At 47.9% G+C, this 57,671-nt stretch carries 52 protein-coding genes (1 of these 52 running past the window's edge); 38 read left to right on the top strand and 14 right to left on the bottom strand.

Features of this window, described 5'->3' with window-relative positions; all coding sequences use genetic code 11:
• From G9F75_RS02960 to G9F75_RS02950, 3 genes are all read right to left on the bottom strand, one after another.
• Positions 1–93, bottom strand: partial view of an NADH-dependent flavin oxidoreductase gene (locus tag G9F75_RS02960; protein WP_029973892.1) — the beginning only. It extends 1,026 nt beyond the left edge of the window; the window shows 93 of its 1,119 coding nt (coding positions 1–93); the start codon lies at positions 91–93; the stop codon falls past the left edge of the window.
• Between the two features lie 93 nt (positions 94–186).
• Positions 187–324: a hypothetical protein gene (locus G9F75_RS02955; RefSeq protein WP_014470646.1), complete on the bottom strand. Its 138-nt coding sequence runs from the start codon at positions 322–324 to the stop codon at positions 187–189.
• Positions 325–614: 290 nt separating this feature from the next.
• A complete protein-coding gene (locus tag G9F75_RS02950; protein ID WP_014418348.1) occupies positions 615–1,247 on the bottom strand; it encodes a helix-turn-helix domain-containing protein in 633 nt (210 codons plus the stop codon).
• 146 nt (positions 1,248–1,393) lie between these two features.
• On the opposite strand from G9F75_RS02950, the gene ytaF reads away from it, so the two are divergent.
• The 10 genes from ytaF (at position 1,394) to prpB (ending at position 10,969) form a co-directional block, all read left to right on the top strand.
• Entirely contained in the window at positions 1,394–2,017 is a 624-nt protein-coding gene (gene ytaF, locus G9F75_RS02945) for a sporulation membrane protein YtaF (protein WP_029973893.1), read from the top strand.
• Between the two features lie 308 nt (positions 2,018–2,325).
• A complete protein-coding gene (locus tag G9F75_RS02940) occupies positions 2,326–2,643 on the top strand; it encodes a hypothetical protein (protein ID WP_014721488.1) in 318 nt (105 codons plus the stop codon).
• A gap of 19 nt (positions 2,644–2,662) precedes the next feature.
• Positions 2,663–3,289 (top strand): N-acetylmuramoyl-L-alanine amidase family protein, encoded by a 627-nt coding sequence (locus tag G9F75_RS02935; protein ID WP_029973894.1) that lies wholly within the window; start codon positions 2,663–2,665, stop codon positions 3,287–3,289.
• 87 nt (positions 3,290–3,376) lie between these two features.
• The gene (locus G9F75_RS02930) at positions 3,377–4,114 is read left to right on the top strand and encodes a glycerophosphodiester phosphodiesterase (RefSeq protein ID WP_015240188.1); all 738 of its coding nucleotides are present in this window, start codon (positions 3,377–3,379) and stop codon (positions 4,112–4,114) included.
• Positions 4,115–4,255: 141 nt separating this feature from the next.
• Positions 4,256–5,437, top strand: coding sequence for an acetyl-CoA C-acetyltransferase (locus G9F75_RS02925; RefSeq protein WP_063636707.1), 1,182 nt, complete (start codon positions 4,256–4,258; stop codon positions 5,435–5,437).
• A 19-nt stretch (positions 5,438–5,456) separates the two neighbouring features.
• Entirely contained in the window at positions 5,457–6,308 is an 852-nt protein-coding gene (locus G9F75_RS02920; RefSeq protein ID WP_063636706.1) for a 3-hydroxybutyryl-CoA dehydrogenase, read from the top strand.
• Between the two features lie 29 nt (positions 6,309–6,337).
• Positions 6,338–7,471, top strand: a complete 1,134-nt coding sequence (locus G9F75_RS02915; protein ID WP_014418343.1) for an acyl-CoA dehydrogenase — start codon at positions 6,338–6,340, stop codon at positions 7,469–7,471.
• A gap of 23 nt (positions 7,472–7,494) precedes the next feature.
• Positions 7,495–8,592, top strand: coding sequence for a citrate synthase (gene mmgD / locus G9F75_RS02910; protein WP_007612474.1), 1,098 nt, complete (start codon positions 7,495–7,497; stop codon positions 8,590–8,592).
• A 25-nt stretch (positions 8,593–8,617) separates the two neighbouring features.
• Positions 8,618–10,045 (top strand): bifunctional 2-methylcitrate dehydratase/aconitate hydratase, encoded by a 1,428-nt coding sequence (locus G9F75_RS02905; protein WP_167408919.1) that lies wholly within the window; start codon positions 8,618–8,620, stop codon positions 10,043–10,045.
• Between the two features lie 18 nt (positions 10,046–10,063).
• Positions 10,064–10,969: a methylisocitrate lyase gene (gene prpB / locus G9F75_RS02900; protein WP_014418341.1), complete on the top strand. Its 906-nt coding sequence runs from the start codon at positions 10,064–10,066 to the stop codon at positions 10,967–10,969.
• A 28-nt stretch (positions 10,970–10,997) separates the two neighbouring features.
• Here prpB and G9F75_RS02895 read toward each other — a convergent pair whose 3' ends face one another.
• Positions 10,998–11,240 (bottom strand): DUF2627 domain-containing protein, encoded by a 243-nt coding sequence (locus G9F75_RS02895; RefSeq protein WP_014418340.1) that lies wholly within the window; start codon positions 11,238–11,240, stop codon positions 10,998–11,000.
• Positions 11,241–11,393: 153 nt separating this feature from the next.
• Here G9F75_RS02895 and G9F75_RS02890 point away from each other — a divergent pair, with 153 nt between their 5' ends.
• From G9F75_RS02890 to G9F75_RS02855, 8 genes are all read left to right on the top strand, one after another.
• The gene (locus G9F75_RS02890) at positions 11,394–13,463 is read left to right on the top strand and encodes a sigma-54 interaction domain-containing protein (protein WP_021494294.1); all 2,070 of its coding nucleotides are present in this window, start codon (positions 11,394–11,396) and stop codon (positions 13,461–13,463) included.
• A gap of 122 nt (positions 13,464–13,585) precedes the next feature.
• Positions 13,586–14,479, top strand: coding sequence for a phosphate butyryltransferase (gene yqiS, locus G9F75_RS02885; RefSeq protein ID WP_014418338.1), 894 nt, complete (start codon positions 13,586–13,588; stop codon positions 14,477–14,479).
• Between the two features lie 13 nt (positions 14,480–14,492).
• Positions 14,493–15,587, top strand: a complete 1,095-nt coding sequence (gene bcd / locus G9F75_RS02880; RefSeq protein ID WP_007612452.1) for a branched-chain amino acid dehydrogenase — start codon at positions 14,493–14,495, stop codon at positions 15,585–15,587.
• A gap of 17 nt (positions 15,588–15,604) precedes the next feature.
• On the top strand, positions 15,605–16,720 hold the full coding sequence (buk, locus tag G9F75_RS02875; RefSeq protein WP_095061001.1) for a butyrate kinase: 1,116 nt from the start codon (positions 15,605–15,607) through the stop codon (positions 16,718–16,720).
• Entirely contained in the window at positions 16,710–18,131 is a 1,422-nt protein-coding gene (gene lpdA / locus G9F75_RS02870) for a dihydrolipoyl dehydrogenase (RefSeq protein WP_095060999.1), read from the top strand. The genes buk and lpdA overlap by 11 nt, the downstream gene beginning before the upstream one ends.
• Positions 18,132–18,153: 22 nt before the next feature.
• On the top strand, positions 18,154–19,146 hold the full coding sequence (locus G9F75_RS02865) for a thiamine pyrophosphate-dependent dehydrogenase E1 component subunit alpha (protein ID WP_014418336.1): 993 nt from the start codon (positions 18,154–18,156) through the stop codon (positions 19,144–19,146).
• 12 nt (positions 19,147–19,158) lie between these two features.
• Entirely contained in the window at positions 19,159–20,142 is a 984-nt protein-coding gene (gene bfmBAB, locus G9F75_RS02860) for a 3-methyl-2-oxobutanoate dehydrogenase subunit beta (protein ID WP_014418335.1), read from the top strand.
• Positions 20,143–20,163: 21 nt separating this feature from the next.
• Positions 20,164–21,426, top strand: a complete 1,263-nt coding sequence (locus G9F75_RS02855; RefSeq protein ID WP_072177501.1) for a dihydrolipoamide acetyltransferase family protein — start codon at positions 20,164–20,166, stop codon at positions 21,424–21,426.
• Positions 21,427–21,468: 42 nt separating this feature from the next.
• Here G9F75_RS02855 and G9F75_RS02850 read toward each other — a convergent pair whose 3' ends face one another.
• Positions 21,469–22,365, bottom strand: coding sequence for a YegS/Rv2252/BmrU family lipid kinase (locus G9F75_RS02850; RefSeq protein WP_022552989.1), 897 nt, complete (start codon positions 22,363–22,365; stop codon positions 21,469–21,471).
• A gap of 178 nt (positions 22,366–22,543) precedes the next feature.
• Between G9F75_RS02850 and brxB the strand changes: the two genes are divergently transcribed.
• From brxB to G9F75_RS02820, 6 genes are all read left to right on the top strand, one after another.
• Positions 22,544–22,981: a bacilliredoxin BrxB gene (brxB, locus tag G9F75_RS02845; protein WP_003153223.1), complete on the top strand. Its 438-nt coding sequence runs from the start codon at positions 22,544–22,546 to the stop codon at positions 22,979–22,981.
• Positions 22,982–23,226: 245 nt separating this feature from the next.
• Entirely contained in the window at positions 23,227–23,994 is a 768-nt protein-coding gene (gene artP / locus G9F75_RS02840; protein ID WP_167408918.1) for an arginine ABC transporter substrate-binding protein ArtP, read from the top strand.
• 61 nt (positions 23,995–24,055) lie between these two features.
• Positions 24,056–24,715, top strand: a complete 660-nt coding sequence (gene artQ, locus G9F75_RS02835; protein WP_003153227.1) for an arginine ABC transporter permease ArtQ — start codon at positions 24,056–24,058, stop codon at positions 24,713–24,715.
• The gene (gene artM, locus G9F75_RS02830) at positions 24,708–25,430 is read left to right on the top strand and encodes an arginine ABC transporter ATP-binding protein ArtM (RefSeq protein WP_094296026.1); all 723 of its coding nucleotides are present in this window, start codon (positions 24,708–24,710) and stop codon (positions 25,428–25,430) included. Before artQ ends, artM begins: the two co-directional genes overlap by 8 nt.
• Positions 25,431–25,506: 76 nt before the next feature.
• Entirely contained in the window at positions 25,507–26,460 is a 954-nt protein-coding gene (locus G9F75_RS02825; RefSeq protein WP_029326084.1) for an aromatic acid exporter family protein, read from the top strand.
• 69 nt (positions 26,461–26,529) lie between these two features.
• Entirely contained in the window at positions 26,530–27,060 is a 531-nt protein-coding gene (locus G9F75_RS02820) for a L,D-transpeptidase (protein ID WP_017418105.1), read from the top strand.
• Positions 27,061–27,073: 13 nt separating this feature from the next.
• On the opposite strand, the gene prli42 is transcribed toward G9F75_RS02820, so the two are convergent.
• On the bottom strand, positions 27,074–27,169 hold the full coding sequence (gene prli42 / locus G9F75_RS02815) for a stressosome-associated protein Prli42 (protein ID WP_007408390.1): 96 nt from the start codon (positions 27,167–27,169) through the stop codon (positions 27,074–27,076).
• Between the two features lie 93 nt (positions 27,170–27,262).
• On the opposite strand from prli42, the gene mce reads away from it, so the two are divergent.
• Genes mce through G9F75_RS02800 form a run of 3 tightly spaced genes read left to right on the top strand, consistent with a single transcriptional unit; the run spans position 27,263 to position 30,333 of the window.
• Positions 27,263–27,691 (top strand): methylmalonyl-CoA epimerase, encoded by a 429-nt coding sequence (gene mce / locus G9F75_RS02810; protein WP_100261891.1) that lies wholly within the window; start codon positions 27,263–27,265, stop codon positions 27,689–27,691.
• Positions 27,678–29,201 (top strand): acyl-CoA carboxylase subunit beta, encoded by a 1,524-nt coding sequence (locus G9F75_RS02805; RefSeq protein ID WP_370531141.1) that lies wholly within the window; start codon positions 27,678–27,680, stop codon positions 29,199–29,201. Before mce ends, G9F75_RS02805 begins: the two co-directional genes overlap by 14 nt.
• A gap of 16 nt (positions 29,202–29,217) precedes the next feature.
• Positions 29,218–30,333, top strand: a complete 1,116-nt coding sequence (locus G9F75_RS02800) for a tripeptidase T (RefSeq protein WP_003153237.1) — start codon at positions 29,218–29,220, stop codon at positions 30,331–30,333.
• Between the two features lie 114 nt (positions 30,334–30,447).
• On the opposite strand, the gene G9F75_RS02795 is transcribed toward G9F75_RS02800, so the two are convergent.
• Positions 30,448–31,284 (bottom strand): membrane protein insertase YidC, encoded by an 837-nt coding sequence (locus tag G9F75_RS02795; RefSeq protein WP_022552990.1) that lies wholly within the window; start codon positions 31,282–31,284, stop codon positions 30,448–30,450.
• 32 nt (positions 31,285–31,316) lie between these two features.
• Positions 31,317–31,598, bottom strand: a complete 282-nt coding sequence (locus G9F75_RS02790; RefSeq protein WP_003153239.1) for a hypothetical protein — start codon at positions 31,596–31,598, stop codon at positions 31,317–31,319.
• Positions 31,599–31,673: 75 nt separating this feature from the next.
• Here G9F75_RS02790 and G9F75_RS02785 point away from each other — a divergent pair, with 75 nt between their 5' ends.
• On the top strand, positions 31,674–32,918 hold the full coding sequence (locus G9F75_RS02785; RefSeq protein WP_029973901.1) for a DNA polymerase IV: 1,245 nt from the start codon (positions 31,674–31,676) through the stop codon (positions 32,916–32,918).
• A gap of 108 nt (positions 32,919–33,026) precedes the next feature.
• On the top strand, positions 33,027–34,436 hold the full coding sequence (gene gndA, locus G9F75_RS02780) for an NADP-dependent phosphogluconate dehydrogenase (RefSeq protein WP_003153241.1): 1,410 nt from the start codon (positions 33,027–33,029) through the stop codon (positions 34,434–34,436).
• A gap of 89 nt (positions 34,437–34,525) precedes the next feature.
• On the opposite strand, the gene zwf is transcribed toward gndA, so the two are convergent.
• Positions 34,526–35,995, bottom strand: a complete 1,470-nt coding sequence (gene zwf / locus G9F75_RS02775) for a glucose-6-phosphate dehydrogenase (RefSeq protein ID WP_167408917.1) — start codon at positions 35,993–35,995, stop codon at positions 34,526–34,528.
• 208 nt (positions 35,996–36,203) lie between these two features.
• Between zwf and rnz the strand changes: the two genes are divergently transcribed.
• Together rnz and rpmG are read left to right on the top strand one after the other, a co-directional pair.
• Complete coding sequence (rnz, locus tag G9F75_RS02770) at positions 36,204–37,130, top strand: ribonuclease Z (RefSeq protein WP_029973903.1); 927 nt, start codon at positions 36,204–36,206, stop codon at positions 37,128–37,130.
• A gap of 78 nt (positions 37,131–37,208) precedes the next feature.
• Positions 37,209–37,358 carry a 50S ribosomal protein L33 gene (gene rpmG, locus G9F75_RS02765; RefSeq protein ID WP_003153246.1) on the top strand — a complete coding sequence of 50 codons (150 nt, stop codon included), beginning with the start codon at positions 37,209–37,211 and terminating at the stop codon, positions 37,356–37,358.
• 49 nt (positions 37,359–37,407) lie between these two features.
• Here the strand turns inward: rpmG and G9F75_RS02760 are convergent, their stop codons facing one another.
• From G9F75_RS02760 to G9F75_RS02750, 3 genes are all read right to left on the bottom strand, one after another.
• The gene (locus tag G9F75_RS02760; protein WP_014418323.1) at positions 37,408–38,181 is read right to left on the bottom strand and encodes an alpha/beta fold hydrolase; all 774 of its coding nucleotides are present in this window, start codon (positions 38,179–38,181) and stop codon (positions 37,408–37,410) included.
• 113 nt (positions 38,182–38,294) lie between these two features.
• Entirely contained in the window at positions 38,295–39,311 is a 1,017-nt protein-coding gene (namA, locus tag G9F75_RS02755) for an NADPH dehydrogenase NamA (protein WP_003153250.1), read from the bottom strand.
• A 138-nt stretch (positions 39,312–39,449) separates the two neighbouring features.
• Positions 39,450–39,773: a GlpM family protein gene (locus G9F75_RS02750; protein WP_021494284.1), complete on the bottom strand. Its 324-nt coding sequence runs from the start codon at positions 39,771–39,773 to the stop codon at positions 39,450–39,452.
• A 138-nt stretch (positions 39,774–39,911) separates the two neighbouring features.
• On the opposite strand from G9F75_RS02750, the gene G9F75_RS02745 reads away from it, so the two are divergent.
• Positions 39,912–40,790, top strand: coding sequence for a LysR family transcriptional regulator (locus G9F75_RS02745; protein WP_012117931.1), 879 nt, complete (start codon positions 39,912–39,914; stop codon positions 40,788–40,790).
• Between the two features lie 75 nt (positions 40,791–40,865).
• Here G9F75_RS02745 and G9F75_RS02740 read toward each other — a convergent pair whose 3' ends face one another.
• Positions 40,866–41,120 (bottom strand): cupin domain-containing protein, encoded by a 255-nt coding sequence (locus G9F75_RS02740; RefSeq protein ID WP_072177854.1) that lies wholly within the window; start codon positions 41,118–41,120, stop codon positions 40,866–40,868.
• A 35-nt stretch (positions 41,121–41,155) separates the two neighbouring features.
• Entirely contained in the window at positions 41,156–41,686 is a 531-nt protein-coding gene (loaP, locus tag G9F75_RS02735) for an antiterminator LoaP (protein ID WP_137988078.1), read from the bottom strand.
• 734 nt (positions 41,687–42,420) lie between these two features.
• Between loaP and fabD the strand changes: the two genes are divergently transcribed.
• The 6 genes from fabD to G9F75_RS02705 all read left to right on the top strand — a co-directional run.
• Positions 42,421–44,679, top strand: coding sequence for an ACP S-malonyltransferase (gene fabD, locus G9F75_RS02730; protein ID WP_022552996.1), 2,259 nt, complete (start codon positions 42,421–42,423; stop codon positions 44,677–44,679).
• Between the two features lie 40 nt (positions 44,680–44,719).
• Entirely contained in the window at positions 44,720–45,700 is a 981-nt protein-coding gene (locus tag G9F75_RS02725) for an LnmK family bifunctional acyltransferase/decarboxylase (protein ID WP_014418317.1), read from the top strand.
• Between the two features lie 24 nt (positions 45,701–45,724).
• A complete protein-coding gene (locus G9F75_RS02720) occupies positions 45,725–45,997 on the top strand; it encodes an acyl carrier protein (protein ID WP_003153264.1) in 273 nt (90 codons plus the stop codon).
• The gene (locus tag G9F75_RS02715; protein WP_022552997.1) at positions 45,994–47,358 is read left to right on the top strand and encodes a long-chain fatty acid--CoA ligase; all 1,365 of its coding nucleotides are present in this window, start codon (positions 45,994–45,996) and stop codon (positions 47,356–47,358) included. Before G9F75_RS02720 ends, G9F75_RS02715 begins: the two co-directional genes overlap by 4 nt.
• Before the next feature lie 14 nt (positions 47,359–47,372).
• On the top strand, positions 47,373–48,110 hold the full coding sequence (locus G9F75_RS02710; RefSeq protein ID WP_014418315.1) for an SDR family oxidoreductase: 738 nt from the start codon (positions 47,373–47,375) through the stop codon (positions 48,108–48,110).
• 39 nt (positions 48,111–48,149) lie between these two features.
• Positions 48,150–57,671, top strand: a 9,522-nt coding sequence (locus G9F75_RS02705) for an SDR family NAD(P)-dependent oxidoreductase (protein WP_167408916.1), incomplete at its 3' end; no start/stop codon positions are given.

Below are 57,671 nucleotides of genomic sequence, written 5' to 3'. Positions count from 1 at the left end.
GTGTGTCATGGGTGCGACTGAAATACGGTTTGGTATGGTGACGCCGCTTTCGAACGTAAAAGGTTCAAACAGCGGTTTATAAGTTTGCTTCATCATTTCGCCTTCTTCCTTAGGAGTTTAACTCGTCCGTATTCTAGCTTATGTTTTAATTGTGTGCAATTATTTTGCTTGTTCTTCTTCCTGAGGTTATGACCGGCTGAACCATTTAAACGAATGAAACGGTTTTCTCCGTTCTTTTTCAGGATCTTTATATCCTCCTGAAATTTGATGGCCGATCGAGCTGAATATGACAGCGGCGGCGAAGAGGAGAATGATTTTTTTCATATGCATATCTTCTTTCTTATCTTTTACAAGGTTATTTATAAGCATACGCTTGTGCGAAAAAACCGTCAATTTGTTTATTCTTTTTTCCACTTTCCTGCGGCGAATATCGTTCCGATCTGAATCACAACACTTAACAGAGCGCACACTGCCACAACTGTGTTGCTGTCCATAGAAGACACCCTCCTTTTTGTTAGGTTGATGTATCATATGACAGCTGTCTCTGTTTTGACAAAACCGTAATGCGGTGTTTCATATTTTTCAACACAAAAAGAGCGCTTTTTTAAGCGCCTTTACTTTTTTTTCAGCCGGTTCAAAGCGATTTGAACGGCGATGGCGTCATCCAGGTAGCCGATCGGAAACATGTAATCCGGAATGACGTCGGTCGCTAAAATATAATACAGCAGCGCGCTCCCGAGAATCGCGCGGTCTTCAGCCGGTGTTGATTCATCCATATACTGATGATGCATGTTTTTCAAATGATCAATAAAAGGGCCGACGCTTTCTTCATTGTCCATTTTCTTTTGAAACTCATCGCAAATCAGGCGATGGCCTTGCTGGGTTTTGGCATATTGTTCATATCTGGTCAGTTCGCGTTCAATTTGCTCCCGGGAAAAAGGCTGATCAAACATCTCGGCCATATTCAGCATATCCTGAATCGCGTGCATCGGGTCTTGCGGCGCAGCTTCTTTTTCATGGCCGATGTCTATGCCTGACGCCTCAAGCAATTCCTCCAGCGGGGTGCGGAGATGTTTTGAAAATTCCTGAAGATGCTTTAAATTGGCCTTCTGTTTTCCGTTTATAATCCGGGAGATGGTGGCCGTATCAATGTTTGTTAAGGCGCCGAGTTTTCTCATGGAGAGCGAGTGCTTATCAAGCAGTGATTTTAAAAGGGGCCCCAGTGTCTTATTTTTATTTTCTGTCAAGGGTGTCACCTCGTTTCCGCCGGAATGATGATCATTAATCAATAATTTTTGCAGAAAAGGTACCTTTTCTGTGCTGCTGAATAGGATAGTGTAGATTCAACGGCACAACATGTTGAAAAGACATCAAAGAATGGAGAGAAACGAACATGGCTTGGTTATTGATTTTAGGTTTGGCAGTGTCCTCGAGCATTGATAATTTAGGAGTGGGGATGTCATACGGCATCAGAAAAATCAAAATATCGCATGCGTCGAATATGATGATCGCTTTTATCTGTTTTGTATTCAGTTATATCGGAATTTATTTCGGCAAATGGATTTCAGCCGTTTTACCGGGCTTTCTTCCTGTATTGCTGGGGGCGTTTATTTTATCTGTCATCGGTATCCGCATCATTCTGCTGGCTGTGCCGAGAAAAACAGCGCGTGTTGGCGCGTCAGGAAAAAAAGCCCGTTTTGCCGGTCTGCTGCAAAATCCGGAGGCAGCGGATGCCGACGGTTCGGGAGAAATCGGTATATTGGAATCCATGGTTCTCGGGGTGGCCGTATCCGCAAATGCGCTGACCAACGGATTAAGCGCGGGGTTGATCGGGCTTTCTCCCGCTGCCATTTCCATCACTGCGGCGGTCGGAAGCTTTTTGACCATATGGGTCGGCTGCTCGCTTGGAAAAAAAGCCGCATCATTGCGCATCGGTTCTTTTCACGTCGGACAGTTCAGTACGGTGCTGAGCGGAGTGATTATTCTCATCATTGCTGCCAATACGCTGCTCTTTTAAGTTGTCCCGTTCATTTTATGAAAAGCTCAAAATAAATATGAATGTTTCTATTCGGGAGAGCGCATGACGCGGCTCTCTTTTTTTGCCGATCTGATATTTTTTCAAAATGAACAGAAAGTCGTCCGTTTCCGTTAAATTCTGCATATTCGGCCTTCAGACAGAACCTTTTTCATAGACTGATCAGCTTGTTTTCTTTCTAAGTTCAGGTAAATAGCAGGCCAGATAGCCTTCATTCCAAATATGTAAAAGCGCTGGAGGAATGAAGGCTCCCTTTACAAATCGGCCATTCTGTTCAAAGATAAAGCCGAATGAGAAAACGTGAGGTGATCTGTGTGAAGTCTGTCATACTTCTGATCTTCACCGCATGGCTGTTATCAGGCTGCGAGTATACCGCGGAGGCTGATGCGGCGCCGTCATTTACACAGGAAGGAACATTTATAAAAGCGGCCGGAAACGATACAATCGCGGTCGAAATTGACGGAGAAAGGCAAGAGGTGAAGGTGCCTTTCGCCAAGCGGTTTGAATGTCAGTCTCTGCCTGAACATACGGCGGTGCAAATCACCTATAAAAAAGAGAGCAACGGACAATTACGGCTTGAGGAACTGAAAAAAGAAACAGATATGTGAAAACGGGGAGGAAAAAAACGTGGGTTTACTGACAAAAAGCGCTGCTGCCTTCGGTGCCGCTCTGCTTCTGCTTGCGCCGTCTGCTTATGCAGCTGAACCTTTGCAAGGGAAAACCATTTATATCGATGCCGGACATGGCGGAGAAGACAGCGGGGCTGGCGGAAATGGACTGCTTGAGAAAAACATCAATTTAGCGGTGTCAAACAAGGTGATCGCCAAATTGGAGACAGAAGGCGCAAAACCTGTAGCTTCAAGGACTGACGATACTTTTTTACGTTTGGACGAGCGGGTGGCGAAAGCAAGCGCCAGCCAATCCGATTTATTCGTCAGCCTCCATACGAATTCAGCCGTATCAACGGCAACGGGCACGGAAACGTATTTTAATTCGACATATGAAGGCGCAGACAGCGAAAGGCTTGCTTCCGACATCCAGCAGCAGCTTGTCACGTCTTTAGGGATGAGGGACAGAGGCGTAAAAGAAGCTCCTTTTTATGTCATTACATATTCAAAGATGCCGAGTGTGCTGGCTGAATTAGGTTTTATCACAAATCCTCAAGATGCGGACAAGCTGAAAAGCGATAACGGACAAGAGCACGCCGCGGACGCCGTTGTAAACGGAATCGAAACCTATTACAGCGGCCGGTAATTATAAAATATGTGTAAATAGCGCCCTCCTTATGTGCATAACGATTATAATAGAGAAAACCGATGACAAACACCTGAGGTGACACATATGACGAATATTTTTGCCCACCGGGGGGCGTCGGGCGACTGCCCGGAAAATACGATGCCCGCGTTCAAAAAAGCGATTGAGGACGGGGCTGACGGAATTGAACTTGATGTACAGATGACAAAAGACGGCCGCATCGTGGTCATTCACGATGAAACCCTCGACCGCACGACGTCTTTGAAAGGATTTGTGAAAGATACGGCGTATGACAAAATCAGAACCGCCGATGCCGCCGGAAAATGGAAAGATGCTTTTAAAGGTGTCAGAATTCCGCTTTTGTCAGATGTGCTGCGTTTTGCGGAACGTGCTGATTTTCTGATAAACATTGAGCTGAAAAACAGTGTATTCCGTTACGAAGGAATGGAAGAAGAAGTGATTAAAAAAGTCAGATATTACGGACTGGAAAAGCGCGTTATTTTTTCTTCATTTAATCATGAGAGTCTCGCGGTTTGCCACGCCCTGGCGCCTGAAATTGAACGGGCGGTGCTGACGATGGATGTGCTGTACCGGCCTGAACGGTATCTTGCAGCCATTCCCGCTTCGGGTTATCATCCGAAGCTCGGTACGCCGGCGGTGAGCGCTGAAGTGATCAAACATCTTGCAAAACACCAAGCGGCGCTCCGTCCGTTCACCGTCAATCGTCCTGAGGATATGAAGCAGCTGATGAAAGCGGGAGCAGACGCGATTTTTACCGATTATCCAAAGCTGGCTGTTTCTATAAAAGAAGAATGCCGCAGCTGAGAAGACTGTTCAGACAGTCTTCTTTTTTTTATGGGCGGGAAAAAGGCGGTGCAATCATAACTCGGTCAGCCGGTTCATATATTGTAACAGGGCGTTTTGTGTAAGCGTTATCTTTTATCTTATTGAAAGTGAGGCAAAATTGTGGGAAAAACGGTTATCGTCAGTGCGGCAAGAACGCCGTTCGGAAAATTCGGCGGCGCATTAAAAGAAGTAAAGGCAGCCGAGCTTGGCGGCATTGCCATAAAAGAAGCAATCAAGCGCGCCGCTATCAGTGAAAGCGAAGCGGAAGGAGCGGTGATGGGAATGGTCGTCCAGGCGGGTGCCGGGCAGATTCCGGCACGACAGGCTGCAAGATATGCCGGGCTTCCGTGGTCCGTTCCGGCTGAAACCATTAATAAGGTCTGTGCATCAGGGCTCAGGGCCGTTACCATCTGTGATCAAATGATCCGGGCGAAAGATGCGGACGTGCTGATTGCAGGCGGAATGGAAAGCATGAGCAACATTCCGTACGCCATTCCGGCCGGCCGCTGGGGTGTGAGGATGGGGGACGGGGTGTTTCAGGATTTAATGGTTCATGACGGGCTGACCTGTGCGTTCGACCAGGTGCATATGGCTGTCCACGGAAGCACTGCGGCCAAAAAGTACGGCATTTCCCGGGATGAACAGGATCATTACGCTCTTTTGAGCCAGAAACGTGCGGCAGAGGCGTCTGAAGCGGGCAAATTGCGTGAAGAAATTGTCCCTGTCACCTGGACCGGCAAAAAAGGCAAACAGCATACTGTTGAAGCGGATGAGGGGCTGCGCCCTGATACAAGCCTTGAGCAGCTCGCAGCGCTCAAGCCAATTTTTACAGCCGACGGAACGGTTACAGCCGGAAACGCTCCAGGTGTAAATGACGGGGCCGGAGCATTTGTGCTGATGTCAGAGGAAAAAGCCGCAAAGCAGCATGTCAGGCCGCTCGCAGCGATACTTGGCTTTGCGTCAGTCGGACTGGAAGCGTCCGAGCTGGCAAGCGCGCCGGGAGAGGCCATCAGCCGGCTCTTGAAAAAAACCGGACTGTCCGTTGACGATATTGATTTGTTTGAAGTAAATGAAGCATTTGCGTCCGTCGTGCTCGTGAGTGAAAAAATAGCCGGGTTCAGCCGGGAAAAAGTGAATGTAAACGGAGGGGCGATTGCGTTCGGCCACCCGATCGGCGCAAGCGGAGCGAGAATCATCATGAGTTTAATATACGAATTAAAGCGTCGCGGAGGAGGTTTAGGCATAGCGGCTATATGCAGCGGAGCGGCTCAAGGAGATGCCGTCCTGCTGGAGGTGTACTGATCAAAGGAGGGAGCGCCGGATGAAGATGAAAACAATCATGGTCGCAGGTGCCGGTCAGATGGGAGCAGGCATCGCTCAGACGGCTGCAGAAGCCGGGTTTGCCGTCAAGTTATACGATTGGGAGCCGGAAACGGTAAAAAAGGGTCTTCACCGCATAAAGGCAAACCTGGAGAAAGAGCAGGCAAAAGGACGGAAGTCACAGCAGGAGACAGATGCCGTTTTCAGCCGTATTTCTCCGGCAGAGCTCACAGAAGCGGGAGATGCTGATTTTGTAATTGAAGCCATTGCCGAAAACAAAAAAGCAAAAGCGGAATTGTTTGACACACTTGATAAAATCTGTCCCCCGCATGCCGTATTGGCAAGCAATACGTCTTCTCTTCCCATTACGGAGCTTGCCGCGGCCACAAAAAGGCCTGAAAAAGTAATCGGCATGCATTTTATGAATCCGGTTCCTGTCATGGAGCTTGTCGAAGTCATCAGAGGACTCGCCACATCGGAAGAAACAGCGGAAACAGTAAAGAAGCTTGCCGTCCGGATGAATAAAACCCCTGTCGAAGTCAATGACTTCCCGGGCTTTATATCTAATCGCATATTAATGCCGATGATTAACGAAGCCGTTTATTGCCTTTACGAAGGAGCAGCTTCAAAGGAAGCGATTGATGCGGTGATGAAGCTCGGCATGCGGCACCCGATGGGTCCTTTAACATTAGCTGACTTCATCGGGCTGGATACGTGCCTTTCCATTATGGAGGTTCTCTATGCGGGGCTCGGAGATCCGAAATACCGCCCATGCCCTCTGCTCAGAAAATATGTCAGCGCCGGCTGGCTCGGCAAAAAAAGCGGGCGCGGTTTTTATGAGTACGGCAGATGACGTAAAGATCATGAGGGGAGACGGCAGCCATGCATTTTACAGAAGAGCACATCATGATGAGAAAAATGGTGCGTGATTTTGCCCGAAAGGAAATCGCGCCGGTGGTTGAGCTCATGGAATCAACAGATGAATTTCCGGAGCGGCTGATTAAAAAAATGGGCGAAGCGGGATTGATGGGCATTCCCGTCCCGGAAGCTTACGGCGGGGCGGGTGCTGATACAACATCTTACATTTTAGCGATTCATGAAATATCAAAAGTCAGCGCGGCCGTCGGCGTCATTTTGTCCGTCCACACATCGGTAGGGACAATCCCGATTTTGCATTTCGGAACAGAAGCCCAAAAACAAACGTATATTCCGAAGCTGGCAGCAGGCGAATATATTGGGGCATTTGCGCTTACTGAGCCTCAATCCGGATCTGATGCGGGAAGCCTGAAAACAACGGCCGTGCGAAAAGGCGGTTCATATATTCTGAACGGTTCAAAAATCTTTATTACAAACGGCGGAGCGGCAGATCTGTATCTGACATTCGCCATAACCGATCCGGGTAAGGGGAGAAAGGGGATTTCCGCGTTTATCGTTGAAAAAAACACACCCGGTTTTTCTGTCGGAAAAAAAGAAAAAAAGCTCGGATTGTTAGGTTCCAATACTGTCGAATTGCAGTTTGACCAAGCGGAAATTCCGATTGAAAACCGGCTCGGCGAAGAGGGCGAGGGCTTTTCAATCGCCATGAAAAACCTTGACGTCGGACGGATCGGCATAGCGGCTCAGGCGCTCGGGATTATCGAAGCGGCGCTCGGCTGCTCGGTGGAGTACGCCAAAACCCGCAGCCAGTTCGGCAGACCCATCGCTTCGAATCAGGCCGTTTCATTTAAATTATCTGACATGGCGACGAATGCGGAAGCTGCCAAATTATTGGTCTATCATGCTGCTGATCTGTATCAGCGAGGGCTTCCGTGCGGAAAAGAAGCATCTATGGCGAAGCAATTCGCGTCCGATGCGGCGATGAAAGCGGCGGTGGAGGCTGTGCAGATTCACGGCGGCTACGGCTATATGAAAGAATATCCCGCGGAGCGTTTATTTCGGGATGCGAAAGTCACGCAAATCTATGAAGGAACCAATGAGATTCAAAGGCTGATTATTTCTAAGTATCTTCTTCAATAAAAAGTGCGCAAAGGAGCGAAACCATGGAATCTTATTCTCCCGGTTTAGATGGCGTCATTGCGGTGGAAACGGGGATTTCTTTCCTGGATACACAGCAGGGCAGTATTTTAATCAAAGGCCACGATCTGATTGAGCTTTCTAAAACGGCCGGCTATATGGACATTGTTCATCTCTTATTGGAAGACAGACTTCCTGATGCGAAAGAGAAGGCGGCGCTTGAAGAAGACGTTCGGCGCGGCGGACATCTTCCCGAGGAAATCTTGCACATATGCCGTCTGCTGCCCGAACATACTCACCCGATGGACGGACTGAGGACGGGTTTGTCCGCCCTTGGAGGCTTTGACAAGGACATCGATGACCGTTCATCTTCCGTAAATCAGCACCGCGTACGCGGACTGATAGGCAAAATGCCGAATCTGACGGTCAACAGCTATCGAGTCATCAACGGGCTGGAGCCTTTGGCGCCGGTCGGAACCTTATCATACAGCGCAAACTTTTTATATATGATTACCGGAAAAACGCCGTCATCTTTGGAAGAAGAAATCTTCGACCGGTCGCTTCTTTTATACAGTGAGCATGAATTGCCGAACTCAACGTTTACGGCCCGTGTCATTGCTTCGACGCAATCGGATATTTACGGCGCGCTGACCGGAGCCGTCGCCTCGCTTAAAGGAAACCTTCACGGCGGCGCGAACGAAGCGGTTATGTACATGCTTGAAGAAGCGAAGGATACAGACGGGTTTACACAATTGTTAACTCAAAAACTCGCAAACAAAGAAAAAATCATGGGCTTCGGCCACCGTGTCTACATGAAAAAAATGGACCCGAGGGCGCTCATGATGAAAGAAGCGTTAAAAAAGCTGTCTGATCTTTCAGGTGATTTCCGTCTTTATAATATGTGTGAAGCCGGTGAAACCGTCATGAGGGAGAAAAAAGGCCTTTATCCGAATTTAGATTACTACGCAGCGCCGGTCTATTACATGCTTGGCATCCCGATCCCGCTGTACACGCCTATATTCTTCAGCGCACGGACGGTCGGACTGTGCGCCCACGTTATTGAACAGCACAGCCGAAACCGGCTTTTCCGCCCGCGTGTCCGCTATACCGGAGCGCGCCTGTAAACAGATGAGAAAGGAAGATGAAAACATGACAGAACCCCGCCGAATGGACGCTGTAATCGAAGAGATTTCTGACTACTTGCTCCATCAGGAGATTGACAGTTCAGAAGCATTCACTACGGCAGGACATGTGCTTCTTGATACGATAGGCTGCGGAATTTTGGCGCTCAGCTATCCCGAATGTACAAAGCTGCTCGGCCCGATTGTCCCGGGAACCTTCGTGCCCAACGGCAGCAGAGTCCCGGGCACGCCTTTTGTTTTAGACCCGGTCACGGCTGCTTTTAATATCGGCTGTATCAACAGGTGGCTCGATTATAATGATACGTGGCTTGCTGCGGAATGGGGTCATCCGTCTGACAATCTCGGAGGCATATTGGCTTGTGCGGATTATATATCCAGAGTGCGGATTTCAGAAGGGAAAGAACCGCTTACCGTGCGCGATGTGCTTTGCGCAATGATCAAAGCGCACGAAATTCAAGGAATTCTCGCTTTGGAAAACAGCTTAAACAGAGTGGGGCTTGACCATGTGCTGTTTGTGAAAGTGGCGACTGCGGCTGTTTGCGCACAAATGCTGGGCGGCTCAAGAGAGGAAATCAATAACGCCGTATCTCACGCTTGGATTGATAATTCAAGCCTCAGAACGTATCGTCATGCGCCGAACACCGGATCACGCAAATCATGGGCGGCCGGCGACGCGACGAGCAGAGGCGTATATTTGGCCCTTATGGCGCAAAAAGGTGAAATGGGGTACCCGACGGCCCTGACTGCATCTGGGTGGGGATTTCAAGACGTACTGTTTAACCGGCAGGAAATGAAGCTTGCCCGCCCGCTTGGGTCCTATGTGATGGAGAATGTTTTATTTAAAGTATCCTACCCGGCTGAATTTCACGCCCAGACAGCGGCGGAATGCGCGGTCCGGCTTCATCCGGAGGTGAAAGACCGCATTGAAGACATTGATAGGATCACGATTATGACCCATGAGTCGGCAATCCGGATTATCGATAAAAAAGGGCCGCTTCACAATCCGGCTGACCGGGATCACTGCCTCCAGTATATTACGGCAATCGGGCTGCTTTTCGGAGATATCACGGCGGATCATTATGAAGAGGAAACGGCGTCTGACCCGCGAATTGATACATTGCGGAGCAAAATGGAGGTGACGGAACACAAAGCGTACTCAAAAGATTACTTAGACCCGAATAAGCGATCCATATCAAATGCCGTACAGGTGCATTTTACAGACGGCACGGCTACGGGACGGATTGAATGTGAATACCCGCTCGGACACCGGTTCCGCAGAAAAGAAGCCGTTCCGAAGATTCTTGCCAAGTTTTCAGCAAACATCAGTACTCATTTTTCATTGAAGCAGCAGCGAAAAATCGAAGAGACCTGCGAACATAGCGGCCGAATGCAGAAGCTCAGCGTTAGTGAATTTATGGACTTATTTCTCGTATAAAATAGGAGGGTGACAAACATGACGTGGATCGTCAGCAAGCAGTCGTCTCAAGAGGAGCTTGCAGAGCGGTTCCGTACGCTGATGGCAGCGCCGGATCTATTGCAGATCCCCGGCGCTCACGATGCGATGGCCGCTCTTATCGCCAAGAAAACGGGGTTTTCGGCTCTTTATTTATCAGGCGCGGCTTACACGGCGAGCAGAGGGCTGCCCGATTTAGGGATCATCACGTCGGCGGAAATGGCTGAACGGGTTAAAGATCTGGTCCGCTCGTCTGATCTGCCCGTCCTTGTCGATATTGACACGGGTTTCGGAGGAGTGCTGAATGCCGCCCGGACGGCGAAAGAAATGTATGAAGCGCGCGCGGCCGCCGTCCAGATGGAGGATCAGCGCCTGCCGAAAAAATGCGGACATCTGAATGGGAAGCAGCTCGTGCCGATTGAAGAAATGGCGCAAAAAATCCAAGCGATCAAGCAGGCCGCGCCGACCCTTCTTGTTGTTGCGAGAACAGACGCCAGACAGCAGGAAGGGCTGGAGGGGGCATTAACAAGGGCGTCCGCTTATATAAAAGCGGGTGCTGACGCTGTTTTTCCGGAAGCGCTCCAATCCGAAAGTGAATTCAGAGCGTTTTCCAAACAAATCAGTGTGCCGATTCTCGCTAACATGACTGAATTCGGAAAAACGCCGTATTACAGTGCTGATGAATTTTCCGATATGGGCTGTCAGATGGTCATTTACCCGGTCACGTCACTCAGAACGGCGGCCAAGGCTTTTGAGCGTATTTTCCGCCTTCTGAAAGAAGAAGGCTCGCAAAAAGAGGGGCTTTCAGATATGCAGACGAGAAAAGAATTATATGAAACGATCGCTTACGATGACTATGAAGAACTGGATCAATCCATTGCCAAAACGATACTGCCGGACGACTGAAAAAGCCCTTTTTTTGCAAGGGCTTTTTTTACAGCTTTTTTTTCCTGAACCGCGGGCTGACTTGATTGCGTTTCCGATCTCTGTACAAAATAAACCCGGCCAGAACATAAAGGCCGAACAAAAAAAACGCCAAACCGGCCGCCCCCTGAAGAAAAAGGGACGGAAACGGGGAAAACACATGCCCGAATAATGCATCTCTCATCAGCTTAATGCCGAGCGCCGCGACAGCGCCGGGGAGGACCAGAATCAAAAGCGCAACAAGCCGGCTCATATTCAGAAAACCCCTTTACGATATGTTTTCCTTTATTGTCCAATCGAAAAAATATTTTGTCAAGAGATCAAAACGTGGTAACATAGGGGTTGTGCAAATTATTGCAACGGAAAATACAGGTGTGCAAATTTTTTCATATAAAGGGGTATCGGGATGCAGAAGGTGCTGATTATAGGTGCTGGTAAAGGAGGCACGGCGCTCCTACAGATTTTGATGAAAACAAAGCTGATCCGGATTATTGCGGTGGTTGATCAAGATCCGGAGGCGCAAGGGCTGCAAGAAGCCCGGAAATATGGAATTGCAACCTCATCAGATTGGAAACCTTACATAACCGAAGATATAGATATTATCATCCATACAACAGGCGATAAAGCGGTCATGGATGAGCTGCTCCATGAGAAAAAAGAACAAACCATCGTCATGCCGGGAAAATTGGCGTACATGGTGTTTCAGCTGATGGAGGAAAAACAGCAGCTTATCCAAATGCTCAAGTCGCAGACGTATAAGCATGACCGGATTTTTAATTCAACGCACGACGGCATGATTTTTATAGACGTCAACGAAACGATCATTTTATTTAATCAGATGGCAGAAAAAATGGTCGGCCAAAAACGGGAGGATGTCATCGGCCGCCAAATTAAAGACGTAGTGCCGAACACAAAGCTGCCGCGGATTCTGGAAACGAGAGAGCCGGAATATAACCAGAAGCAGCTTCTCGGAAAGCACTTGCAGATTGTCACGACAAGACTGCCGATCATTGATGAAGGCGGAAAACTTCTCGGCGCGTTATGCGTGTTTAAAGACATCACCGACGCAGTTGAACTGGCGGAAGAGGTTACGAACTTAAAACAAATCCGCACCATGCTTGAAGCGATTATTCAATCCTCAGACGAGGCCATTTCCGTCGTTGATGAAAACGGCATCGGAATGTTAATCAACAAAGCGTATACAAAAATGACCGGGCTGTCAGAAAGCGAAGTCATCGGAAAACCCGCTTCCACCGATATCTCAGAAGGGGAAAGCATGCACCTGAAAGTATTGGGGACAAGGCGGCCCGTGCGGGGTGTGAGGATGAAGGTCGGCCCCAATAAAAAGGATGTTATCGTAAATGTTGCCCCCGTTATTGTGGACGGTATTTTAAAAGGCAGCGTCGGCGTCATTCACGATGTGTCAGAAATTAAAACGCTGACTGCTGAGCTGAATCGGGCGCGCCAGATCATCCGCACGCTTGAAGCGAAATACACGTTTGACGACATTATCGGCACGAGTGAACAAATGCTGGTCGCCCTTGAACAGGCGAAGCTCGGGGCGAAAACGCCGGCGACGATTCTGCTGCGGGGAGAATCCGGCACAGGAAAAGAACTTTTCGCCCACGCCATCCATAATGAAAGCGACCGAAAATACAATAAATTCATCCGGGTCAATTGTGCGGCCCTGTCTGAATCCCTGCTAGAATCCGAGCTTTTCGGCTATGAGGAAGGCGCGTTTACGGGCGCGAGGCGCGGGGGCAAAAAAGGACTTTTTGAGGAAGCGAATAACGGCAGCATTTTCTTAGATGAAATCGGAGAGCTGACCCAAAGCACCCAGGCAAAGCTGCTCAGAGTTCTACAGGAAAAAGAAATTATCAGAGTCGGCGGCGCTAAAGCGATTTCTGTCAATGTCAGAATTATCGCAGCGACAAACGTCAACATCGAAAAGGCCATGGCCGAAGGCGCGTTCCGTGAAGACCTGTATTACCGGATTAACCGCTATCCGATCTCAATCCCGCCGCTTCGGCAGCGCAAAGAAGATATTGAAGCGCTGAGCATTCGGCTCATTGAAAAAATCAATCAGGATTACGGCCGCAATGTAAAGGGGCTCGCGCCGAACGCGCTGCGAGCTTTATCAGCCTACAGCTGGCCGGGAAACGTCCGGGAGCTTGAAAATGTTCTCGGACGGGCAATGATATTTTTAGAGCCGCACATGGAACGGATCGAACAGCAGCATCTGCCTGTTTTTGAATCAGAGCTGAATGAAAAAAACGGCACCCAAAGTGATTTTCCGGATGTGGAAGGGGAAAAGCTGTCTCAGGCTGTTGAAAAATTTGAAGCGCACGTCATTCAAAAAACACTTGAAAAGCATAAATTCAACCGAACCAAAACGGCAAAAGCGCTTGGTGTCAGCATTCGGAATCTGTACTACAAAATGGACAAGTACGGCCTTGCAAATGACGGCATGCAATAAATTGCAGAGAAAGCGCAAACAGCTGCATGTTTTCTTGAAAAAAGCCGGAATAAACCCTCCCGCATATTTGGCACGGAACTTGCATTGTTAAAAGCGGATTCGCACAAGGAAGGTGGTACAAAATGAAGCTGAGAGACCTAGTTGAAAAAGCCGCGGCAAAAAACGCAAAAACCATTGCAGTGGCCCACGCAGCAGATAAAGAAGTGATCCAGGCCGTCAAAATGGCGGCAGAACACTTGTCGGCACGATTTTTACTGACGGGTGACAGCGGAAAGCTGAAAGAGCTTCTGGCAAATGAGCCGAAGTTCAATGCTGAAATCATCCACGCCGATTCACCCGAAGAATCTGCGGCAAAAGCAGTGCGCGCAGTGCGTGAACAAGAGGCGGACATTTTAATGAAAGGGAATCTCCCGAGCTCAACTCTTCTGAAATCGGTTTTAAACCGCCATGAAGGGCTTCGTTCAAAAAGGGTGTTATCACATGTAGCCGTTTTTGAGGTGCCGGACTATGACCGGCTGATGTATGTGACTGATTCAGCGCTGAACATTGCCCCGTCTCTTGAAGAGCTCGGGCATATTCTGCAAAATGCGGTTCATGTCGCACATTCAGTAGGGAACCCTATGCCGAAAGCCGCAGTCCTTGCCGCTATTGAAACGGTTAATCCGAAAATGGAGGCGACGCTGAACGCGGCTGCGATCGTCCAGATGTGCAACAGAGGACAGATTACCGGCTGCATTGCGGACGGACCGCTTGCTTTGGATAATGCCGTATCCCAAGCGGCTGCGCTGCAAAAAGGGATTTCCGGAAGCGTAGCGGGCCAGGCGGATATTCTCTTGGTTCCTTCAATCGAGGCCGGAAATATGCTTTATAAGTCAATGATTTATTTTGCGAAAGCAAATGTTGCTGCCGTCATCGCCGGTGCAAAAGCGCCGATCGCATTAACGAGCAGAGCGGATACCGCAGAAAATAAACTGTATTCAATTGCGCTTGCGATTTGCGCATCACAAGAACAGTAGGAGGAACGAACCTATGGAAATTTTTAAATATATGGAGACTTATGATTACGAACAATTGGTATTCTGCCAAGATGAACAATCCGGATTAAAAGCGATCATCGCGATTCATGATACGACGCTCGGCCCTGCACTCGGCGGAACAAGAATGTGGACATATGACAGTGAAGAAGCGGCGATTGAAGATGCACTAAGACTCGCAAAAGGCATGACTTATAAAAATGCGGCTGCCGGTTTAAACTTAGGCGGCGGGAAAACCGTTATTATCGGAGACCCGCGCAAAGATAAAAATGAAGAAATGTTCCGCGCGTTCGGCCGGTACATCCAAGGCTTAAACGGAAGGTATATTACGGCGGAAGACGTCGGCACCACCGTGGAAGATATGGACATCATTCATGATGAAACAGACTATGTAACCGGAATTTCTCCGGCATTCGGTTCATCAGGAAATCCGTCCCCGGTTACGGCGTACGGCGTCTATAAAGGGATGAAAGCCGCAGCGAAAGCGGCGTTTGGCACTGATTCACTGGAAGGTAAAACAATTGCCGTGCAAGGCGTGGGAAATGTGGCTTACAATCTATGCCGCCACCTTCACGAAGAAGGCGCTTCTTTAATCGTAACGGATATCAATAAAGAATCTGTTAAACGTGCTGTTGAGGACTTCGGCGCCCGCGCAGTTGATCCCGACGACATTTACTCACAGGCGTGCGATATTTATGCCCCATGTGCTCTCGGCGCCGTCATTAACGATGACACGATTAAACAGCTGAAGGCGAAAGTCATTGCGGGAGCGGCCAATAACCAGCTGAAAGAAACACGTCACGGCGATACCATTCATGAAATGGGAATCGTGTACGCTCCGGATTATGTCATCAATGCAGGCGGCGTCATCAATGTAGCCGATGAGCTTTACGGCTACAATGCTGAGCGGGCTTTGAAGAAGGTTGAGGGCATCTATGCAAACATTGAGCGGGTGCTCGATATTTCCGCGCGTGACGGCATTCCGACATACTTAGCGGCTGACCGTTTGGCTGAGGAACGAATTGAGCGCATGCGCCGTTCAAGAAGCCAGTTTCTGCAAAACGGCCAAAGTATATTAAGCAGACGATAGGAATTTGATCTGGAGGTATGAAAATGTTCGAAAAGGAAAAACGCATTCTCATTCTGAATCCAGGCTCAACATCAACGAAAATCGGTGTCTTTCACAATGAACGCTGTATCTTTGAAAAGACGCTGCGGCATCCCGAAGAAGAGCTGAAAACATTTAACAGCATTATCGACCAATACGAATTTCGAAAAATAAGCGTTCTTGAGTCTTTGCACGAACAGGGCATCAACATTTCAAAGTTCGATGCCGTTTGTGCCAGAGGCGGCCTGCTCAGACCGATTGAGGGCGGCACATATGAAGTGAATGACGCCATGATCACTGATTTGAAAAACGGCTACAACGGCCAGCATGCTTCTAATCTGGGCGGAATTATTGCCAGGGAAATAGCTGACGGATTAAATATCCCCGCGTATATCGTCGATCCGGTCGTGGTGGATGAGATGACTCCGCTCGCTAAAGTATCAGGAATGCCTGAAATCAAGCGGAAAAGCATTTTCCATGCTTTGAACCAAAAAGCTGTTGCCCGTCAGGCGGCGGCGTCCCTCGGCAAACGGTATGAACAGATGAAGATGATCGTCACTCATATGGGCGGCGGCACCACAGTCGGTGTCCATGATTGCGGACGGGTGACGGATGTCAACAACGGGCTTCACGGAGAAGGACCCTTCAGCCCGGAGCGTGCGGGAACCGTTCCGGCGGGTGATTTGGTAGAGATGTGTTTTTCCGGCAAATATTCAAAAGCCGATATGATGAAAAAACTTGTCGGCACGGGCGGACTCTCCGGCTACCTGGGGACAACGGACGCGGTGAAGGTGGAAAAACGCATTCAGGCCGGAGATGAAAACGCGCGTCTCATTTATGACGCCATGGCTTATCAAGTAGCAAAAGAAATCGGGGCGGCAAGCGCCGTTTTAAAAGGAAAAGTAGACATTATCGTCCTGACGGGCGGATTGGCGTACGGGAAAAGTTTCGTATCCGCTATCAGATCGTACATAGATTGGATTTCGGATGTACTGGTGTACCCGGGAGAAAATGAACTGCAATCTCTCGCGCAAGGCGCGCTTCGGGTTTTAGCCGGTGAGGAGCAGTCAAAGCAATATCAGATCGGCGAAGGAGTGAAAACAAATGGCGACTGAGTATGATGTGGTCATTCTGGGCGGCGGCACGGGCGGTTATGTAGCCGCCATCAGAGCGGCCCAGCTCGGCTTAAAAACGGCCGTTGTAGAAAAAGAAAAGCTCGGCGGAACATGCCTGCATAAAGGATGTATTCCGAGTAAAGCGCTGTTAAGAAGCGCGGAAGTGTACCGAACCGCAAAGGAAGCGGCAGCATTCGGCATTGAAACGGAAGGTGTCTCCCTCCGCTTTGACAGCGTGCAAAAACGAAAGCAGGGAATCGTTGACCGGCTGGCCGGCGGTGTCGCCCACTTGATGAAAAAGGGGAAGATTGATGTATTCAACGGGTACGGACGTATGCTCGGCCCTTCCATCTTCTCACCTCTTCCCGGTACGGTTTCCGTCGAATACGCAAATGGTGAAGAAAACGACATGCTGATACCGAAACAATTGATTATCGCAACCGGTTCAAGGCCGAAAATGCTGCCGGGTTTAGAAGCAGACGGTACATATATTCTGACATCAGATGAAGCGTTAGAGCTTGAACGTCTGCCCCAATCCATGATGATCGTCGGCGGCGGTGTCATCGGAATTGAATGGGCATCCATGCTGAACGATTTCGGCGTCAATATCACTGTGATTGAATATGCGGACCGCATTTTGCCGACGGAAGACCGTGATATTTCAAGCGAGATGGAAAAACTGTTAACGAAAAAAGGAATTAAGATCGTGAAGGGTGCGAAAGTGCTTCCGGATACATTGGAAAAAGCGGACGGCGTTTCAATTGCCGCTGAAAAGAATGGAAAAAAAGAAACGTATCACGCGGAACAAATGCTTATTTCCATCGGCCGCCAGCCGAACATTGAAGGGATCGGCCTTGAAAACACGGACATTGAAGCGGAAAACGGTTCTATCATCGTGAACGAAGCCGGGCAGACGAAGGAATCGCACATTTATGCGATCGGTGATGTTGTCGGCGGGCTGCAGCTTGCGCATGTGGCCTCCCGTGAGGGCATCATTGCCGTTGAGCATATGGCGGGTCTTAATCCGGCTCCGCTTGATGCCGCTCTTGTGCCGAAATGTATTTATTCAAATCCGGAAGCGGCGAGCGTCGGTCTGACAGAAGAGGAAGCTCTTCGAAAAGGGCATGAACTGAAGATCGGGAAGTTTCCGTTCATGGCGATCGGAAAGGCTCTTGTATACGGAGAAAGCGACGGCTTTGTCAAAATCGTCGCCGATCGGAATACAGATGATATTCTCGGTGTTCATATGATCGGCCCGCACGTCACCGATATGATCTCTGAAGCGGGGCTTGCCAAGGTGCTCGACGCGACGCCTTGGGAAATTGGCCAGTCCATACATCCGCATCCGTCGCTGTCAGAAGCGATTGGAGAAGCTGCGTTAGCCGCAGACGGAAACGCGATTCATTTTTAAAAGGAAAGAAGGAGGGGTTTGAATGACTACAAACCGCCATCAAGCATTAGGGCTCTCTGACGAAGAAGCCGTTGAAATGTATAGAACCATGCTGTTAGCCAGAAAAATCGACGAAAGAATGTGGCTCTTAAACCGCTCGGGCAAAATTCCGTTCGTTGTTTCATGTCAAGGACAGGAAGCGGCACAAGTAGGCGCGGCCTATGCCTTAAACCGTGATACCGACTATGTGCTTCCTTACTACAGAGATATAGGGGTTGTGCTTGCATTCGGTATGACTGCAAAGGATTTGATGATGTCGGGTTTTGCGAAAGCGGCTGACCCGAACTCAGGCGGAAGGCAGATGCCGGGCCACTTCGGGCAAAAGGAAAACAGAATCGTAACGGGCTCATCCCCTGTTACGACGCAGGTTCCTCATGCAGTCGGAATCGCGCTTGCGGGACGCATGGATAAAAAGGATATCGTCTCTTTTGTTACCTTTGGAGAAGGATCTTCCAACCAGGGGGATTTTCACGAAGGGGCAAACTTTGCCGCCGTGTATAAACTGCCGGTCATTTTCATGTGTGAAAACAATAAGTATGCCATTTCTGTCCCGTATGACAAACAGGTGGCGTGCGAGAAAATATCCGACCGGGCGGCAGGCTACGGCATGCCGGGAGTCACTGTTGACGGAAACGACCTGCTGGAAGTTTACCGGGCCGTAAAAGAAGCGCGCGAACGGGCGTCTAAAGGCGAAGGCCCTACATTAATAGAAACGGTTTCCTACCGTTTGACGCCGCATTCCAGTGATGACGATGACAGCAGCTACAGAGAACGCGAAGAAGTAGAAGAAGCGAAGAAACAAGATCCGCTTCTTTTATACAAAGCATACTTGCAAGAAGCCGGGCTTCTAGGTGAAGAAGAAGAAAAGACCATGCTGGATGACATCATGGCTATCGTAAACGAAGCGACAGACGAAGCGGAGAAAGCGCCATACGCATCTCCTGAATCAACGCTTGATCACGTTTATGCGAAGTAGGGAGGAATACTTATGTCTGTAATGTCTTATATTGACAGTATTAATGCAGCAATGAAAGAAGAAATGGAAAGAGATCCGCGCGTTTTTGTTCTCGGGGAAGACGTCGGGAGAAAAGGCGGCGTGTTTAAAGCAACGGCGGGTCTCTATGAACAGTTCGGAGAAGAGCGGGTGATGGATACGCCGCTTGCTGAATCAGCGATTGCCGGTGTCGGGATCGGCGCCGCGATGTACGGCATGCGCCCGATTGCCGAGATGCAGTTTGCCGATTTCATTCTGCCTGCGGTCAACCAAATCATTTCAGAAGCGGCAAAAATACGCTACCGTTCAAACAATGATTGGAGCTGTCCGATGGTCATCAGAGCGCCTTACGGCGGCGGCGTGCACGGCGCGTTGTATCATTCCCAATCTGTGGAGGCCATTTTTGCCAACCAGCCGGGCCTTAAAATTGTCATGCCTTCAACTCCTTATGACGCAAAAGGGCTGTTGAAAGCTGCAGTCCGTGACGAAGATCCGGTGCTGTTTTTCGAACATAAGAGGGCGTACCGCCTGATTAAAGGCGAAGTCCCTGCGGATGATTACGTCCTTCCGATCGGAAAGGCGGATGTAAAACGCGAAGGCAGCGACATTACTGTCATTACGTACGGATTATGCGTCCATTTTGCTCTGCAGGCTGCCGAGCGTCTTGAAAAAGACGGAATTTCCACGCACGTATTAGACTTGCGTACGGTTTATCCGTTAGATAAAGAAGCCATCATTGAAGCTGCTTCTAAAACGGGAAAAGTATTGCTGATCACGGAAGATACGAAAGAAGGCGGTATTATGAGCGAGGTCGCCGCCATTATTTCAGAAAACTGCTTATTTGATTTAGACGCGCCGATCAAGCGGCTTGCAGGTCCTGACGTTCCGGCAATGCCTTATGCGCCGACAATGGAAAAATACTTCATGATGAATCCTGACAAAGCAGAAGCCGCGATGAGAGAATTAGCGGAGTTTTAAAGACGTAAGGAGGTTTTTGACATGGCGATTGAACAAATGGCTATGCCTCAGCTCGGAGAGAGCGTGACGGAAGGGACGATCAGCAAGTGGCTGGTATCCCCCGGTGATCAAGTGAATAAATATGACCCCATCGCGGAGGTCATGACGGATAAAGTGAATGCGGAGGTGCCGTCTTCTTTTACCGGTACGATTACAGAACTTGTAGGAGAAGAAGGCCAGACTCTTGCAGTCGGCGAGATTATCTGCAAAATTGAAACAGAAGAAACGGAAACCGAAGAGGCGCCGAAGCGGGAAGAAGAGCAGAATACCCCTTCAGACACCGGTGCAAACCGTCAAGGTAAAGATCAGTCAAATAAAGCGCGTTATTCGCCGGCCGTGCTCAGATTAGCGGGAGAACACGGCATTCAGCTTGAAGAAGTTGAAGGAACGGGTGCAGGCGGAAGAATTACGCGAAAAGACATTCATAAGATCATTGATTCGGGAATGAAGCAGAAATCGGAAGCACCGGCGCCGGCTGCTGTTCAAACAACGCAACAAGCGCCGAAACAACAGCAAAAACAAGCACCGGCACCCGCTCTGTCAGCCGGTGATATTGAAATTCCGGTTACAGGCGTCAGAAAAGCCATCGCCGCCAATATGCATAAAAGCAAAACAGAAATTCCGCATGCCTGGACGATGATGGAAGTCGACGTCACGAACATGACGGCGTACAGAAACAGCATTAAAGACTCATTTAAACAAAAAGAAGGCTTCAATTTAACGTTTTTCGCTTTCTTTGTAAAAGCGGCGGCGCAGGCTCTCAAAGAGTTCCCGCAGATGAACAGCATGTGGGCGGGAGACAAAATCGTCCAAAAGAAAGACATCAACATCTCCATTGCCGTTGCCACGGAAGATTCGCTGTTTGTTCCGGTTATTAAGCATGCTGATGAAAAAACGATTAAAGGCATAGCCAGAGAAATAACGGACCTTGCGAAAAAAGTGAGAAACGGAAAACTTACCGCGGAAGATATGCAGGGCGGCACATTTACCGTCAATAACACGGGATCTTTCGGCTCAGTTCAATCTATGGGCATTATCAACCATCCGCAGGCGGCGATTCTTCAGGTAGAATCTATCGTCAAACGACCGGTTGTCATGAATAACGGGATGATCGCCGTTCGTGATATGGTTAATCTTTGCCTGTCTTTAGATCACAGAGTGCTCGACGGGCTCGTGTGCGGCCGATTCCTCGGACGCGTCAAAGAGATCTTAGAAAACATTGATGAACATACGTCAGTATATTAAAAAAACTCCTTTTGCCCGGGCGGCAAAAGGAGTTTTTTATTTTCATTGTGAATCCTCGGGAACAAGCATAGTGAGATGATGTTTTTTCACTTCGATCGTACAAGGTGTTGTTCCGTATACCTCGCCATCTGTATCCGCGTCCATCTCACGTCCGGTTTCGATTTCAATCCTGGAGGCCTGAATATAGGACAGCTCCCCTTTGAAATCATCAAATGAACCCTGCTCCATCGTCATCAGCTCCCGCAACGCGGCAAGGCTTGTGTTGCGGCAGATTAACACATCGGCTAAGCCGTCCCGGAGGCTGGCATCAGGCAGGGGAACTCTGTTTGTCCCGATATAATGCCCGTTCATGACAAGCACCATTACGGCTTCGTCTTCTTTCACCTCGCCGTCAATCGTCAATTTGACAGGAAACGGGTTCGCGCTTGTCATCGTCCGCAAGGCGCTCGTGAAGTAGCTGATTTTACCAAGCCATGCTTTTTCAGTTTCATTGATATGGCTTGATGCTTCGGTGATCAATCCGATGCCCCAGAAGTTCAGAAAATAGCCGTCATCCGTTTTACAGACGTCAATCATCTGTTTATGTCCGGCCGCGAGCGCTTCAGCGGCCTTTTGAAGGTTTTGCGGGATGCCGAGCGCCCGGGAGAAATCGTTGCACGTTCCTCCCGGCAAAATGCCGACAGCGGGTCTGTGATCAAGCTTGCTGATGCTGTTGATGCATTGATGCACAGTGCCGTCCCCGCCTAAAATATATAAATGGTCAACTGAACTGTCGAGATTTTCACAATACTGACGGGCATCATCCTGATGTTTGGTCGGTTTAATCAAAAGTTCGTCAGCTGACTGGGCCAAAATGGGGACGACCGTGCCGAGCGTTTTATCAATCTGTTTTTGTCCGGCGTTTCCGTTATAAATTAATACTGCTTTCCGTTGGCTCATACGACTGCTCCTTTATTTCAGACAATCTCCTTAACAAGTTTCCCGTTTTTAAAAGGTCATAAACTTACATAGGGAACATAAAAGGGTCAAAAAACAATTGGTTATGAGCGGTGTCATTTGCCGATAGGGAGGTTCCTTGCTATCATAAGAAGAGATGATCAAAAAGGAGAGGTCCCAGTTGAATATGGATTTTAATTTATTTATGAATGATGTCGTGCGTCAAGCCCGCCAGGAAATCACGGCTGCCGGGTATACAGAGCTGAAAACCGCTGAGGAAGTGGACGAAGCGCTTTCGAAAAAAGGAACGACACTCGTTATGGTCAACTCTGTGTGCGGATGCGCAGGCGGTATTGCACGGCCTGCCGCGTACCATTCCGTACATTACGATAAACGACCGGATCAGCTTGTGACGGTATTTGCCGGACAGGATAAAGAAGCGACAGCCAAAGCGAGAGAATACTTTGAAGGCTATCCGCCGTCCTCTCCGTCATTTGCCATTTTAAAAGACGGGAAAATCATGAAAATGGTGGAACGCCATGAAATTGAAGGCCATGAGCCGATGGCCGTCGTCACAAAACTGCAGGAAGCATTTGAAGAATATTGTGAAGAAGTATAAGTGAAAGAAAAACCCCGGAGCCAAGCGCTTGCGGGGGTTTTTTATATGGAATCTGTATAAATATAAATATTTATACATCGGTGTTCAGCTGTCACTAATCTGAAAAACAATGACTATAATAAACACAGAAAGGAAAATATATTTTTCAAAAATAGTATTGCATCACACTTAAAAAGTGTTTAAAATACAAGTTAACGAATAAATATTCAATTTTAAGAGATCAGTAGATATGGGGGAAATGAATCATGAAGAAATGGCTGTTGGTATTAGCTGCCGCATGTATCACCTTTGCGCTGTCCGCCTGCGGATCAGGCAATTCAGGATCAGAGGGCGGAAAGAACAAGCTGATTATGGGTACATCGGCTGACTATAAACCATTTGAATATAAAGACGGCGATCAGATCACCGGGTTTGACGTTGATCTGGCGAAAGCTCTGGGCAAAAAGACCGGCTATGACATTGAGGTGCAGGACATGGACTTCAACAGCCTGATTACAGCCTTGAAGTCCAAGCAGGTAGATATGATTTTATCTGGAATGACACCTACGCCGGAACGGAAAAAGCAAGTTGATTTTTCTGATATTTATTATACTGCTAACAATATGATTGTTACGAAAAAGGGAAGCAGCATTAAATCCCTGAATGATCTGAAAGGCAAAACCGTCGGTGTGCAGCTCGGCTCCATTCAAGAGGAAAAAGGCAAGAAGCTCGCTTCGAAATACGGTTTTCAGCTCGAAGACCGCAACCGGATCTCAGATTTAACCGAAGAGATCAAATCCGGGCGTTTTGATGCCGCGATTATCGAAGACATCGTAGCACAAGGCTATTTCAGTTCAAATCAAGATCTGCAGGGCTTTGCGTCAGCAGATGCGAAATCAGACGAATCGGGCTCCGCGATTGCGTTCCGCAAAGACAGTGATCTGACAGCGAAGTTTAACAAAGCGCTGAAAGAAATGGAGAAAAACGGAGAAATCGAAAAACTGAAGAAAAAATGGTTCACCAACGAGAAATAAAAGAAAGCTCAACTTTTCGTTGAGCTTTTTATCTTGAATAAAGACAAAGGAGATCACACGTATGAATTTGGATTTCTCAGCGACAATCCCCCAAATTCCTTTTATATTGGAAGGCCTTGCGGTCACATTGAAAATTGTGCTCGTTTCAGCGGTCATCGGTCTTGTATTAGGAATCGTGCTCAGCTTATTTAAAATCAGCACGATCAGTCCGCTGAAATGGATTGCGGATTTTTATACTTCGATATTCCGCGGCACGCCGCTCGTGCTGCAGCTGATGATCATCTATTTCGGCATGCCGCAGCTCCTCGGCTTTCAGATCGATCAATTTTGGGCGGCAGTCACCGCATTATCGCTCAATTCAGCCGCTTACGTCTCTGAAATTATCAGAGCGGGAATCAACGCAATTGACAAAGGACAAAAAGAGGCTGCCGTCGCTCTCGGCGTGCCGTACGGAAAAATGATGAAAGATCTGCTGCTGCCGCAGGCGTTTAAAAACATTTCTCCGGCTATTATTAACGAATTAATCACCTTAACGAAAGAATCGGCGATCGTCACAGTTATCGGTCTCGGCGACATTATGAGACGGGCCTACCAGTCCGGCGCCGCAACATACAACTATTTAGAACCTCTTATTGTGGCGGGCTTAATCTATTACGTGCTCGTTTTGATCTTAGCATTCATCGGAAAAGGCGTAGAAAGGAAGCTGAAAGCCAATGATTAAGGTCGACAACCTGTCAAAATCATTCGGGAAACATGAAGTACTGAAAAACATTTCAACACAGATCGAAGAAGGGGAAGTCGTCGCTGTCATCGGCCCTTCAGGTTCCGGCAAATCAACGTTTCTGCGCTGCTTAAATCTGCTGGAAACCCCGAGCGGCGGAACGATTGCCATTAAAGAAAACGAAATTACCGCAGCTAAAACGAATAAACTGAAAGTGCGGGAAAATATCGGCATGGTATTTCAGCATTTTCATTTGTTTCCTCATAAAACGGTGCTTGAAAATATCACATACGCGCCGGTCAGCGTGAAGAAAGAGTCTAAAAAGGAGGCGGAGGAAAAGGCGTGCGCTCTCCTTGAAAAAGTCGGACTGCTTGACAAACGGAACGACTATCCGAACCGTTTGTCAGGCGGACAGAAGCAGCGGGTCGCCATCGCGCGGGCGCTTGCCATGAATCCTGACATCATGCTGTTTGATGAACCGACCTCGGCTCTTGACCCGGAAATGGTCAAAGAAGTTCTTGAGGTGATGAAAGAGCTTGCGCAGACGGGCATGACAATGGTGATCGTAACGCACGAAATGGGATTTGCCAAAGAAGTCGCAGACCGCGTATTATTTATGGATGAAGGGACGATCGTGGAAGACGGGCACCCGGAAGAATTTTTTCTTTCTCCGAAGTCAAAAAGAGCACAGGACTTTTTAGAAAAAATATTATAAAATATAACTGGAAGAAAAGAAGAAGAATGCTCTTCTTCTTTTTTTTGAGAAAGAAACAAACAGAATGGAGCAAGCAATGTTTAAAATCGGTTACCGCACACTAAAGACCGCACTTGGAACGGCGCTGGCCATTTATTTAGCCCAGCTGTTGCATCTGCAAAACTTCGCATCCGCAGGAATCATCACCATATTGTGCATCCAGATTACGCAAAAGCGGTCGCTTCAGGCCTCGTGGGCCCGATTTGCCGCCTGTTTATTGGCGATCGTCTTCTCATATGTCTTTTTCGGGCTGATCGGCTATTACCCGTTTGCGATCGGAATATTGCTGGTGCTGTTCATTCCGACTACAGTCGTTTTAAAAATAAACGAAGGGATCGTCACCAGCTCAGTAATCATTCTTCATTTATATATGTCCGGCGGCATTACGATGGCGTTTATCTGGAATGAGTTCCAGCTGATCACCGTAGGTATCGGCGTCGCGCTGTTAATGAATCTGTATATGCCGAGCCTCGACAGAAAACTCGCGGCGTACCGGAAAAAAATCGAGGACAACTTTTCCGTCATCTTCGCCGAAATCGAACGGTATTTGTTAACTGGTGAGCAAGATTGGTCGGGGAAGGAAATACCGGAGACGCATCAGATGATTCAAGAGGCGAAAAACCTCGCCTATCGGGACGTGCAGAATCATATTTTGCGCCATGAAAATCTTTACTATCATTATTTTAAGATGAGACAGAAACAATTTGAAATCATTGAACGGCTGCTGCCGAAGATTACCTCTATTTCAATAACGGTGGAGCAAGGCAAAATAATCGCCCATTTCATCCGTGAATTAAGGGAAGCCATTCATCCCGGCAATACCGCTCATAAATTTTTAAAAAGACTTGCAGAAATGAGAACGGAATTTGAAGAAATGCCGCTCCCGGCAACGCGCGAGGAGTTTGAAGCGCGGGCGGCTTTGTTCCACCTCCTCGGTGAGATGGAACAATATCTCGTGATTAAAAGTTATTTCAAAGGCATAAAGCTGTAAAAAACATATGGATCAATCGCATGAGTCCTCCTTTCATTGGTCATTCTAATGAAAAAAGGAGGGGAGCCCATGCGATTTTTTTTATTGTCAGCCGCCCTGCTGCTGTCTCCGCTTTGGCCGCTTGGCGCAAACCCTTTGCCGGGTGACCCTTATATTATCGTCAATAAAGCCACAAATGCGCTTGCTGTTGTGAAGGATAACCGAATAGAAGGCATTTATCAGGTGGCGACGGGAAAAACGGATGATTTGACGCCTGAAGGAGAATTTACGATAACGGTCAAAGCCGTCAATCCGTATTACCGGAAGAAAAATGTAAAGGGAGGCGCGCCGGAAAACCCGCTCGGCGTCCGCTGGATCGGTTTTGACGCGAAAGGCACCGACGGCAGGATATACGGCATTCACGGAACAAACAGAGAAGAGCTGATCGGGGGGTTTGTATCGAACGGCTGCATCCGTATGAAAAACCGGGATGTCATCCGTATTTTCCGGATTATCCCTCCCGGAACGAAAGTATTGATTACAAAAGAAAACCGCTCATTCGAGGACATTGCAATAGAGCGGAAAGCCCTCATAAAAAAGCAGGAAACCCCCTTGCAATGAGGCGCCTGCTTTTTTACCGCAAATACATCATAATGCCTGAGAGGAGGGTTGAAAGTATAAATACGCCCAAAATGACGATGACGGCGCTTTTCATAAATTTTTGAGACATTGTTTCACTCCTTAAGATTACTGTCTATCATTTTAACGTGTTTTGCTTGTATGAACAAGCCATATCCTATGGCGGAAAGCAGGTGGCCGCGCTATGAAAAAACTTGATCATGTCGGCATTGCCGTCAGCTCTATTGATGCCGCGAGAGGATTTTACGAACGGATGCTCGGGTTTACGTATATGGGAGACGAGCTGGTAAGCGGCCAAAATGTGAGAGTTGCTTTTTTAGAAGCGGGAGGCACAAAGCTTGAGCTGATTGAGCCGCTGTCGGACGCGTCTCCCGTCAGCTTTTTTTTACAGAAAAGAGGCGAAGGACTGCATCATTTGGCATTCCGCTGCGCCGATATGAAGGAAACGATCAAGGAGCTTGAATCATGCCGCATGACTTTGATCCATCATGAACCGCAAAACGGCGCGGGCGGGAAGAAGATCGCATTTCTCTCTCCAAAAGAGGCGAACGGGGTCCTGATTGAGCTTTGTGAAACAATTGAAAAAGGAGAAACTCAAGATGAGCATGAGTGATCATATCAGACACTTAAACGAAAGACGTTCCTTTTTAACAAACGGCGGCGGAGCGGAAAAAAATGAAAAACAGCACAAAAAAGGCAAGCTGACGGCAAGAGAAAGAATTGACTATTTATTGGACGAAGACAGTTTTTCAGAGCTGCAGACGTTTGCCAAGAGCCGCATGCCCGGGTGCCGGAATGCTCCGGGAGACGGAGTCGTTACCGGATACGGCACAATTGACGGACGGCCCGTGTATTTGTTTGCCCATGACTTTACCGTACTCGGCGGGACGCTCGGCGAGACACATGCGGAAAAAATCGCGGCGGTGATGGATCTGGCGGCGAAAAACAAAACCCCGATCATCGGGCTGAACGACTCAGGTGGTGCGAGAATTCAAGAGGGTGTGGTATCATTAAATGGATACGGTCATATCTTTAGGCGCAACGTCCTTTACTCGGGAGTGATTCCGCAAATTTCTGTCATCCTTGGGCCGTGTGCCGGCGGTGCTGTTTATTCACCCGCATTGACGGATTTTGTGATTATGGCGGAACATACGTCGCACATGTTTATTACAGGCCCGAAAGTCATTGAACAGGTTACGGGTGAACAGATTGACGCGGAAAGTTTAGGCGGTGCGGGAATACATAATGTGATAAGCGGAAGTGCCCACTATTCCGCACGAACGGAAAAAGAGGCTCTTTCCGCTGTGAAAACCCTGCTTTCTTATCTCCCGCACGGCGGACAGACGGCATTGCCCGTTAAAAAGGAAGACGCCAGACCGTTATTAAATACCCTCGTTCCCGCGGACAGTTCGAAACCTTACGATGTGTTACAGGTAATAAAAGAGCTGGCGGATGACGGAACGTTTTTTGACATTCAGCCGTATTTTGCCAAAAACATTGTTGTCGGTTTTCTGAAACTCGGACGGCGTACAGTCGGTGTTGTCGCAAACCAGCCGAAACACTTGGCGGGGAGCCTCACGATTGATGCCGCTGACAAAGCGTCGAGATTCATCCGTTTTTGCGACGCGTTTCATATTCCGTTATTGACAATCGCTGATGTTCCGGGATTTCTCCCGGGCTTTCAGCAGGAACATGCGGGAATCATCCGTCACGGAGCAAAATTGCTGTATGCTTTTGCCGAAGCGACGGTGCCGAAAGTGACGCTCATCATCAGAAAAGCTTACGGAGGCGCCTATGTCGCCATGAATTCGAAAGGGCTCGGGGCAGATCTTGTATTCGCCTGGCCCAATGCGGAAATCGCCGTGATGGGAGCGGAAGGCGCGGCGTCGATTTTATACAGCAGAGACATACAGGCTTCTGACGACCCGGAGAAAACGAAGCGCGAAAAAAAAGCCATATACGAAAAGGAAAACGCCGGTCCGTATAAAGCGGCGGCCTGCGGAATGGTGGATGATATCATCCGGCCGGAAGACTCGAGGAAAAAATTGATTCAGGCATTTGACATGCTTGCGCATAAGGAAGAGGAAAGACCGAAAAAAAAGCACGGTAATATACCGCTTTAAACGGAGGGAACTGAAAATGGTAAACGAAAAACGTCTGCTTGAAGAATTTCTTGAACTCGTTCAAATTGATTCAGAGACAAAACATGAAGCGGAAATCAGCAAGGTGCTCAAACAAAAATTCACTGATTTAGGGTTGAGCGTAAAAGAAGATGATACAAAAGAAGTGACGGGGCATGGAGCCGGCAACTTAATCTGTACGTTAAAGGGCACAAAAGATGCGGATACGATTTATTTCACATCGCACATGGACACGGTTGTCCCGGGCAAAGGCGTTAAGCCGATTGTGGAAGACGGCTATGTAAAATCCGACGGCACGACGATTCTCGGCGCTGATGATAAGACGGGACTTGCCGCAATGTTTGAAGCCATTAAAGTGCTGAAAGAACAAAACATCGAGCACGGCACCATTGAATTCATTATCACGGCCGGAGAAGAATCGGGATTAGTCGGGGCAAAAGCAATGGATCGTTCAGACATTACCGCGAAATACGGTTTTGCGCTTGATTCAGACGGAAAAGTCGGCAACATTATTGTAGCCGCGCCGACACAAGCGAAAGTGAGAGCAACCATTTTCGGGAAAACGGCTCATGCGGGAGTAGAACCGGAAAAAGGCATCTCCGCGATTACAATCGCGTCAAAAGCGATCTCTAAAATGCCGCTCGGCCGTATTGATAAAGAAACAACGGCTAATATCGGACGTTTCGAAGGCGGCACGCAAACCAATATCGTCTGCGACCAGGTTGATATTCTGGCTGAAGCGCGTTCATTAGTGCCTGAAAAAATGGAAGCGCAAGTGCAGAAAATGAAAGAAGCTTTCGAATCTGCTGCAGCTGAGATGGGAGGCCGCGCGGAAGTGGACATCGCGGTCATGTATCCGGGTTTCAAATATCAGGACGGCGATCAGGTTGTGGAAGTCGCGAAAAAAGCGGCGGCAAAAATCGGCCGGCCGAGCGAACTTCAGACAAGCGGCGGCGGAAGTGACGCAAACGTCATTGCCGGCCACGGCATTCCGACAGTCAACCTGTCAGTAGGCTATGAACAAATCCATACGAAAAATGAAAAAATGCCGATTGAAGAGCTCGTCAAAACGGCGGAAATGGTCGTTGCCATTATCGAAACAGCGGCCAACTAAAAACGAAGCACCCAGTTGATTGGGTGCTTTTTTCATTCTTCATAATAATTGGCTTAAAGCTTTGCAGATACAAGAAAAAAACCCTGCCGGATAGGTTCCGGCAGGGTTTCAGTATTATGATTTGGCGGGCTCCGCCTGAGCCGCAGCTTGTTTCTTTTTATGATGCGTCTGCTGTAAAAGTACATTCTGCACTGTCAAAAACAGTCCGCTTGTAAACCAGTAAAGCGGCAGCGCAGCCGGTACGTTAAGTGAAAAAATGGTCATCATGACAGGGAAAATAAAGACCATGATTTTTGCTGACTGCATCGTGGCCGGATTTTGAGCAGCCGGTGAATATTTCTCGTTTAATTTTTGGGAAATATAAGCCTGTAAGAAATACATGGCCCCCGCGCACAGTGATACAAGAATATCTGAATGCCCTAAGCTGAACCACAGAAATGAGTGTGAAGCGATTTCCGGCGTTGAGCGGATGGCGTAATAAAAACCGATCAAAATCGGGAATTGCACCAGCATCGGAAGACATCCCATTGCCATCGGATTCAGATTGTGCTCACGGTAAAGCTTCATCATTTCCATTTGCAGTTCTTTTTGTTTTTCCGCATCTTTCGTTTGTTTCATTTTAGCCTGAATGCTGTCGACCTGCGGTTTGATCACAGCCATTTTTTCCTGGAACACCCGCTGTTTCTTAAATTGGTTCACAAACAAAGGCAATACAACGATCCGGACGATAATCGTCACCAGAATAATCGACAGTCCGTACTCACCGTGGAACAGGCCCGCCACACCTTTTAAAAGTGCCGAAAACGGCTCGATCAGGTAATCGTGGAAAAAACCGATATTCCCGAGGCCTCCCGTCTGAGTCTGAGATGTCGCCGCAAAAGCCGAGCGGCCTGTGCACAGTACGATAAAAAATAATCCGAATGCGATCCATTTTTGATATGTTTTAGACAATTATGTTTCCTCCTTTTTATCTTCACTTGCCGTTATAAAAGGAGGAAGCTGACATCTTCATCATCATTCGCCGGTGAATTCATGCGGATGACTTTACGTATCCAAGTTGTAATGCGATGATATATAATAATAAGAAAGTCTGTTCGGTTCAGCTGAACGACTGCTTGATGTTCATCTATTCGTTTCGTTCTCCAATGCTCGCCTGCGCGGCGCTCACGCAAAAGAAAAGCGATGCCGATCGCGGTCAGAGCGGGAAGAATAATTGTGAAAAAATCGACTAAAAATAAAAAGTCATTCATTGACTCAAGAATCATTTTATCACATCCATTCAGCTCTTATTTTACTACATATATATAAGGTTGTCTATGAAAGGAAAGGAGGCGCCGGGAGTGGCCGGAAAAGGGAGAATTATATTTCATATCGATATGAACAGTTTTTATGCCTCCGTAGAAATGGCGTATGATCCGTCTTTAAGAGGAAAACCTATCGCCGTTGCCGGAAACGTGAAGGAACGGAAAGGGATCATCGTCACCTGCAGCTACGAAGCGAGAGCGCGGGGCGTAAAGACCACCATGCCGGTGTGGCGGGCAAAACGCCTCTGTCCGGAACTCATCGTCGTGCCTCCGAATTTTGACCGCTACCGGAGTTCGTCAAAAGAAATGTTCAGCATTCTGAGGGAGTATACGGATTTAGTCGAGCCTGTTTCTATTGATGAAGGATACATGGATATTACGGACACACCGCACAGACACAGGGCGTATGAGACAGCCGAAGACATTCAGGCGAGACTGCAAAAAGAGCTTTTGCTTCCGTCAAGCATCGGCATCGCCCCGAATAAATTTCTCGCCAAAATGGCGTCTGACATGAAAAAACCGCTCGGCATCACCATTTTAAGAAAAAGAGAGCTGCCGGACGTCTTATGGCCTCTTCCGATTGAAGAGATGCACGGTATAGGAACGAAAACTGCGGAAAAAATAAAAACGCTCGGCATCAAAACGATCGGTGATTTGGCAAAAGGAGATGAACATGCGCTGAAAACGCTTCTCGGCATAAACGGCCCGAGGCTGAAGGATAAAGCGAACGGCATCCATCCTGCAGAAGTCAATCCCGAGCGGATTTATGAATTTAAAAGCGTCGGCAACTCATCCACCCTGTCGCATGATTCGGCTGACTGGGATGAATTAACGGGCGTGTTTGACCGGCTCGCGCTGTCTGTGAGCGAACGGCTCCAGCGTAAGGAGGTCATGGCCTGCCGGCTGTTCATCATGATTCGGTATGCGGATTGGAAAACGGTCACAAGAAGCATGACCCTCAGCAATCCGGCTGATCAGAAAAAAGACATCATGGAAGCGGCGATGGAACTGTTTGACAAGCACTGGAACCAAAATCCGGTAAGGCTTCTCGGCATCACCGGGACGGAACTGGTTGAAAAACAGCAGGCGTATAAACAGCTTGATCTGTTTTCATTCAAGGAGGACGCAAAGGATGAGCCGATTTTTCAGATGATGAACGAGCTGAATGAAAAGTACGGCCAAAACCTGATCAGAAAAGGCGCCGTTATAAAAAAAGAAGAAAGCAAAACAAGGGGAACGAGCTTTAACAGAGACTTTTTTCAGGATGAAAAGAAAAGGTGAATAACTTGAAAAAAGGGGTTATGTATGATAATTTCTTTAGTATAAATATCATTTTATTTTAATTTAAATTTTAAAATGGTTAAACGTTTGAAGAAGGGACGTTAGAATATGTCAAAACAACAAATCGGAGTTATCGGTCTTGCGGTAATGGGTAAAAATCTGGCTCTTAACATCGAAAGCCGGGGATTTTCTGTGTCTGTATACAACAGATCAAGCAGCAAAACGGAAGAGTTTTTAGAAGAGGCAAAAGGCAAAAATGTTGTCGGTACATACAGCATTGAGGAGTTTGTCCAGTCTCTTGAAACACCCCGTAAAATTTTATTAATGGTTAAAGCGGGAACTGCAACGGATGCGACGATTCAATCTCTTCTTCCTCATCTGGAAAAAGACGATATTTTGATTGACGGCGGAAATACATACTATAAAGATACGCAGCGCCGGAACAAAGAGCTTGCCGAAAGCGGCATTCACTTTATCGGAACGGGTGTATCAGGCGGTGAAGAGGGAGCGCTGAAAGGGCCTTCTATTATGCCGGGCGGCCAAAAGGAAGCGCACGAACTCGTGAAACCGATTCTAGAAGCCATTTCTGCTAAAGTGGACGGAGAAGCTTGTACGACATACATCGGCCCGGACGGAGCGGGGCACTATGTAAAAATGGTGCACAACGGTATCGAATACGGTGACATGCAACTGATCTCTGAGTCATATTTCATTCTGAAACAGGTGCTCGGATTGTCTGCCGAAGAGCTTCACGAAGTATTCGCTGAGTGGAACAAAGGAGAGCTTGACAGCTATCTGATCGAAATCACGGCTGACATTTTCACTAAAAAAGATGAAGAAACGGGCAAACCGCTTGTTGACGTCATCCTTGATAAAGCAGGCCAAAAAGGAACGGGTAAATGGACAAGCCAAAGTGCTCTTGACTTAGGCGTTCCGCTTCCGATTATCACTGAATCTGTTTTTGCGCGTTTCATTTCCGCAATGAAAGAAGAGCGTGTGAAAGCAAGCGGCCTTCTGTCCGGACCGGACGTTAAGCCGGTCACTGAAAATAAAGAAGAGCTGATTGAAGCGGTCAGAAAAGCGCTCTTCATGAGTAAAATCTGTTCTTACGCACAAGGCTTCGCCCAAATGAAAGCCGCGTCTGAAGAATATAACTGGGATCTGAAATACGGTGAAATTGCAATGATCTTCCGCGGCGGCTGTATCATCCGCGCGGCGTTCCTGCAAAAGATCAAAGACGCATATGACCGTGAACCGGAGCTTGACAACCTGCTGTTAGACAGCTACTTCAAAAACATTGCAGAAAGCTACCAAGGCGCCCTTCGCCAAGTGATTTCACTTGCCGTAGCCCAAGGCGTGCCGGTACCTTCGTTCTCAAGCGCACTTGCGTATTACGACAGCTACCGTACGGCAGTGCTTCCTGCAAACTTGATTCAAGCGCAGCGTGATTACTTCGGCGCGCATACGTATGAACGCACAGATAAAGAAGGCATTTTCCATACTGAATGGATGAAGTAATGAAGAAGCCCCCGCAGTTATTGCGGGGGCTTTTCTGATATTAAAAACCGCGGGCCGTCATGAACGGCGCCGCGGTTTTTGATGTTTTCTTATATATTCCACCAGTGGAGACCGTCTTTTTCAAGAAGATCGTCCGAAGCTTTCGGTCCCATTGACCCGGCTTCATAATTCGGAGAAAGGGTTTTGTCGGCTGCCCAGGTTTCGGAAATCGCATCGACGAAATTCCATGAAAGCGCCACTTCGTCCCAATGGGCAAAGTTTGTCGCATCACCGAGCAGACAGTCATGGATTAATTTTTCATAAGCTTCCGGTGTGTTCATTTCATCACTGCAGTTGCTGCAGTAATCCAGCTTAATCGGTTGAGCATGAGCGGCTCCGCCTAATTTTTTAGCGTTCAGATATAGTGTGATGCCTTCATCCGGCTGAATATGGATGACAAGCAGGTTCGGATTTACATTCGTTGCATTGCCGTAATAAAGGTTCATCGGAATGTCTTTAAATTGAACGACGATTTTCGTTGATTTTTCTTTCATCCGTTTCCCTGTGCGGATATAAAACGGAACGCCGGCCCAGCGGAAGTTATCGATTAACAGCTTTCCGGACACGAATGTTTCCGTATTGGAATCCGGTGCTACATTTTGTTCATCTGTATAGCTCGGTACAGCGTTTCCGTCAATCGTTCCCGCTTGGTATTGTCCGCGGACGAAGAAGTCACTCACTTCGTTTGGAGCGACAGGGCGGAGAGCTCTCAGCACCTTCACTTTTTCGCTGCGGATTTCTTCCGTGTTCAGTTTAATCGGCGGTTCCATCGCCAAGAGAGCGACCATTTGTAAAATATGGTTTTGAACCATATCACGGAGTGCGCCTGATTTTTCGTAATATCTCGCGCGATCCTCAACGCCGAGATCCTCACTTGACGTAATCTGGATGTTTGAGATGTAGCGGTTATTCCACAGCGGCTCAAACAGCGCATTCGCAAACCGGATGACTTCGATATTTTGAACCATTTGTTTGCCTAAGTAATGGTCGATCCGGTAAATTTGATCTTCCGTGAAAGCTTCGCGTATTTCTTTGTTAAGCTCTTTCGCACTCGGCAGGTCATGGCCGAACGGTTTTTCAATGACGAGACGGGACCAGCCATTTGTCGCTGTGACGCCTTCGTTTTTAAGTGATTTTGCGATAGTGCCGAAAAACTCAGGAGCCATCGCCAAGTAAAACATTCTGTTGTTCGGGATTTCATATGTATGTTCAAGCTGATCAAGCAGGACATTCAGCTCCTGATAGGAACCCGGATTCGTTACATCAAACGGATGGTAATAAAAATGAGATGTGAAATCGTCTATGTCTTTTTGCCCGGCAGAAGAAACAGACGTTTTAACGGTTTCCCGGAGGTCCTCGTTTGACCAAGGTCTTCTTCCAACACCTACAACTGCAAACTCTTCACCAATTTGACCATTTTTATATAAACGGTGAATGGATGGGTAAAGTTTTCGTTTTGCCAAATCCCCTGTGGCACCAAATATTACAATTACTGCTTTTGGTTTGTCGTTTGTTTTCACTTAGAGTACCTCACTTTATCTGAAGCATGGTTTAAAACCCCGCATATTTCCTTCATTTTAAATCTAAAATTCGTTGAAAGCAAACATTTCAGCCTGTTTTTTGCGGTTTACGGAAAAAAATTAATCAGGCCGGAGAAGGCCCGGGTGAATTCACATTTTCAGCCTGATCCTGTATCCTTAGTAGTACAAAGATCTAGGAGGAAGCATTGTGGAATTATTATTTTTAGGGACGGGGGCCGGCATGCCGGCAAAGACGAGAAACGTAACGTCCGTCGCGCTGAAGCTTCTTGAAGAAAGGCGTTCCGTATGGCTGTTTGATTGCGGAGAAGCCACTCAGCATCAGATATTACATACAACAATCAAACCGAGGAAAATTGAGAAGATTTTCATCACCCACCTTCACGGCGACCATGTTTACGGTCTTCCGGGTCTGTTGGGGAGCCGTTCATTTCAGGGCGGTGAAGAAGAGCTGACGATTTACGGGCCAAAAGGCATTAAAGCCTTTATCGAAACAAGCCTGAACGTGACGGCGACTCATCTGACGTATTCTCTTACCGTACATGAAATCGAAGAGGGGACGGTTTTTGAAGATGAGCAATTCATTGTTACCGCAGTATCCGTCATTCACGGCGTGGAAGCGTTCGGCTACCGGGTTCAGGAAAAGGATATTCCCGGCGCATTGCAGGCCGGCAGATTAAAAGAAATGAATATCCCGCCCGGACCCGTCTATCAGAAAATCAAAAAAGGCGAAACGGTCACACTTGACGATGGCAGAATCATTAACGGGCGGGATTTTTTGGAACCGCCGAAAAAAGGGAGAATCGTCGCTTTTTCCGGGGATACGAGGGCATCAGAGCGGGTAACGGAGCTGGCGCGCAATGCGGATGTGCTTGTTCATGAAGCGACGTTTGCCAAGGAAGATGCAAAGCTCGCACATAATTATTATCACGCAACGACAGAACAGGCTGCGCAAACGGCAAAAAAAGCAGGCGCCAAACAGCTGATTTTAACTCATATCAGCGCAAGGTATCAGGGTGAATCGCCGATAGAGCGTCTCGAACATGAGGCGAAAGCGGTATTTGAAAACAGTAAGATCGCATTTGACTTCATGGAGGTCACTGTGGAGCGGTCTTAAAAAATGGACGCTTGACATTTTTTTCTGATGAGATATAATAAAACGAAATAATTACGATTTGTATAAGGGGTGAAAATGATGCGTGTGAATGTTACATTGGCCTGTACAGAGACAGGGGACAGAAATTATATTACGACGAAGAACAAACGGACGAATCCGGACCGGTTAGAAATGAAAAAGTATTCACCCCGGTTGAAAAAGTATACGTTGCATCGTGAGACAAAATAGATCACGATAACAAAAGCCATTGTGCCGCTGCACAATGGCTTTTGTTTAATCAGTTTACCGCCTGATAGGCAGGAGCATTCATTTGCTGGCGCACCGCGCACCAAACATCATAAATGGCAAGGTGGACGATGTGCGGTTCATCGTGGTGAATGGCATGAGAACTGTTTTTGGCCTGAATCCATCCGCTTTGATAAGAGACATCAAGCATGCTTCTGTGCAGTTTCACCCATTGTTCATGAGCGTGCTTTAAGTGCTCATCCCGCTCTCCCGATGATAAAATCAACAGCGGCATATCGCCGAAATGAATCTGCTGATGCTTGATCTGACGAAGGCTCGTCAAAAATTCCGCGTGTGATCCTTCCAATATGAACTGTTTCAAATAGGCGGCTTTCATTTCTTCGGGAAGAAGCGGAAGCACTTTCGTCTCCTGATCCTCAGAAACCGGATCAAGCATCACCATCCCGAGAATATCCCGGCGGTTCCGGCTCGCCCAGAGTCTGCTGATAATCGCGCCGTATGAATGCGAGACGACAAGATAAGGAGGCTTGACGCCGGCCTTCAGAAGAAGAGCGTTTAATTCCTGTACCATGTGGTCCGCCGTTCTCTTGTTTCGGCTTTGTCCGCTTTTGCCGATTCCGGCTCTGTCATATGTGAAAACCCCAAATTCTTCATCTATGTCAGCGAGTAATGATGTCCATGTTTCAGAAGAAGTGCCGTAGCCGGCTTCAAAGACGATCGTCACTTCGCCGGCGCCTTTACGGTGTTTCGTATAAAACGGACACCCGTCAATCAGATATGTCCTTTCCATCCATGCTGCTTTCATTGGAGTCATCCCCTCTAATTGGTTCTATAGGGAAGACGGAGAAGCTTCGGCAATCGTTTCTCAAAAAATAAAAAAAGAGACAGCCGGATCGAAAAACTCCGGCTGTCACTTCATCACCATGCTCTGTCGTATTGAACCGGTGACGGTATTTCAGTATTCAGCTGCTTCGCTGCACTCCTTGCAAAATGCGGATCGCGCAGAAGTTCTCTCGCGACAAAAATAAGGTCAGCGCGGTTGTTTTGCAGAATTTCTTCCGCCATTGTTCCCGTCGTTATCAAACCGACGGCGCCTGTTGCGATTTCGGCCTGTTCACGGATTTTCTCCGCAAAGCTCACTTGGTAGCCTGGGAAGACGTTAATATCAGCTTGAACGAGTGCGCCTGAGCTGCAATCAATGAGGTCGACTCCCTGTTCTTTCATCCACTTCGCAAAACCGATATGATCCGCAATGTCCAGCCCTTTGTCTGTATAATCCGATGCAGAAATACGGACAAATAACGGGCCGTCCCAGACTTCCTTGACGGCTTCAATGGTCTCGCCTAAGAAGCGGTAGCGATTTTCATGTGAGCCTCCGTATTCGTCTGTACGGTGATTGGACAGAGGGGACAAAAATTCGTGCATTAAGTAGCCGTGTGCCGCATGAAGTTCAATAATGTCAAAGCCCGCTTCTTTCGCGCGCGCCGCTGCCTGTTTGAATTCCTGAATGGTTTCTTTAATTTGTTCTGTCGTCATTTCAGCCGGTGTTTTGGACTGCTCATCGAACGGAATGGCTGACGGAGCGTAAATGTCTCCCTCAAGCTCAGCTTTACGTCCGGCGTGTGCAAGCTGAATGCCGATTTTAGATCCCTGCGCTTTCACTTGTTCCGTCAGTTTGGCAAAACCTTCGATATGATCATCGCTCCAAATGCCCAAATCCTGATCGGAAATGCGCCCCTGCGGATTAACGGCTGTCGCTTCCACGATAATCAGGCCGACCTGTCCGATTGCACGCGATATGTAGTGCGCCATATGAAAAGGCTGCAGTTTTCCGTCCTTCTCATGTGAGGAATACATGCACATCGGTGCCATAACAATACGGTTTTTGATCGTTACATCTTTAACGGTCCATGGTGTGAATAATTTTCTGGCCATTTATTTCGCCTCCCGGAATGTTTTAGACATTGATTATAACAATTCATGATCATTCAGTCATATAAACTGCTCACGACTGAGTGCATTGTTATTATTGTTCTGGAAGTGCATTTTTTTATACACATCGGTGCCGTATCTTCATAACAGGCATTTACAGCCGATCATATAGCAAATATAGATGAGAAACGCACCGATGACTGCGTGGCCTCCTTTGAACCAGTTTGTCAGAATGAAAATACTGCTGATGAAGATCACCGCGCCGAAGGCACCGAATATTCCGTTTTTTTGAGCGGCTCTGAAATCGTCGGGGCTCATATTTTTCAGCTGCAAGTGAATATTCAGTAACGTCATGATCGGAAGCAATGTAATAACGCCTGATAAAAATAAGTATTTCGATTTGCTTAAATACGCGGCGGCCGCCATAACAGTGCCGCCGATAAAAAATTGAATGAGAAAACTCATGCTGAAACGCTCACCTTCTGTTTGTTATCAAGTATAATGATGGAGACATTGCCATTTTATTTTTGAGTGATGTATAAGTAAACTAAATATAACTAATGCATTGGATAATAAAGAATGATATCTGGGAGATGAAGCCGGTTGGATTTAAAGAAGCATTTAGCCTTTATTAAAACGGTTGAAAGCGGCAGCCTGACCCAAGCCGCTGCCATATTGAATTACACACAGCCGAACATCAGCCAAATGATCAGTAAATTAGAGGAAGAGTACGGTTTTCCGCTTTTGATCAGACAGCGGCATGGAGTGAGGCCGACCGCAAATGGCTTGAAAGTGTTACATATTATGAAGGAAATTCAAAAAAACTATGAAAAACTGTCTGAAACCGTTGATAATATTAATGGGTTAGAAAGAGGGGAAGTCCGGCTCGGCACTGTTACGAGCGTGGCGGTAAAATGGCTGCCGAAAATTTTGAGGGAATTTAATGAGCTGTATCCTTCCATTAAGGTGCATTTGTTTGAAGGAAATTCTACTGAACTGGAAGAATGGCTGAAAGATGACCGGATTGATGCGGCGATCGGGACATCCCACAGCGAGAAGTGGCATTTTTACCCGTTGGCAGAGGACCCGATTGTAGCGGTGATGAGCCCGCAGCATGAATTGGCGCAATGTGAAACGGTTCCGTTACATGTCATGGAGTCCGTCAAATGTATCGTGCCTTATCCGGAGACACATTTTGATGTGCTGAAAGTGCTGAAGGAAGAAAAGATCACGCCGCGGGTCGCCTATCAAATCAGAGGGGATGAAGCGATTATTGCAATGGTGCGGAACAATCTGGGGATCAGCATATTGCCGCAGCTTTTGGTGAATGATTGTGATGTGCTCATCAAACGGTTCGACCGGTATGTCTCCAGGCAGCTCGGCATTTTGACAGCTCATGCAAAGGAGACGCAGACACCTTCTGTCCAGAAACTGATTCAATGTATACAAGAATGGGTTGCGGTCCATCAGGCTTCTGTCTGAAGAAGCCTGATATGCGTTTAAGCCGGTTCAGCATAATAGACCAGCATAAAATATGTCACCGGTTCATCCGAGGAATTAAAATAACTGCGGCGTCGCTCCGGCAAACTGAAGGGCATCGCCCGAAGTCAGCACATGCTTTTCGTCATAAAGCTCAACCGTCAATTCACCGCTTTTGATTAAAATGTATTCTTCCCCTAAATGTGATGTTGCCTCATGGGCGCAGCCCGGCTTCAGGTCAACTATGCCTTGAAAACAAAAAGTCTGACCGTGACGGTGGTGAGCGGGATTATTTTGGTGTCGGGCTTTCGTTTGTTTATATAAAAAGGGCATCAACGGCACATGCTGTTGATGCTTTTTTTGACATGCTAGGGTTTGGAGAGCACTTCAATTCCGACGTTGACCATTTTGTCCAGTCCCATAAAAGACAGGCAGATTTTGGCGCGTCTTTTCCTTTTATCGATCTTTTTAATAATGCCTTCCATTCCTTTAAGAGGCCCTGAGGCAACGGTTACTTTTGAATTTTCAATATAGACTTTTGAATAATCTACAGTGTCTCCTTCTCCGATCAGCCTGATAATAGGGAGGATTTCTTCATCCGTAATTGTCGTGAAATAGGTTTTACGCTCTTTGGAATAATATGCGCCGTTATTCACGATTCTGCATGAAATGGGGAGTTCTTTGATTTTATGAAATGTCCGCTCTGTCATCTTCGTTTTAAACAGCACATATCCCGGAAACATCTTTTTGAGTGCCTCGTATTTGATTCCGGCTTTTCGTTCTGTGACTTTTTTCTTGGGTATGATTGAGTAGAGAGCCTGCTCATCAAACTGCAGACGCAGAAATTTTTGAACTGCTTCTTCTTTTCCGGACTCTACAAAAAGTGCGTACCATTTCATGACTGGATCCTCCTTAGAATAATAAGAAATTATTATACAAAGAAAGTATTTAATGGATAGTATTTAAAGTGATTAAAAATTTTTCTAATTCGTCTTTTTTTTACATAATATATGAAAATGAAAAATAAGTATAGACCCAATTGACAGAGAAGCGATGAATTTTCTTTGACATGAAAAGGGTTCAGGGAATTATCTGACATTTACCCCGAAACAATTATGCCGACTGTCCACCGAACATAAAACTGTGGAATAAATGTCAGAAAATAACGAAATAAAGCCTTGACATTATTATCTATAAATTGATATTATTCTCTTTAAATAGCAACTATTTGTTAAATTTATTAAATTGATGTAAAGCACCTATTAAATTTCAATCGCTGTTTCGGCACGTTGAAGAGGAAATAGGGATTATAAAAATGATTGTAGTGTATATATCTACATATACATGATAAGGGAGAAGTGTGCCGTCATCGCTGTTTTCGGGCATATTGGCACTGCAGCTTGTCATGAGAAACATTCAGTAAACAAGCAATATGTTTTAATATAAATTATGTTAGAAAAGGAAAACACAATGCGTTTGCGATTTTTAAACCTGTGCTGAATCGCAAACGCGTTTGTGTTTTTATTTTTATGCCGGTGTTTACACCAGTCAATATATGAAAATAAGAGACGTTTTTGTATGGAGAACCACATGTGATGTGCAAAATTGGCGATGCGGAAAGGATGAGGATAAGATGCTTACGTTTGTGTTCCCGGGGCAGGGTTCTCAATTTAAAGGAATGGGAGCCGGACTGTTTGATGAATTTCAAGATCTGACACGTCAGGCTGATGACATATTAGGCTACTCTATAGAAGAATTGTGTCTGGAGGATCCGAATCACCAACTGGGGAAAACGCAATTTACCCAGCCGGCGTTATATACGGTGAGTGCACTCAGTTATTTAAAGAAAATGAAAGAGTCCGGCAGAGAGCCTGATTACGCCGCAGGGCACAGTTTAGGAGAATATAATGCGTTATTTGCGGCCGGCTGCTTTGATTTTGAGACCGGTTTGCAGCTTGTAAAAAAAAGAGGGGAGCTCATGAGCAAGGCAGCTCCCGGAGGCATGGCGGCGGTTTTGGGGTTTACGGCTGAACAAGTAAAAGAGGTTCTATCCGATTATCATCTGACCGGCATTGATATCGCTAACCACAATTCACCTTCGCAAATTGTGATCGCCGGAACGAAACAAGACATTGAAAAAGCGGGCCCCGTCTTTGAAAAAGCCGGCGTGAGAATGTACCTTCCTTTAAATGTGAGCGGCGCCTTCCATTCCCGCTATATGAAAGATGCTGAAAAAGAGTTTGCAGATTATTTAGAAGAAACGGCGTTTTTGCCTCTTCGTTTTCCGGTGATCTCAAATCTTCATGCCGCACCTTATAAGAATGATGAAATCAAAACAAATCTGACTCTGCAAATGACCAATCAGGTAAAGTGGACGGACACGATACGCCGTCTGATGGGACTTGAAAATAATGAAATTGCAGAAGTCGGGCCCGGGGAAGTGCTGACAAAACTGACGCGTCAGATTAAAAAAGATGCCGTCCCATTACCTATGCCGAAAGAAGAGTCTGATACTGCTGATGTTAAAGCATCGGCAGCTGATTCGCAAAAAACGGCGGGAATGAGATTAGGGAATGAAGATTTTAAAAAAGATTATAACATCCAATATGCTTACATGACGGGCTCCATGTACAGGGGAATTGCTTCGGAACAGATGGTCATTAAAGCGGCAAAAGCGGGAATGCTGGGCTTTTTCGGAACGGGCGGATTGAGTATCGAACGGATCGGACAGGCCATCGGAACCATCCGGTCTGCACTGCGGCAAGGGGAAACATTCGGAATGAATCTTCTTCATCATATGATGTCACCTGACAAGGAAGTCAGAATGATAGATTTATATTTGAAAAACGGCATTCATCTTATTGAAGCATCGGCATTTATGGGCATAACCCCCGCTCTCGTGATATACAGGGCAAAGGGATTAACCAGGAATCATGACGGGTCGGTGTCAGTTCAAAACAGAATCATCGCGAAAGTATCCCGGCCTGAAGTCGCTGAGGCCTTTCTAAGTCCGGCTCCGGCTCATGTGCTGGAAAGACTTGTGTCTGATAATCGGCTGACAGCCGGGGAAGCGGCGCTTGCCAAAGAAATTCCGATGGCTGATGACATTTGCGTTGAAGCGGATTCAGGAGGGCATACCGACCAAGGGATTCCGTATACATTAATGCCTGCCATGATCAGACTCAGAGACCGCATGATGGAGAAGCACGGTTATGCGAAAAAAGTAAGAATCGGCGCAGCCGGGGGCATCGGCACTCCGGAAGCGGCTGCTGCGGCGTTTCTGCTCGGCGCCGAATTTATCGGAACCGGTTCTATTAATCAATGCACGGTCGAAGCCGGGACAAGTGATTCAGTGAAAGATCTGCTTCAAGAAGCGAACGTGCAGGATACGTCATACGCTCCCGCGGGAGATATGTTTGAAGCGGGAGCAAGGGTGCAGGTGCTGAAAAAAGGCCTGTTTTTCCCGGCAAGAGCCAATAAACTTTTTGACTTGTACAGACAATACAATTCTTTAGATGAAATAGATGAAAAAACGAAAACATTAATTGAAGAAAAGTATTTCCAGCGCAGTTTTGAAGAGGTGTATGAGCAGTTGAAACGTGATAAATCTCCTGCACAGATCGCCAAAGCCGAACAGAATCCGAAACACAAAATGGCGATGGTATTTAAATGGTATTTTTCTCATACGACAAGGCTCGCTCTGGAAGGAAAAAGCGAAAGTAAAATAGATTACCAAATTCATTGCGGCCCTGCGCTCGGCGCGTTTAATCAATGGGTGAAAGGAACCCCGCTTGAAAATTGGAGAAACAGGCATGTCGATCTGATCGGCAAACAGCTCATGGAAGAAACAGCCGGCCTTCTTGCGCAAAGGCTGGTATCGATTACAGGCTGAGTATGACCAGCCATTACATTTTTTCTGCGGAGGACAGACCATGCTGATTGAAAATCATGAATTAACGATGAGCCATGTCGGGTTAGGGAATTTGAATGAGTACGCGCTGCTGCTGTTATTCGGCAACGCACACAGTCACCATTTAACGGACGGAACGGGATTCCGGCCTGATCAGATGGCCGATCACCAAGGGCTGATTTTGTATCCGGCTTATTTTATGACACATCTCAAAGTTCCTTCAGATAAGCCTCTTGATCAGTACCGATTATGGGACGAGGTTTCCGTCGGAGTCGATATCTCCCGGTTTGGAGAAACCATATTAGAATCTGATTATTTGTTCGGGCCGAAAGGAGCGGTCAGCTCTGATAAAAGCGAGTGGGACCGGGGACGGTTTCCTTCTATGAAAGCCAATAGTTTAATTGTCGTCGACGTCACACAAACAGAAGGTTCGACCCGAAAAGTCTCAGCGCCTAAGGCTGAATGCATTGCGGAACTTTCTAAGCTAGCCAAGCCGCCTTACGCGCTGATGCGGTCAAAGAAAATCAGAACGGACGCCTTCGGTATGAAGCCGGGCAATCTCAAAACAGCAGACCCCGTTTCATATCGGGTTCCTGTTGATCAGGATGCTGCGCCGGGGCATGCCATGGTGTTTGCGAAATTCAGCAAGATAATGGATGCGGCGGAATTTGAATGGATGACGCGCCGGTCGAAGCCGGGTTTTCCGGTTTCAATCGCGCGGCATTTATTTTTGCTTGAAAGAGAGACGTATTATTACGGAAATTGTTTTGCAGATGAAGAGCTTGATATTTATATGACGGGACACATTGAAGAATGCGATCCCGACTTTCACGGTGAGTCCCTCGGTATGATCTCAGTGGCGAAAATCAGCTATCAGATTGAAGTCTATATGAAAAGAAATCATACATTGCTGGCCATTTCCAAGGTGGATAAGCTGCTGGCGGTGCCGACCTCTTCACAAGATCATATTCCGGATTATAAACGGGTCATCAGGAGTTTATAAAATGAAGAATGGAGCTGAAAGTAAATGGAACAAACCAAGGAAATGAAGCAGATCATCGCTCAAATCATTCAGGACATTCAAGAACAGCAGTCATATCGGGCCGTCGAAGCGGGAGATGATGTGAGAGTCATAGAGGATCTGGGCTTCTCATCACTGGATATCGCTCAATTAGTCGCACAGATGGAGATGGAAACCGGAGTAGATCCTTTTTCCCAAGGAGAAACGATTTCCAGCATTACAACCGTCGGCAGCATTTGTGATATTTATCAAAAATATATGGACAGTGCTCAATCATGAAAACAGAAAGCGGGGGAGATATCAGCTGGGTGACTGATAAGCTTAGGGAAACGCAAGACAGTGAGTTTCTCATTTTTAAAGGGCAGACTTTTACGTATGATGATTTGCTGACACGAATCAGCTTTTTTCAGAAAGAACTTGAACAAAACGGAATACGTGAAGGAGAATGTGTGGCGCTTATCGGGGATTATTCCCCGAACGCCATTTTTTTGCTGATGGCGCTTTTGTTAAACCGAAATATCGTTGTCCCTCTCAGTAATGAGTCAAGGGAAAAGCATCTCGATATGTTTGAAGACGCGAAAGTGAATCAAATCATTGAAATAAATGAAAATGACAGCTGGACGCTTCGTGAAGGTTTTGAAAGCGCCTCTCACCCTCTGCTTGATGATCTGCGCGAGAGAGGGGAGTCAGGCATTATTATTTTCACATCGGGAACCTCCGGCAAAAGCAAAGCATCCGTGTTAAGCGCCGGCCGGCTGCTTGAAAAATATAAAACGGCGAAGAGAAAACCGCTGCGTACGCTTATTTTTCTGAAATTGGATCATATAGGCGGCATTAATACGCTGTTTGCGATTCTGTTTAACGGGGGGACGATCGTCACATCAGACAGCAGAACGCCGGAGTCCGTTTATCAGGCGGTCGACAAACATGCTGTCCAAGTGCTCCCCGCCACCCCGACCTTTTTAAACATGCTGCTGATGTCCAAGGCGGATGCCGGATATAACCTCTCTTCACTCCGGCTGATCACTTACGGCACAGAGCCGATGCCCCAATCAACGCTGCGCGGCATCCACCGGCTGTTTCCGGATGTACGGCTGAAACAAACATACGGATTAACTGAACTGGGTATATTCTCAACGAAATCAAAAGACAGCCAATCCACTTGGATGAAAGTGGGCGGTGCCGGAACAGAGACCAAAATTACCGGAGGCACGCTTTGGGTCCGTTCTGAGTCGGCGATGCTCGGCTATTTAAACGCACCGTCACCCTTCGATGAGGACGGCTGGTACGACACCGGTGACCAGGTGGAAACAGACGGCGAATATATAAGAATTCTCGGAAGAAAGAGTGAAATCATTAATGTGGGCGGAGAGAAAGTGTTTCCGGCAGAGGTGGAAAGCGTCTTTCTGGAGATACCGAATGTCCGGGATGTTCTCATAACGGGCAGAAAAAATCCGATTACGGGCGAGATTGTCGCGGCAGAGGCCGTGCTTGAAAAAGAGGAAGATATCAAATCTTTCAGAAAGCGGGCCGTAGCTCATTGCAGACAGAAGCTGCAGCCATATCAGATACCGCAGATCATCTCTGTTACAGATCGGAAACTGTCTAATGATCGATTTAAAAAAATAAGAAACGTGTAAAACAGGAGGCAAATATGAATAACGGAAAAGTAGCGGTCGTCAGCGGAGGAAGCCGGGGGCTGGGAAAAGCGATTGTACAGACGCTTTTGGATGAGGATTACAAAGTAGCCGCTTTCAGCCGCAGTGAATCTGATTTTATTAACACATTGAGAGAGAGTGAAAAGTACCGCGGCCGCTTTTATTGGGAAGCGGCGGATGCGGCGGATGCTGCCGCCATGAAACAGTTTGTTCTTCAAGTATACCGCAAGTTTTCCAGAATAGACGGCTTGGTCAATAACGCCGGTTTGAACCTTGATCAGCTTCTGCCCCTGACCAATGATGAAGACATTGACCGCATCCTCAATCTGAATATCGGTTCAGTCATCAAGCTGACCCGAAACGTTTCCCGGGTCATGCTGAAACAAAATTCCGGATCAATCGTTAACATAAGCTCCATTATCGGCTCAAGAGGATTTAAAGGCACTTCAGTCTACAGCGCATCCAAAGCGGCTCTTGACGGCTTGACGCGAAGCCTGGCCAGGGAGCTCGGGTCTAAAGGAATCCGTGTCAATTCACTTGCGCCCGGTTTTGTGGACACCGATATGACGAAAAATATGCCGGAAAAACAAAAATCGCAGATTATCAGAAGGACGCCGATGGGACGTTTAGGCGAAACAGACGATATGACCGGACTCGTTCGTTTCCTGCTTTCTCCTGAATCGTCCTTTATGACCGGACAGACAATTGCGATAGACGGCGGATTAACTTGTTAAAGCACAGAAAAATTCTTTTGTACAAGGGATGGTATCCTCATGAAATGTATTAACGAATTTTTAAGAACGGTAATAGCGCAAAAGCTGGGTGCCGAGGTGACCGAAGCAGAAGATAAAACCGCTTTTTTTACTCTTGGCGTGACGTCTCTCATCAGTGAAGAAATCATGACTATATTGCATAAAGAATTTACCGGCCTTTCTGAAACGCTGCTGTTTGAATATCCGAACATTGAGAAATTGAGTGAGTTTTTAAGTGCGCAGAAACGAAATCCCGAAAGCGTTCTTGAATTCAAAGAAACGGAGCCTGATACGGGAAGCCGGCAGGAAGAAGAATTGCTTCCTGTACAGGCGGCTGAAAAGGTGCCTGAACCGGGAACGGACGGGAGCTCTGATATTGCGGTTATCGGAATGAGCGGGATGTTTCCGAAAGCGGAAAACCAGCATGATTTTTGGAACAATTTAATAGAAAATAAAGATTGTGTCTCCGAAATCCCAGAGGATAGATGGGACAGCTCTTATTACTCGGAAGAGAAAACGGCAGAATACGCGTCATACAGTAAATGGGGGGGTTTTATTGATCATCCGGATCAATTTGACCCGCTGTTTTTTTCTGTTTCCCCGTGGGAAGCTGATTTAATGGACCCTCAGCAGAAATTGTATGTCACGTGCTGCTGGGAAGCGATGGAGGATGCCGGTTACGGGAACCCGGCGGCGAGGCCGACGGATCAAATCGGTGTATTCGCCGGAGTGACCTGGAATGAATATTCATTAATTGCACACGAAGAAGGTTTCCTCAAAGATCAGTACAAAGGCCCCGGCTCCTTATATTGGGGCATTCCGAACCGGGTTTCTTATTTCCTTGATCTCCATGGCCCGAGCATCGCTGTTGATACGGCGTGTTCTTCATCGCTTGTCGCCGTCCATCAGGCTTGTCAGGCCATTATGTCGGGCGACTGTGAAATGGCGCTGGCCGGAGGCGTCAACCTCAGCTTACATCCGCAAAAATACATGTTTTTAAGCCAATCGCATTTTCTGTCTTCTGAAGGAAAATGCCGCAGTTTCGGTGAAGGCGGAGACGGTTACGTGCCCGGCGAAGGCGCGGGAGCCGTTTTATTAAAACCATTGAAAAAAGCGATTGCGGACAAAGACCACATCTACGGTGTCATTAAGGGGTCCGCCACTAATCACGGCGGCAAAACGACCGGGTATACGGTGCCGAATCCGGAAGCGCACCGGGACCTGATTTTATCCGCTCTAAACAGAGCCGCGGTAAGTCCGGCGGATATCAGCTACATTGAAGCTCACGGAACCGGCACGGCGCTCGGCGATCCGATTGAGATACGCGGCCTGTCTATGGCATTTGATAAACAGACCGATGAGAAAAATGACTGCGGAATCGGCTCGGTGAAATCCAATATCGGACATTTGGAAGCGGCTGCAGGGATCGCCGGTTTAATCAAGGTGCTTTTAAGCATGAAACATGAAACGCTTCCCGCCAGTCTGCACTCCGAGGAACTGAACCGCAAGATTTCTTTTTCTGATTCGCCATTTTATGTCGTCCGAAACAACCGGCCGTGGCCGGCTGAAGGAGATAAACCGAGAATCGCCGCAATCAGTTCATTCGGCGCAGGAGGCTCTAATGCCCATCTGATCGTAGGTGCTTATCAGCCAAAACGGCAAGCGGACGGGAATACTGAGCAAAAACCTCATGCCGTCGTATTAAGCGCACATTCCGAACAGCAGCTGAAAGAATATGCCGGGAAATTGAGCTCTTTTCTTACCCGATTGGAAAACCCGTCTTCTGCCGGCGGATACAATCTGGAAAATATCGCTGCCACCCTATTGTCAGGCAGAGAGCCTTTCTCCTTCCGGCTTGCTGTCATTGCGTCATCCCTTTCTGAGCTGAAACAGCGATTGGACGGATTTGTAAGCGGTCACAGCGACGGCAGGCATATGTACTTCGGAAAAGCGTCACCCGGGCGGCCGGACGTTTCAGGCCAGACCGTTTCAGATCCTGAGAAATTTGCCGCGCTGTGGGTGAAAGGCCTTCAAGGTTGCAAAAAGCCGGAAACGCCGTATCAGAAAGTTCCGCTTCCTACGTACCCATTTTTAAAGGAAACGTCCTGGCTGACCGATCAAAAAAAGCGGTATACAAAAAAGCCCCAAAATACCAAAAGGCGTGAAGCGCTGCATCCTCTGCTTGATGAGAATATTTCATCCGCCCGGAAAGGGACGTTTCAAAAGATATTTTCCAAGGATGAATATTTCTTTAAAGATCATTTAGTGAACGAAAAATATGTGCTTCCCGGAGTCTGTCATCTGGAAATGGCGGCATACGGCGCGGGATTGTGGGGAGAACGCCCGGTCGTCTCTCTTCAAAGTGTGTGGTACATGGAGCCGATTGTGACAGGTACAGACCTAAGATCCGTCATGATAGAGTTTGAAGCGGAAAAAGAGCGTATAAGCTATGTCATTAAAGAAAAAGGAGCGGACGGCATCCTCTTTTCGCAAGGAGAAGTGATTTGTAAAGAAAAAGGAGCGTCTTTTGAGGCCCCGGCTTTTCAGCTCCCGGCGCCATTTGCGCAGAGAACGGAGCCGAAAGACATCTATCACTCGTTCTCTGAGGCGGGAATCGTGCAAAAGGACAGTTTTCAGGTCATCCGCGAATTCTCTTATACAGAAAGGAAAGCACTGGCCAAATTAACGCTCCCGTCACACTTGGAAGCCGATTTTAAACAGTACATCCTACATCCGTCCTTAATGGATGGCGCTGTTCAAACTGCAATGGCGCATGTGCTGCAATTTCAAAAAGAGCCTGCGCTTATCGTACCGTTTTCCTTCGGAGAAATACAGCTGCTTGAACCGTTAGCGAAAACCTTATTTGTGCATGCGGAGGTAAAAGCGGCCTCCGTTCACCAATTTGATCTGCATATTTGTGATGAGCGCGGCGTGCTGTTGGCGGCAGTGAAAGATTTTATCATAAAAGAGGTGCAGGAAAGCGCCGGATTTAACCAAAAAGCCGGCGTCACGCCGAAGAAAAGCCGTGAAACGGAATTGCTTATGACACCGGTTTGGAACACCGTCACCATTCCGGAAACCGGCATGCCTTTCATGCGTGAAGAAAAAATAATCGTCATCGGGGCCGGGCCGGATTTTCAGCAGGCTTTGAAAGAGATGTATTCCGATGTCCGTTTTCCGGACATCACTTCTTTGGACAGCGCGGAACAAATGGCTGAAACACTGAAAGCGCAAGGCTCTTTTCAACACATGATATGGGCGGCGCCGGATCATCCCATTCCATCCGTTTATGATGCGGATACGGCCGAGGGACAGGAGCACGGGGTCATGCAGCTTTTCCGGCTGGTAAAAGCGCTTCTGCTTCTGAATTTTGACACGGAACAACTATCATTGACAATCTGCACGTTTCAAGCACAGCCGATTCATGAACATGATGAGGTCAATCCGAGTCATGCAAGCATACACGGATTAGCGGGGGCGCTCGCAAAAGAATACACCAATTGGAGCATCCGGCTTCTTGATTTGGAATCTCAAAGGGGAGACCGGCATCTTCCTGATGTCTTCTCTTTACCGGCGGACCCCGAGGGAAATCCGTGGGTCTTTCGCGCAGGTCAGTGGCACCGCCAGCAATTGGCCGTCTGCCGGCCTTATGCAGATGAGCCTTCATTATACCGGCACGGCGGGGTTTATGTGATTATCGGCGGAGCAGGCGGAATAGGAGAAGTATGGACTGAATATATGATTCAGACCTATCAGGCGAAAATTGTCTGGATCGGGAGACGGAAAAAAGATACACAGATTGAAAGAAAGCTGAAAAGACTTGCAGCTTTAGGTCCCGCACCGCAATATTTCAGCGCGGATGCTGCGGATTATGACTCTCTCAAACGGGCGTATGACACCATTGTGAAGGAAAATGGAAAGGTCCGCGGAATCATTCATTCCGCCATCGTGTTATCAGACCGAAGTTTTGCCAATATGGAAGAGGATCAGTTCCGCGCTTCACTTTCTGCAAAAACTGATGTGAGCTTGCAGATTGCCCGGGTAGCTGAAGGGGAACCCCTGGATTTCTTGCTGTTTTTCTCTTCGATGATGTCGTTTCAAAAAGCGCCGGGACAGAGCAATTATGCCGCCGGGTGCACGTTTAAAGACGCTTTTGCTAAGCGGATCTCACAAAAAGCGCCGTATGCTGTAAAAGTTGTCAATTGGGGCTTTTGGGGAAGTGTCGGCGTTGTCGCTTCAGAACAATACCGGAAACGGATGGAGCGGGACGGAATCGCTTCTATTGAGGCGCCCGAAGCGATGAAAACGCTGGAAACCCTGCTTTCCGGACCTCATGACCAGTTGGCGCTGATTAAAACGACAGATCCGCTTTTTATGAAGGACGATCTGAAAGAACAAGTAACGGTTTATCCGGAAAAGATTCCTTCCGCACTCGGACAATTAGCGGTTAACATCATGCAGAATGACGAAGCTGAACGGTTAAAAGCATCAAGTGTCATGAGCTGCATGAGAGAGATGGAATCCCTTATTGAAAAAATGCTTGTATCAACCCTTTATGAGATGGGAGCCGGGCTTGATCAGGCTTTGCCGTTATTTCAATCGGCTGCCGGCATAACGGAACAATACAGCAGATGGCTGAAAGAGAGCTTTGTCCTCCTGAATACATTAGCGCTTGCTCCGGAAAAAACGGATTTAGGGCAGGTGTGGGAGGAATGGGAGCGGAAAAAAGAGACTTGGCTTCGCCAGAAAGACATGAAGGCGCATGTCAGATTGGCAGAAGAGACATTGCGTGTGCTTCCAGACATTTTAACCGGTAAGCTTCCGGCAACGGAAGTGATGTTCCCTGACTCCTCCTTCCGTCTTGTGGAAGGCATTTACCGCAATAATATCATTTCTGATTTTTTCAATGACAAGCTTGCTGACACATTGATTGCAGTTCTGCGGGAACGTCTGGCAAAAGACCCGCAGGCGAAAATCCGCATCTTAGAAATCGGAGCCGGAACGGGCGGGACGAGCGCCGCGGTCATGAGAAAATTGAAACCGTATGAAGCGCATATTGCCGAATATTGTTTCACGGATATTTCTAAAGCATTTCTTTTACATGCGGAAGACATATTCGGTCCGGAATATCCTTATGTCACTTATAAAATATTCAACGCTGAGCAGCCGGTATCAACAGAAGCGCCGGACATCGGCACGTATGACGCAGTGATCGCGACCAATGTGCTTCATGCGACAAAAAATATCCGTTCTGCGCTGCGCCATGCGAAAGCAATGCTGCAAAAAAACGGCCAGCTGTTTATAAATGAGATCAACAGCCGCACCATATTCAACCATGTGACGTTCGGCCTTCTTGAAGGCTGGTGGCTGTATGAGGATCATGATTTACGGATTCCGGGCTGTCCGGGGGTTGAGCCGGCCGGCTGGGCGGAAGCGCTTTCGCTTGAAGGATTCGTCCATCCTCTGTTTCCGGCTGAAGCCGCACACGACTTAGGCCAGCAGATTATAGCGGCTGAAAGTGACGGAACGGTCAGGCTTGCCCTCCCGCAGGCGTCAGAAGAAAAGCCGGAGCGCCGTCCGTATGACGCAGATGGTCTTTCGGATGATACCTTGCATTTCAGCCTGAGAGAAAAAAGCGTTGAACTGATGAAGAAGGTCATCGGTGAAGCGCTTAAAGTGCCGGCGCATCGTCTTTTATCCCATGAACCTTTAACCGCATACGGATTGGATTCCATACTGGTCGTCAGACTGACCAACGCGTTAAAAGACGTCTTCGGTTCTGTCAGCAGCACTTTGTTTTTTGAATATCAAACCATTGATGAGCTTGCTGATTACTTTCTGTCTTCCCGTAAAGAAGCACTCGAGCGGCAATTCGGGAATGGACCGGCTCATCCCGAAAACGCCGGACGGGTGCAGGCTCCCGCAGAAAGCGCCGCGCCGATTCCAAACGTAAGAGAACGGGGCATCACATATCTGACGGAATTAATAGGAAAAACGCTGAAGATTCCGAGCGGGAGAATGGATCCGTCGGTTTCCTTAACCGCATACGGTTTGGATTCTATTCTGGTCGTCCGGCTCACAAATGCCTTTCGTAACGTGTTTGACCAAATGACCAGCACCCTCTTTTTTGAATATCAGACGATAGAAGAAATCGCGGATTACCTGCTTCTTTCTCAGCGGGGAGCATTTATGAAAGCGATGGGTGTGCGTGAGGAGCAGCTGTCTGATCACACAGATAATCTGAATGTAAAACAAAACAAGATTCCTCAAAACGAGGAAGGCAGCAGGACGAACGGAGATCCCTCTATCCAGGATATCGCTGTCATCGGTCTGTCAGGCCGGTATCCGGGCGCCGATCACGTTGATGAGCTGTGGGAAAATGTAAAAGCCGGCAGGCATTCTATTACTGAAGTGCCGAAAGATCGCTGGGACTGGAAAACGTTTTATAACGAGGAACGCGGAAAATGGGGGTCCATTTATTCAAAATGGGGCGGTTTTCTCGATGACATTGATACATTTGATCCGCTGTTTTTCCGTATATCTCCCGCGGAAGCTGAAAGGATGGATCCGCAGGAAAGGTTGTTTCTGCAGACTGCTTATTCAAGCATTGAAGATGCGGGGTACACCCCGGCCACGCTTTGTGACAGCCGGAAAATCGGAGTCTTTGCCGGTGTGATGAACAGCAATTACCCGACAGTTCCCAGCGACTGGTCTATCGCAAACAGAGTATCGTTTTTGTTCAATTTCCAAGGGCCGAGTATGGCTGTGGATACCGCATGCTCTTCTTCTTTAACAGCTGTCCATCTCGCTATAGAAAGCCTGCGGAGCGGAATGAGTGAAACAGCGATTGCCGGCGGAGTCAATCTTATCGTTGATCCGGCCCACTATGAGCGGCTGTCCGCTTTTTCAATGCTGTCTCCCGGTGATAAATGCAAATCTTTCGGAGACAGTGCGGACGGTTTTGTTGACGGTGAAGGAGTAGGGGCGATTGTGTTAAAGCCGCTTGCTCAAGCGGAGAAAGACGGCGATCATATTTACGGCGTTATCAAAGGAAGCATGCTGAACGCAGCAGGCAGGACAAACGCTTATATGGTGCCGAATCCGAAAGCGCAGTTTGATCTGATCGCAGAGACGTTGAAACGGACAGACATTCACCCGAGAACGGTCAGTTACTTGGAAGCGCACGGAACGGGCACTGCGCTCGGTGATCCGATTGAAATCGACGGGTTAACGAAAGCTTTTCGCCTGACAACAGAAGACCGGCAGTTTTGTTCCATCGGTTCCATTAAATCAAATATCGGACATTTAGAAAGCGCTGCCGGGATTGCGGGGATCACCAAACTGCTTTTGCAATTGAAACATAAGACGATTGCCCCTTCGTTGCATGCGGCGGAATTGAATCCGAATATTGAGTTTGAGCACACTCCGTTTTTCGTACAGCAAAAAGAAACGGAATGGAAACGACCTGTCTTGAATATCACGGGTGAAATGAAGGAATATCCGAGAATTGCCGGCATTTCCTCGTTTGGAGCAGGAGGTTCAAACGCGCATGTCATCGTTCAGGAATATGTGCCGTCTGACAGCCTGAAACCAATGGAAAAAGTGCTCGTTTCTCCGCAAAAACCGGCTGTTATCATTTTATCAGCGCGAAATGAGCAGCAATTGACAGAGCGCGCCCGCCAGCTTCTGGATGATGTCATAAGAAAAAAACGTTCTGACGGGGATTTAGCCAAGATCGCCTACACGCTTCAGACGGGAAGAGAACCGATGGCTGAGCGGCTTGCATTTACGGCCGAGTCGATAGAAGAACTGAAAATGAAGCTTATGAGTTTCTCAAACGATCATAATATCGACCATGCTCATATCTGGCGGGGCAGGACAGCCAAACATCATTCATTGGCGGCTTCGCTCACTTCTGATGAAGATATGGCGCTTACCATAAATGCCTGGCTGAAAAAAGGGAAATACGGAAAGCTGCTTGACCTTTGGGTTAAAGGACTTGACGTCGATTGGTCAGCTCTTTATCAGCGCAACCCGGGCCGTATCAGTCTCCCGGCCTACCCTTTTGCCAAAGACCGATATTGGGTGACAAAAGCTGATGTGTCACTTGACAAAACAGGCTCAGCGGAAAGTGAGAAAGCAGCCAGACTTCACCCGCTGCTCCACGCGAATACATCGACCTTTACCGCCCAGCGTTTTACTTCTGTTTTTTCAGGGCATGAACCGTTTTTTGCCGATCATATCGTCAATGGAAAACCGGTGCTTCCGGGCGCAGCTGCTTTAGAAATGGCCCGGGCCGCCGTTACACTTGCCGCTGAAGACTTGCCCGGCGGGAAAACGGGTGTCCGGCTCAAACAGATTGTTTGGCTCCGGCCGGTGACGGCGCTTTCTGAAGGAGTGACGCTTCATGTAAAGCTTCAGCCGGAAGAAAACGGAGACATCGCTTTTGAAGCGTATGCCGAAGGGGAAGAGCCGCTTGTCTTTTTCCAGGGAAAGGCCGTGTTCGAAGAGACGGAGCGTGCTCCTGTTCTCGATGTGGAAGCGGTTCAGGCGCGCTGCGGCGGCCGGCGCATGTCAAAGGCTGAGTGTTATGAAGCGTTCGACAGCCTCGGCATCACCTACGGACCGTCGCATCAGGCGCTTGACGCCGTCTATGCCGGAAACGGAGAAGTGCTCGCGAAGCTCACTCTTCCGCCGTCCGCCCGCGAAGAAAAGGAGCCGTTCATCCTGCATCCAAGCATGCTGGACGCCGCCCTTCAGGCTTCTATCGGTCTTGTGCTCTCAGACGGTTCCGCGTCCGGACGGTCGTTTCTGCCGTTTGCCCTGCAGGATATGCAGGTGTTTTCTGCGTGCCGGGAGACGATGTGGGCGGTGCTTTCCTCAGCGGAAGGCGCCTATCATATTGAGCTGTGTGACGAAAACGGCGCGGTATGTGTCCGATTGACGGGGCTCACCGCCCGTTTTCTGGAAGAGGACACGGAGGAAAAACCGCTCTTGCTTCAGCCAAAGTGGCAGGAATCACCGCCGGGTGAGGGAGGCGGACAAGAAGCGTCTTTCAGATACGTGACGCTGTATGGCGGAATGAATGCTGAGGACATAAGCGGCGCCGTATGTGCGGCTGACGGCGAAGGACCGATTGAAGACCGTTATGACGCCTGCGCGGCGGAGCTGTCAGCGATCGTCACGCGTCTTATCAGAGAAAAACAGAAGGGAAAAACGCTGATCCAGCTTCTTGTCCCCGACAGGGGGGAAGACAATGTATTGGCGGGGCTGGCCGCTTTTCTGAAAACGGCTCACCTTGAACATCCGAAGCTGTACGGCCAAGTCATCCAAGCCGATCCGGACGAGTCAGCATCATCGCTTCTTGCCAAGCTGAAAGAAAACCGGGCCCATCCTGAACAAGCGGAAATCCGTTATGAAAACGGCAAACGTCTCGTCAGAAACTGGCGTCATCTGCCGGCCCCTCAAAGCGGTACCGTTCCGTGGAAAGACGAAGGGGTCTACCTCCTCACCGGGGGAGCGGGCGGCATCGGACTGATTTTC

It is taken from the genome of Bacillus sp. EKM208B, assembly GCF_011800725.1.
GTDB classification, from domain to species: Bacteria; Bacillota; Bacilli; order Bacillales; family Bacillaceae; genus Bacillus; species Bacillus velezensis.
The sequence above is the reverse complement of the archived record's forward strand: the minus strand, read 5'-3'. Positions and strand labels throughout refer to the sequence as shown.

Bases quoted from the DNA above. Each gene is read 5' to 3' on its own strand.
- G9F75_RS02865 (WP_014418336.1), top strand. From the start codon at position 18,154: ATGACTACAAACCGCCATCAAGCATTAGGGCTCTCTGACGAAGAAGCC.
- fabD (WP_022552996.1), top strand. From the start codon at position 42,421: ATGCTTACGTTTGTGTTCCCGGGGCAGGGTTCTCAATTTAAAGGAATG.
- G9F75_RS02905 (WP_167408919.1), top strand. From the start codon at position 8,618: ATGACAGAACCCCGCCGAATGGACGCTGTAATCGAAGAGATTTCTGAC.
- namA (WP_003153250.1), bottom strand. From the start codon at position 39,311: ATGGCCAGAAAATTATTCACACCATGGACCGTTAAAGATGTAACGATC.
- G9F75_RS02825 (WP_029326084.1), top strand. From the start codon at position 25,507: ATGTTTAAAATCGGTTACCGCACACTAAAGACCGCACTTGGAACGGCG.
- G9F75_RS02790 (WP_003153239.1), bottom strand. From the start codon at position 31,598: ATGATTCTTGAGTCAATGAATGACTTTTTATTTTTAGTCGATTTTTTC.
- G9F75_RS02710 (WP_014418315.1), top strand. From the start codon at position 47,373: ATGAATAACGGAAAAGTAGCGGTCGTCAGCGGAGGAAGCCGGGGGCTG.
- G9F75_RS02800 (WP_003153237.1), top strand. From the start codon at position 29,218: ATGGTAAACGAAAAACGTCTGCTTGAAGAATTTCTTGAACTCGTTCAA.
- artP (WP_167408918.1), top strand. From the start codon at position 23,227: ATGAAGAAATGGCTGTTGGTATTAGCTGCCGCATGTATCACCTTTGCG.
- G9F75_RS02915 (WP_014418343.1), top strand. From the start codon at position 6,338: ATGCATTTTACAGAAGAGCACATCATGATGAGAAAAATGGTGCGTGAT.
- G9F75_RS02725 (WP_014418317.1), top strand. From the start codon at position 44,720: ATGCTGATTGAAAATCATGAATTAACGATGAGCCATGTCGGGTTAGGG.
- artM (WP_094296026.1), top strand. From the start codon at position 24,708: ATGATTAAGGTCGACAACCTGTCAAAATCATTCGGGAAACATGAAGTA.
- bcd (WP_007612452.1), top strand. From the start codon at position 14,493: ATGGAAATTTTTAAATATATGGAGACTTATGATTACGAACAATTGGTA.
- mce (WP_100261891.1), top strand. From the start codon at position 27,263: ATGAAAAAACTTGATCATGTCGGCATTGCCGTCAGCTCTATTGATGCC.
- G9F75_RS02920 (WP_063636706.1), top strand. From the start codon at position 5,457: ATGAAGATGAAAACAATCATGGTCGCAGGTGCCGGTCAGATGGGAGCA.
- G9F75_RS02955 (WP_014470646.1), bottom strand. From the start codon at position 324: ATGAAAAAAATCATTCTCCTCTTCGCCGCCGCTGTCATATTCAGCTCG.
- G9F75_RS02750 (WP_021494284.1), bottom strand. From the start codon at position 39,773: ATGAGTTTTCTCATTCAATTTTTTATCGGCGGCACTGTTATGGCGGCC.
- G9F75_RS02805 (WP_370531141.1), top strand. From the start codon at position 27,678: ATGAGCATGAGTGATCATATCAGACACTTAAACGAAAGACGTTCCTTT.
- gndA (WP_003153241.1), top strand. From the start codon at position 33,027: ATGTCAAAACAACAAATCGGAGTTATCGGTCTTGCGGTAATGGGTAAA.
- G9F75_RS02820 (WP_017418105.1), top strand. From the start codon at position 26,530: ATGCGATTTTTTTTATTGTCAGCCGCCCTGCTGCTGTCTCCGCTTTGG.
- G9F75_RS02895 (WP_014418340.1), bottom strand. From the start codon at position 11,240: ATGAGCCGGCTTGTTGCGCTTTTGATTCTGGTCCTCCCCGGCGCTGTC.
- G9F75_RS02855 (WP_072177501.1), top strand. From the start codon at position 20,164: ATGGCGATTGAACAAATGGCTATGCCTCAGCTCGGAGAGAGCGTGACG.
- G9F75_RS02930 (WP_015240188.1), top strand. From the start codon at position 3,377: ATGACGAATATTTTTGCCCACCGGGGGGCGTCGGGCGACTGCCCGGAA.
- prpB (WP_014418341.1), top strand. From the start codon at position 10,064: ATGACGTGGATCGTCAGCAAGCAGTCGTCTCAAGAGGAGCTTGCAGAG.
- loaP (WP_137988078.1), bottom strand. From the start codon at position 41,686: ATGAAATGGTACGCACTTTTTGTAGAGTCCGGAAAAGAAGAAGCAGTT.
- G9F75_RS02720 (WP_003153264.1), top strand. From the start codon at position 45,725: ATGGAACAAACCAAGGAAATGAAGCAGATCATCGCTCAAATCATTCAG.
- G9F75_RS02850 (WP_022552989.1), bottom strand. From the start codon at position 22,365: ATGAGCCAACGGAAAGCAGTATTAATTTATAACGGAAACGCCGGACAA.
- ytaF (WP_029973893.1), top strand. From the start codon at position 1,394: ATGGCTTGGTTATTGATTTTAGGTTTGGCAGTGTCCTCGAGCATTGAT.
- yqiS (WP_014418338.1), top strand. From the start codon at position 13,586: ATGAAGCTGAGAGACCTAGTTGAAAAAGCCGCGGCAAAAAACGCAAAA.
- bfmBAB (WP_014418335.1), top strand. From the start codon at position 19,159: ATGTCTGTAATGTCTTATATTGACAGTATTAATGCAGCAATGAAAGAA.
- buk (WP_095061001.1), top strand. From the start codon at position 15,605: ATGAAAATGTTCGAAAAGGAAAAACGCATTCTCATTCTGAATCCAGGC.
- G9F75_RS02760 (WP_014418323.1), bottom strand. From the start codon at position 38,181: ATGAAAGCAGCATGGATGGAAAGGACATATCTGATTGACGGGTGTCCG.
- rpmG (WP_003153246.1), top strand. From the start codon at position 37,209: ATGCGTGTGAATGTTACATTGGCCTGTACAGAGACAGGGGACAGAAAT.
- G9F75_RS02715 (WP_022552997.1), top strand. From the start codon at position 45,994: ATGAAAACAGAAAGCGGGGGAGATATCAGCTGGGTGACTGATAAGCTT.
- G9F75_RS02740 (WP_072177854.1), bottom strand. From the start codon at position 41,120: ATGCCCTTTTTATATAAACAAACGAAAGCCCGACACCAAAATAATCCC.
- lpdA (WP_095060999.1), top strand. From the start codon at position 16,710: ATGGCGACTGAGTATGATGTGGTCATTCTGGGCGGCGGCACGGGCGGT.
- G9F75_RS02940 (WP_014721488.1), top strand. From the start codon at position 2,326: ATGAGAAAACGTGAGGTGATCTGTGTGAAGTCTGTCATACTTCTGATC.
- artQ (WP_003153227.1), top strand. From the start codon at position 24,056: ATGAATTTGGATTTCTCAGCGACAATCCCCCAAATTCCTTTTATATTG.
- G9F75_RS02890 (WP_021494294.1), top strand. From the start codon at position 11,394: ATGCAGAAGGTGCTGATTATAGGTGCTGGTAAAGGAGGCACGGCGCTC.
- prli42 (WP_007408390.1), bottom strand. From the start codon at position 27,169: ATGTCTCAAAAATTTATGAAAAGCGCCGTCATCGTCATTTTGGGCGTA.
- mmgD (WP_007612474.1), top strand. From the start codon at position 7,495: ATGGAATCTTATTCTCCCGGTTTAGATGGCGTCATTGCGGTGGAAACG.